Annotated in this window: 46 protein-coding genes (2 of these 46 cut by a window edge); 23 read left to right on the top strand and 23 right to left on the bottom strand. The window is 59.8% G+C overall.

Features of this window, described 5'->3' with window-relative positions:
• On the bottom strand, positions 1–206 hold the 5' portion of the coding sequence (locus tag BFP90_RS28475; protein ID WP_141688989.1) for a hypothetical protein. Its footprint begins 76 nt before the window's first position; 206 of the gene's 282 nt are visible here — the first part of the coding sequence; its start codon is at positions 204–206; the stop codon falls past the left edge of the window.
• A 201-nt stretch (positions 207–407) separates the two neighbouring features.
• Between BFP90_RS28475 and BFP90_RS20170 the strand changes: the two genes are divergently transcribed.
• Entirely contained in the window at positions 408–1739 is a 1332-nt protein-coding gene (locus tag BFP90_RS20170) for a hypothetical protein (RefSeq protein ID WP_065897819.1), read from the top strand.
• 401 nt (positions 1740–2140) lie between these two features.
• Positions 2141–2488: a hypothetical protein gene (locus BFP90_RS20175; protein ID WP_065897820.1), complete on the top strand. Its 348-nt coding sequence runs from the start codon at positions 2141–2143 to the stop codon at positions 2486–2488.
• A 300-nt stretch (positions 2489–2788) separates the two neighbouring features.
• On the opposite strand, the gene BFP90_RS20180 is transcribed toward BFP90_RS20175, so the two are convergent.
• The 6 genes from BFP90_RS20180 to BFP90_RS20205 form a co-directional block, all read right to left on the bottom strand.
• On the bottom strand, positions 2789–3328 hold the full coding sequence (locus BFP90_RS20180) for a hypothetical protein (protein ID WP_065897821.1): 540 nt from the start codon (positions 3326–3328) through the stop codon (positions 2789–2791).
• 852 nt (positions 3329–4180) lie between these two features.
• Entirely contained in the window at positions 4181–4945 is a 765-nt protein-coding gene (locus tag BFP90_RS20185; protein ID WP_083203288.1) for a fimbrial biogenesis chaperone, read from the bottom strand.
• Positions 4942–6255 carry a fimbrial protein gene (locus tag BFP90_RS20190; RefSeq protein WP_065897822.1) on the bottom strand — a complete coding sequence of 438 codons (1314 nt, stop codon included), beginning with the start codon at positions 6253–6255 and terminating at the stop codon, positions 4942–4944. Before BFP90_RS20190 ends, BFP90_RS20185 begins: the two co-directional genes overlap by 4 nt.
• Positions 6256–6279: 24 nt before the next feature.
• A complete protein-coding gene (locus tag BFP90_RS20195) occupies positions 6280–8919 on the bottom strand; it encodes a fimbria/pilus outer membrane usher protein (RefSeq protein WP_256097491.1) in 2640 nt (879 codons plus the stop codon).
• A 19-nt stretch (positions 8920–8938) separates the two neighbouring features.
• The gene (locus BFP90_RS20200; RefSeq protein WP_065897823.1) at positions 8939–9664 is read right to left on the bottom strand and encodes a fimbrial biogenesis chaperone; all 726 of its coding nucleotides are present in this window, start codon (positions 9662–9664) and stop codon (positions 8939–8941) included.
• 88 nt (positions 9665–9752) lie between these two features.
• Positions 9753–10280, bottom strand: a complete 528-nt coding sequence (locus BFP90_RS20205) for a fimbrial protein (RefSeq protein ID WP_065886707.1) — start codon at positions 10278–10280, stop codon at positions 9753–9755.
• 225 nt (positions 10281–10505) lie between these two features.
• Between BFP90_RS20205 and BFP90_RS20210 the strand changes: the two genes are divergently transcribed.
• From BFP90_RS20210 to BFP90_RS20230, 5 genes are all read left to right on the top strand, one after another.
• The gene (locus BFP90_RS20210) at positions 10506–13313 is read left to right on the top strand and encodes an ATP-binding protein (RefSeq protein ID WP_065897824.1); all 2808 of its coding nucleotides are present in this window, start codon (positions 10506–10508) and stop codon (positions 13311–13313) included.
• Entirely contained in the window at positions 13310–14506 is a 1197-nt protein-coding gene (locus tag BFP90_RS20215) for an EAL domain-containing response regulator (protein WP_065895232.1), read from the top strand. Before BFP90_RS20210 ends, BFP90_RS20215 begins: the two co-directional genes overlap by 4 nt.
• Positions 14507–14597: 91 nt before the next feature.
• A complete protein-coding gene (locus tag BFP90_RS20220; protein ID WP_065897825.1) occupies positions 14598–17843 on the top strand; it encodes a hybrid sensor histidine kinase/response regulator in 3246 nt (1081 codons plus the stop codon).
• A gap of 2 nt (positions 17844–17845) precedes the next feature.
• Entirely contained in the window at positions 17846–18493 is a 648-nt protein-coding gene (locus tag BFP90_RS20225; RefSeq protein ID WP_065897826.1) for a response regulator transcription factor, read from the top strand.
• Positions 18494–18579: 86 nt separating this feature from the next.
• Positions 18580–18972: a hypothetical protein gene (locus tag BFP90_RS20230; RefSeq protein WP_065897827.1), complete on the top strand. Its 393-nt coding sequence runs from the start codon at positions 18580–18582 to the stop codon at positions 18970–18972.
• A gap of 91 nt (positions 18973–19063) precedes the next feature.
• Here BFP90_RS20230 and BFP90_RS20235 read toward each other — a convergent pair whose 3' ends face one another.
• Positions 19064–19720: an acetyltransferase gene (locus BFP90_RS20235; protein WP_065895234.1), complete on the bottom strand. Its 657-nt coding sequence runs from the start codon at positions 19718–19720 to the stop codon at positions 19064–19066.
• Between the two features lie 487 nt (positions 19721–20207).
• On the opposite strand from BFP90_RS20235, the gene BFP90_RS20240 reads away from it, so the two are divergent.
• The 3 genes from BFP90_RS20240 to BFP90_RS20250 all read left to right on the top strand — a co-directional run bounded on the left by BFP90_RS20240 (position 20208) and on the right by BFP90_RS20250 (position 26541).
• The gene (locus tag BFP90_RS20240; RefSeq protein ID WP_065895302.1) at positions 20208–21332 is read left to right on the top strand and encodes a DegT/DnrJ/EryC1/StrS family aminotransferase; all 1125 of its coding nucleotides are present in this window, start codon (positions 20208–20210) and stop codon (positions 21330–21332) included.
• A gap of 118 nt (positions 21333–21450) precedes the next feature.
• Positions 21451–25782, top strand: coding sequence for a glycosyltransferase (locus BFP90_RS20245; protein ID WP_176718061.1), 4332 nt, complete (start codon positions 21451–21453; stop codon positions 25780–25782).
• Positions 25783–25872: 90 nt separating this feature from the next.
• Positions 25873–26541, top strand: a complete 669-nt coding sequence (locus tag BFP90_RS20250; protein ID WP_065897828.1) for a class I SAM-dependent methyltransferase — start codon at positions 25873–25875, stop codon at positions 26539–26541.
• 26 nt (positions 26542–26567) lie between these two features.
• Here BFP90_RS20250 and BFP90_RS20255 read toward each other — a convergent pair whose 3' ends face one another.
• On the bottom strand, positions 26568–27290 hold the full coding sequence (locus BFP90_RS20255; protein ID WP_065897829.1) for a response regulator transcription factor: 723 nt from the start codon (positions 27288–27290) through the stop codon (positions 26568–26570).
• A 431-nt stretch (positions 27291–27721) separates the two neighbouring features.
• Between BFP90_RS20255 and BFP90_RS20260 the strand changes: the two genes are divergently transcribed.
• Positions 27722–29698: a CHASE2 domain-containing protein gene (locus BFP90_RS20260; protein WP_065897830.1), complete on the top strand. Its 1977-nt coding sequence runs from the start codon at positions 27722–27724 to the stop codon at positions 29696–29698.
• Between the two features lie 181 nt (positions 29699–29879).
• On the opposite strand, the gene BFP90_RS20265 is transcribed toward BFP90_RS20260, so the two are convergent.
• The 4 genes from BFP90_RS20265 to glyQ all read right to left on the bottom strand — a co-directional run bounded on the left by BFP90_RS20265 (position 29880) and on the right by glyQ (position 34276).
• Positions 29880–30650, bottom strand: a complete 771-nt coding sequence (locus BFP90_RS20265; RefSeq protein ID WP_065886717.1) for a lysophospholipid acyltransferase family protein — start codon at positions 30648–30650, stop codon at positions 29880–29882.
• An 82-nt stretch (positions 30651–30732) separates the two neighbouring features.
• Positions 30733–31272 (bottom strand): D-glycero-beta-D-manno-heptose 1,7-bisphosphate 7-phosphatase, encoded by a 540-nt coding sequence (gene gmhB / locus BFP90_RS20270; protein WP_170827553.1) that lies wholly within the window; start codon positions 31270–31272, stop codon positions 30733–30735.
• The gene (gene glyS / locus BFP90_RS20275) at positions 31272–33326 is read right to left on the bottom strand and encodes a glycine--tRNA ligase subunit beta (protein ID WP_065895237.1); all 2055 of its coding nucleotides are present in this window, start codon (positions 33324–33326) and stop codon (positions 31272–31274) included. The genes gmhB and glyS overlap by 1 nt, the downstream gene beginning before the upstream one ends.
• Positions 33323–34276: a glycine--tRNA ligase subunit alpha gene (glyQ, locus tag BFP90_RS20280; protein WP_003187265.1), complete on the bottom strand. Its 954-nt coding sequence runs from the start codon at positions 34274–34276 to the stop codon at positions 33323–33325. Before glyQ ends, glyS begins: the two co-directional genes overlap by 4 nt.
• Positions 34277–34357: 81 nt before the next feature.
• Here glyQ and BFP90_RS20285 point away from each other — a divergent pair, with 81 nt between their 5' ends.
• Positions 34358–34915 carry a DNA-3-methyladenine glycosylase I gene (locus tag BFP90_RS20285; RefSeq protein WP_065895238.1) on the top strand — a complete coding sequence of 186 codons (558 nt, stop codon included), beginning with the start codon at positions 34358–34360 and terminating at the stop codon, positions 34913–34915.
• 40 nt (positions 34916–34955) lie between these two features.
• Positions 34956–35843 carry a lysophospholipid acyltransferase gene (locus BFP90_RS20290; protein ID WP_065897831.1) on the top strand — a complete coding sequence of 296 codons (888 nt, stop codon included), beginning with the start codon at positions 34956–34958 and terminating at the stop codon, positions 35841–35843.
• Positions 35844–35967: 124 nt separating this feature from the next.
• Here the strand turns inward: BFP90_RS20290 and BFP90_RS20295 are convergent, their stop codons facing one another.
• The 5 genes from BFP90_RS20295 to def all read right to left on the bottom strand — a co-directional run bounded on the left by BFP90_RS20295 (position 35968) and on the right by def (position 40529).
• The gene (locus BFP90_RS20295; RefSeq protein ID WP_065897832.1) at positions 35968–36279 is read right to left on the bottom strand and encodes a tetratricopeptide repeat protein; all 312 of its coding nucleotides are present in this window, start codon (positions 36277–36279) and stop codon (positions 35968–35970) included.
• A gap of 18 nt (positions 36280–36297) precedes the next feature.
• Positions 36298–37671 carry a Trk system potassium transporter TrkA gene (gene trkA / locus BFP90_RS20300; RefSeq protein WP_065886722.1) on the bottom strand — a complete coding sequence of 458 codons (1374 nt, stop codon included), beginning with the start codon at positions 37669–37671 and terminating at the stop codon, positions 36298–36300.
• Positions 37672–37693: 22 nt separating this feature from the next.
• Positions 37694–39004: a 16S rRNA (cytosine(967)-C(5))-methyltransferase RsmB gene (rsmB, locus tag BFP90_RS20305; RefSeq protein WP_065897833.1), complete on the bottom strand. Its 1311-nt coding sequence runs from the start codon at positions 39002–39004 to the stop codon at positions 37694–37696.
• Positions 39001–39954 carry a methionyl-tRNA formyltransferase gene (fmt, locus tag BFP90_RS20310; RefSeq protein WP_065897834.1) on the bottom strand — a complete coding sequence of 318 codons (954 nt, stop codon included), beginning with the start codon at positions 39952–39954 and terminating at the stop codon, positions 39001–39003. The genes rsmB and fmt overlap by 4 nt, the downstream gene beginning before the upstream one ends.
• A 68-nt stretch (positions 39955–40022) precedes the next feature.
• Positions 40023–40529, bottom strand: coding sequence for a peptide deformylase (gene def, locus BFP90_RS20315; RefSeq protein ID WP_005783383.1), 507 nt, complete (start codon positions 40527–40529; stop codon positions 40023–40025).
• A gap of 135 nt (positions 40530–40664) precedes the next feature.
• On the opposite strand from def, the gene BFP90_RS20320 reads away from it, so the two are divergent.
• From BFP90_RS20320 to BFP90_RS20330, 3 genes are all read left to right on the top strand, one after another.
• Positions 40665–41441 carry a peptidoglycan-binding protein gene (locus BFP90_RS20320; protein WP_065897835.1) on the top strand — a complete coding sequence of 259 codons (777 nt, stop codon included), beginning with the start codon at positions 40665–40667 and terminating at the stop codon, positions 41439–41441.
• Positions 41442–41504: 63 nt separating this feature from the next.
• On the top strand, positions 41505–42608 hold the full coding sequence (gene dprA, locus BFP90_RS20325) for a DNA-processing protein DprA (RefSeq protein ID WP_065895244.1): 1104 nt from the start codon (positions 41505–41507) through the stop codon (positions 42606–42608).
• A 58-nt stretch (positions 42609–42666) separates the two neighbouring features.
• Entirely contained in the window at positions 42667–43224 is a 558-nt protein-coding gene (locus tag BFP90_RS20330; protein WP_065897836.1) for an L-threonylcarbamoyladenylate synthase, read from the top strand.
• 104 nt (positions 43225–43328) lie between these two features.
• Here BFP90_RS20330 and BFP90_RS20335 read toward each other — a convergent pair whose 3' ends face one another.
• Entirely contained in the window at positions 43329–44306 is a 978-nt protein-coding gene (locus BFP90_RS20335; protein ID WP_065895245.1) for a quinone oxidoreductase family protein, read from the bottom strand.
• A gap of 159 nt (positions 44307–44465) precedes the next feature.
• Between BFP90_RS20335 and hemF the strand changes: the two genes are divergently transcribed.
• Complete coding sequence (hemF, locus tag BFP90_RS20340) at positions 44466–45398, top strand: oxygen-dependent coproporphyrinogen oxidase (protein ID WP_065895246.1); 933 nt, start codon at positions 44466–44468, stop codon at positions 45396–45398.
• Positions 45398–46216, top strand: coding sequence for a shikimate dehydrogenase (gene aroE, locus BFP90_RS20345; protein WP_065897837.1), 819 nt, complete (start codon positions 45398–45400; stop codon positions 46214–46216). The genes hemF and aroE overlap by 1 nt, the downstream gene beginning before the upstream one ends.
• Positions 46217–46330: 114 nt before the next feature.
• Here aroE and BFP90_RS20350 read toward each other — a convergent pair whose 3' ends face one another.
• The 3 genes from BFP90_RS20350 to betC all read right to left on the bottom strand — a co-directional run bounded on the left by BFP90_RS20350 (position 46331) and on the right by betC (position 50518).
• Entirely contained in the window at positions 46331–47899 is a 1569-nt protein-coding gene (locus tag BFP90_RS20350; protein ID WP_065895248.1) for a SulP family inorganic anion transporter, read from the bottom strand.
• Positions 47900–48072: 173 nt separating this feature from the next.
• Positions 48073–48987 (bottom strand): choline ABC transporter substrate-binding protein, encoded by a 915-nt coding sequence (gene choX / locus BFP90_RS20355; RefSeq protein ID WP_065897838.1) that lies wholly within the window; start codon positions 48985–48987, stop codon positions 48073–48075.
• 19 nt (positions 48988–49006) lie between these two features.
• Positions 49007–50518 (bottom strand): choline-sulfatase, encoded by a 1512-nt coding sequence (betC, locus tag BFP90_RS20360; RefSeq protein WP_065897839.1) that lies wholly within the window; start codon positions 50516–50518, stop codon positions 49007–49009.
• Between the two features lie 103 nt (positions 50519–50621).
• Here betC and BFP90_RS20365 point away from each other — a divergent pair, with 103 nt between their 5' ends.
• The 5 genes from BFP90_RS20365 to BFP90_RS20385 all read left to right on the top strand — a co-directional run bounded on the left by BFP90_RS20365 (position 50622) and on the right by BFP90_RS20385 (position 56009).
• Positions 50622–51572 (top strand): choline sulfate utilization transcriptional regulator, encoded by a 951-nt coding sequence (locus BFP90_RS20365; protein WP_065886734.1) that lies wholly within the window; start codon positions 50622–50624, stop codon positions 51570–51572.
• A gap of 171 nt (positions 51573–51743) precedes the next feature.
• Positions 51744–52703 carry a 2-dehydro-3-deoxygalactonokinase gene (locus tag BFP90_RS20370; protein ID WP_065886735.1) on the top strand — a complete coding sequence of 320 codons (960 nt, stop codon included), beginning with the start codon at positions 51744–51746 and terminating at the stop codon, positions 52701–52703.
• Position 52704: 1 nt separating this feature from the next.
• Complete coding sequence (locus tag BFP90_RS20375; RefSeq protein ID WP_065897840.1) at positions 52705–53325, top strand: 2-dehydro-3-deoxy-6-phosphogalactonate aldolase; 621 nt, start codon at positions 52705–52707, stop codon at positions 53323–53325.
• 48 nt (positions 53326–53373) lie between these two features.
• A complete protein-coding gene (gene dgoD, locus BFP90_RS20380) occupies positions 53374–54522 on the top strand; it encodes a galactonate dehydratase (protein WP_003187297.1) in 1149 nt (382 codons plus the stop codon).
• Between the two features lie 182 nt (positions 54523–54704).
• Positions 54705–56009 carry an MFS transporter gene (locus BFP90_RS20385; RefSeq protein ID WP_065897841.1) on the top strand — a complete coding sequence of 435 codons (1305 nt, stop codon included), beginning with the start codon at positions 54705–54707 and terminating at the stop codon, positions 56007–56009.
• A 35-nt stretch (positions 56010–56044) separates the two neighbouring features.
• Here the strand turns inward: BFP90_RS20385 and BFP90_RS20390 are convergent, their stop codons facing one another.
• Positions 56045–57671, bottom strand: partial view of an FAD-dependent oxidoreductase gene (locus BFP90_RS20390; protein ID WP_065897842.1) — the 3' portion only. It continues 35 nt past the right edge of the window; 1627 of the gene's 1662 nt are visible here — the last part of the coding sequence; its start codon lies beyond the right edge, outside the window; the stop codon is at positions 56045–56047.

Below are 57671 nucleotides of genomic sequence, written 5' to 3' on the forward strand. Positions count from 1 at the left end.
GAAATAGAAAGAAATTTAATATTATCTATGTAAATATGACGCGCTAATCTATGTAGATTTTTTAATGAATCTAATATTTTCATAGAGATGTCGTTTTGTTTGATCGCCACAATTTCTTCCGAAATGTCCATTTTTGAGGAGAACAAAATGCGCAGACGATTAAACGAAGGAACACCAATCCCCTTGTACGCGTTGACCATCGGCATGCTGGTGCATTTGAAAGGCACTGATTTCGGCTGCGTGTGGCGAATCATTGGTATCGAACGCGATGATCGGGGCGAAATCTGGCTGCGTGTTCAGACTCCTGTAACCGGGAAGGTCTCTAGGGCTCGTGCAAGCCGGGCGCGGTATATCCGGGCGCAGCAGCCTAACCGTAACCCTTATTATTAATCGCAGGAGCTCTACACATGGTCTCGGAAGGCGATTCATCGCAGGAAAACAGCGCATACCTTGCACTCATCATTGAGAAGAAAATCAACGAGAACAAGGGAGTGATGCCCGTTTATGAGCGTAAGACCCTAGCTCGTAATTTGGGAATCATGCTTACGGCAGCCAAGGCTCGGAAGGTAACGAAAAGTGCAATCGTGGTCGAGTCAGGCATCCCCCATAACGTGGATGCGCCGGTGAACGCCTTAAACGCCTTTTGCATCCTGGCTAATAACAAAAGTAAACGTACGGCCGAGCCGCGGCTGTGCGCTCATCCCCAAAACTATCTAAAACTAGCGCTGGCAACTGCAAAGCTGGTCGGAATGGCGCGAGCTCGCGCTATCAGTCAACTTACGGAGGGATCAAACCTCTTCAGCGCTACCGCGAAAATTGATGAAGAGCAATTTCCCCCCGTCCAGGCTGTGTGGGAGCTGCTCAGGGCTGAGCTGGCAGTCATCGTTGAGCGTCACCAGCTCAAGCAGTTTTTCCGCGATGCCTACAGCGTGTGGGCTTCTTACGACGAAAACATTCTGAGTCCTGGCGTTTGGGAACAGGATAGGATTTTGGCGCCCTCAACATCTTACTGGCCTTGGGCTTATTTATGTGCAGTCAGCCGCGCTAGTGAGCCTGCCGTTCTCACTCTTAAAGAAAGCGATACGGTAGTCAGCGGGACTGTCCATGCGATTGAACAAGTTTATCTGACCCTTGGTTGGGATCCTGGCGGGTGGGTGGTAGGTTACCTGGAATATTTGCCCGGGCTTGCCATTCAATCGTACCAGCGTGGCGACTCTAAACCTTTGTATGATTTTCACTGTTCTGGAGAGACATTTACTAGAGGAAGAATCGGAGACGTGAGCTTTGAGATTGCAGACGGAGCATCCATTCAGATACCCGGAAGTGGTTCAGGAGACTGGCCATTTCGTTTGCGATCACGAATTCGATTTGAAAGATTGACGTTGCAGCAGCTCGCCGGTGCTTTGCTTGAAAGTAGCTTTTTTCCGACGCCAGACCCGAGCTTGGTCCCAGGTATTGACACGTCAGCGGTCATGTCGCCACCTGACTCTTTGCTTGCAGTGATGGAAGCACAGCTGCTGGGACGAAAAATGTCATGGCCGAAAAAGGATGGCCTTTGCTTTCTGGAAGAATTGGAACAAAACATCCTACGGCTGACTGGTAGCTTCCGTGAATGGCGCCAAGTGCAACAAAAATCAGCTGAACAGGATTATTTTGCACGGTTGGCAGCGGCAAATACAGAGCTTGAGAGGCTCAAAGCCGAATCATCCGCCATAGCAACGCCGGATAGGAGCGCCTAGATCTGTTCTATCAACCGCTTGCAATTTGATCTAAAGCGGGCAGCCAGCTTCAATTCGCCGAGCTCCAAGCTCATTGGGCGCTACGGCACGAAACACGATGGTGAGCGCTAAGTAGTTGCCAACTATTCCCGGACCCGACGTTAAATTTTTTCTCCGCCTGAGCTGGGGCCAACCCATCGTTAAACTGGTGCAGTCGAATCCAGTTGTACTGATGCATCAGGTACGGCACCAAGCAGATGAGCGCCTTGGCAAGAAATCCTCAGAGGCAGATGTTCGCCTATTTGCTAGAGGTCCGAAAATGCTTTCTGTAGGTAGGTTACAAATAGTCATTGCACGAAACCAACTGATCGGCTATAAATTACCTTCCTTAAGTTACCTACCTACATAAAGAGCAAAAAAAAATGAACACGAACCACTACGACCCAAAAGCTGTTGGTGAAGCCATCGACAACATCACCGCAGGACTTGAACGTGTGATGACCGGATTTGCCAACTTGAAATCTCTGTTGGCCCCCGTACCGGACACATCTGATGGTCCGGAGATTGATCCCCGTGACCCAAGGAATAAGCTTGAGAACGGAAAACTATCCGACCGTGGCGTGGAAGTGTGCTACCGGCTTTTCGATGCGGGGAAAAGTCGGTACGCCATTGGTGCTGAAATGGAGATCAGTTTCGGTGCGGCAACTCATCGATTCGAAGCCTGGAAGAAAGCAGGGGGCCTTAATCGCGAGAAGTTGTCCCTAGCGTGAGTATTTACGAAATGACCAGCGCTGCTGCCCAGGGTTAACTGGTCATTGTTCTCGAGGGGCTAAATTGGGCGAAACGAATCACTACCATCGACCTGAACATTCTGAATTAGGTGACAGTGTTGACGCAGCGCCGAATTGGTATACGTGCCGAGGCAAGAGTAATTCATCTCTAAAGCTGCACAAATCCAGCACAGACAATGATTCGCTAAATGATTCGCTAGAAGTCAGACAGAGTCAGTGAAATCTCGCCCTTAGCTCCAGTAACTCTCTAGAGGCAACCTAATATCGAGGAAAAAAGCTCTATTCTGATGAGGAACATCGGATAGGCGTTTCTGCTGACTCCACTCCTTCAAAGTTTTCGAGCATCGTTTGGTTGGTTGCCTTGCTCGATGCTACAACATATCCATTCAACACATCTTCGCGCAGCGAGGCCAACGCCTGTAGCGATTCAACGGCAGTCTTAGGCCCTGGCGTGGACTCTGTGCCGACCGAGGCAAGCATCCCCTTATCAAGAGTGACGCTGAACTTCGCGGCCTCGAACCAGGCCTGATCGTACTGGACAGCGTATGGTTTCGAGTAGTCAGCAACTGCGACCCTGTCAACTCTTGCGTCGGGCTCGCAATATTCGGACGTACCTTTTTTCTTGTAGGCAGAATGGGTTATCTCGCCAGTCTTTGGATTACGAATCCGATCTAGCGAGGTCTTCTTGTCTACGACCTGGTACCCATACACAAGCACACCTTTGATTCGACCGTCAGCGTCTATCTTGGGATTTGGCACGGTGTACACGGCTCCCGAACAACCCGTCAGTAACGGGATCAACACAAGCATAGATTTCATAGAGGCACTCCTTAGCGATGGGACTCTTCTCGAAAACTGCGCAGACGGCGATGGTGAATATTGATATCAATTGTCTCTGTCATTAATCGAATCAGCGGGTGATTGAATACGATTAGAAACCATATCAACCAAGGCTGGACGTTAGTCCAGTCTAGACGACGGTAGAGTCCTCTAGCTCGTTTTGGCTTTGAAGGCCTTTGGGAGTGGTTGAGGAGCTTGAAGCGGTTCAGAACCCTAAGTCCCGAGCTGATCGTTGATGCTGTCCTGGGCCAGAGGTACCCATCATAGAAGAAGGATTTGTCTCCTTGGGCTCAATAAAAGCCTAAGTCTGAAAGATAGGCTGGGTCTCAAAGGTCTCTGCTGCCCTATCCCGCCACCGTAGGTTTGGGGGACCAAGCTCGAAAGCTTGAGTAGCATGGCATTCACTTTTACGGCAACACCGGCATGCTCGCTCCACCCTCGAATTTACTTTTCCTTTCTTTATATACATAAACCCCATGGATGGACGGTTGAGCGGCTGAAGTGAGAACGTTTCCATTGGAACGCATTTATTCTGTGAGGCGAGTAGGCCTTTCTCATTTTTTTTGTGAATCCGAGCCGGCGGACTCACAAAAAAGATGATTTTCTGCCAACGTTTGCTTGGGCTCCCAAATCACCTATTTTGTGAACCTACATCAGGTGCAGGTTCACAGAATAGTTGCGACGTTTCACAAAGAAATGGTTCGACCAGCCCCTGGGGTTAGGTAGTCATTTCAGAAAAAAGCCCGCTGATAGCGGGCTTTTTTTTGCTCATAAAACGGTGGGATGCGCGGTGGTGACGCCACCACAGGGGAGCGAATCTCGCCATGTCCATTACTGCGCTCGGTGCACGTAGGCGGTTGCGTGACCATCCAGATAATGGCCGTCATCATCGATTAGCGTGTAGTTGACGGGCACGCTGGCCCTTGCGTCATCGGTGAAATGGCCCAGTGGGTAGGTTTTCTCGCTCAAAGGTGGGGTCATCATGTCGAGTGCCTTTGCCACAGGATATTCATGTCCTGTGGCACTCACGCGTAAAGAAGAAAACGAAGCGTGATAGGGGCTTGGGTTATGGCATACCAGCACCCAGGCACCGGCCTGCTGTTCAATCCGAAACGTCAGGCTACTCGCCATGCTTTCCGGTTGGCTGGGCAGGTGAGCGGGACGGTAGAAAATTTTCATTTGGGTGTTCATCGCTACGGCAATGCGCGTAGGCAGCGCCGGCGCATCGGTCTTAGCCGGCGGGATTTCGTACAGGTTCAGCCAGCTCACCGACTCGCGGTCCTTGGGCAACGCGCTGCCGTCGTAAACAATGCGCAGGCCCTGCAACGCTTGAGGTTGCAGACGAAATACCGAGGGCAGCGCGATCATCGCCGAGGTTGAGTTTTCCGGCGCACGATTGCCTTCGCCGTCGTCGACCCAGGTTTGCACCACCACCGGATACGGGTTGGTATTGGCGAGCATCAACGAGCGTTGGGTCTGGCCCTCATGGAAAATCAACCGGGTCTGCTCGGGCATCACGCCGGCACGCGAAATGGAGGACGCGCTCATCGCAAAGCATGCCCACACCAGCACTGCGTAGAACATCAACTTGATCATTGCACCTTCACCAGGACGTAAGCGGTGGCGTTCACCCTGCCCGGCTTGGCCGTTGCGCCTGGCAAAGTACTGAGGGTCGCGGTGATCGTCTGCAGGTAGCTGGTGTAGCCGGACGTATTGCCGCCGGCATTGCTGGCGCCCGCCAGCACCGGGTACCAGCCACCGGTGGCGCCCGTGCCGGTGCCTGACCATCCGAGGAAATTCATCGCGTTGCCGTTGCTGGCGTTGCGCAAGCTGATCCCCACGCCGGTCGCGACCGAAGGGTCGGTACCGTAGCCGTTGGATACCAGGTAGGTAACCCCGCCGCCACCCGTCAACAGTCCCAGCGACTGGGCCTGGGTATACGCGCTGTAGGCCACTTGAATACCCAATGCAGTCTGGTTGTTGGCAGTGCCGGAGCTTGCGGTGTTGCTGCATTCCAGGCCGATAGTGAAGTCACTGCTGCGCGTCATGCCCTGGTTCAGTTCAGTTGCGGTGATCGGCAAGAAACTCACCACCGGCGTGACGTTGCGGGCCACGCAGGTGGCGGTGTAGCTGATCGAAGACGCGGAGCGCATGCCAAACGCGATGCCGTTGGCCGCGCCCCAGAAGTTGTAGTGGTTATTGGAGTCCGAGCCAATGGGGTCCGAGGCGATGCCGCCACCGCGAAACTGCACATAGCCATTGGGCTGGGTACACGTGTAGCTGTAGGTGCCGCTGCCACTGGAGGCCGCCTGGCCGCCGCAATAGTTACTTCCCGAGCCCGACGCAGGCGGCAGGCTGGACACGCGAGCCAGGTCGCCCTGGATCATGCTCAAGTGTTTGGCTTTGATCTGGATCTTGCTGCCGACCGTGTCGTACTGGGTAATTTTGGCGTCCTGCCAATAGCGTGTGAACACCTTGCCGGAGTTCAGGTGCGTCAGTTTGATCCCGACATAGGGGAACCAAGTGGCGTAGTAACCGGGCAACCCATCGTTGACCGAAGCCCCTGAACCATTGCCGATTTCCCAGTAGCCGCCCACCCGGTCGTCACCGTTGGTGGCGAACACCTCGTAAATACTGTCAGCGTCACTCACATCGCACTCCCACAGCACCGTCTCGCTCGTGAGCCCGGGTGCCGTTGCGGGTGAGATCACCACCGAACCCAGCTGCGTGCCGACCGGTTGCAGGTAGGTTGATGTGAGGTTGACCCGGCCAAAGGTCAGTTGCGCCGAGTTGCCGTCGTAGACCTGACTGCCGTTGTAGACGCGTCTGCAGGTTGCCTCGGCGTTTGCGCCCAGCGTGGCGCCGAGAACTAGAAGCACAGTGAACAGTGTGCGAGCAAGAGTCATGGGGAGCTCCGATTTCAAAGAGGTTCAGGGGCGACGGCAATCGCTGTTGAGTTTGATCAGGGCTTGACTGACATCCTGTCGCGCCAGGTCGAACTGCATCCGGCACTGTTCGTCTGCGCCCTCGCCCCAACGCACGGTCAGGCGGCCCTTGAGTTTTTCGGTGCGCAGGTACGCCTGGCTGCCTTGGCCAACCATGCCGATCACGCTGCCGTTTTCGTCCAGTACATCGGCGCCCATAGGCACGGCCTCACCGTCTGGGCGCACGGCCTTGACCAGAATGGCGTTGCCGACACGGGTCCTGAACTCAACCTTCACCGCGGCGCCGGCATACGGTGCGACGCGGCGCTGGCCGTCATCCAGTTCGGCTTTTTCGCTCATACCCTCGGGGTTGATGGCCACGGTGTTGTAGCGGTAAGGGGTTAGCGACGGCACCAGCGCGTAGCCGTCGCTGTCGATGGTTGCACCCATGCCGTTCATGACTTTTGCCCCGCTGGCGCCTTTGGCTTCGATCAAGGCAAAGGTATCGCCCAGGTACGGCCCGAAAGTCACCCCGCCGCCGTGCACGGCCAGGGCCCCGCGCGCGCTGCCGGAGGCTTGCCAATAATCCTGCCCCTTGGACGCGCTGGCGCTGATCGAGGTGTTGGGCAGGTATTTTTGAACGTTGGCGCTCCACACGTTCTGCTTTTGATCGGCATCGCGGGACACGTCCACGCTGTAGCTCAAGGTCTGGTCGGCGCCCTGGGTGCCTGATAGCGAGGTCTGGTAAAGGTCGCCTGACCTGGAACTGTGCGTCACCGAGCTGCTCAGCGACGGCACGTTCGCACGGGCCGGGCTGCCCAGCGGGAACGACACCGAGAGCAGAGTGACGGTCTCCTGGGTACCGGCGGTGCGCGTGGTGCCCACGCCATTGTTTGCCACAGCGTTGGCCAATTGATCGTTGTAGTTACCGCTGCGCCGGTTCAGGTAGCTGCCGGTGCTCTGGCGCGACACCGAGAGGTTGACGCTGACGTTGTTGCGCAAGGTGTTGGCCCAGCCAAATTGAAGCTGCGTGTCGCGTTCGCGGCCACTGCGATAGTCCTGGGTCGAACCGGATAAAAACACGCTGCCGTATTCTTTTAGGTTCTGATTGATCGACACCTCGAAGCGCGAGCGTTGCATGTAGCTCGTCGACTCCCAGGTCTGGTTGTTGCGCAGCGACTCGCGCACACCCAGCACGTCGCCGAGGTCGCGATAGCCTTCTGTGGAATAGCGGTACCCGGCAATCGACAAGGTGGTGTTGGTCGGCTGGAACGTGCGGCTGTAAGACAGCCGCGCCATCCAGCCATCGAGCTTGCCTTCGTTCGGCAGGTTGGCGCGCGAGTAGGTGGTGTCCAGCCCGAACGCGCCGAGGCTGCTGGCGTAGACGCCGCCCAGCACCATCGCCTGGTAGCCCTCGGCGAGGCGCAAGCCGCTGTTGGCGGTCACGCTGTTGGTCAGCCCGCGCTGGTAGGTCATCTCGCTGAACGGGTCGTGGTCGCCCAAGTCACGGCTGCGGCCCAGCGCCATGCTGTAGCGCGAAAGGCCGGGACGCAGCGATTCAGGCACCGCCGAAAACGGTACGGTAAAACGACTGACGCTGCCGTCAGCCTCGACCACCGAGACGTCAAGGTCGCCGTTGTAGCTGGTGGAATAGAGGTCGCTGATCTCGAAAGGACCGGGCGCGACGGTGGTCTGGTAAATGTCATTGCCGTTCTGGCGCACGATGACCTGCGCGTTGGTCTTGGCAATCCCGCGGACCGTCGGCGCATAACCGCGCACAGACTCCGGCAGCATACGGTCGTCGGAAGCGATCTCCACCCCGGTGTAGCTCATGCCGGAAAAGAACCGACCCGAGGTAAACCCCTGGCCTGCGGTCATTTCGCCTTGCAGCCCGGGCAGCGCACGTTGGACGTAAGTGCGCGTGGTGTTCCAGTGACTGCCGTTGTCGGTGTCGTAACGCAAGTTGCCTTGTTGGCGCAGGCGCCACAGCCCCACGTTCAAGCCGCTGTTGAGGGCCAGGTAACTGGAGTCGGAACTGCCGCTGAAGTTGCCGGTGCGCGTGACGTGGTACTGGCTGGCGCTGTAGTTGACGAAGCCGATGGTGTCGCCGCCGTCGAGGTTCTGCGGAGCAACGTAGCCCCTTGGTGTTTTCTGCATCAGGCTCTGCGGCACCTTCAAGTCCAAGCGCATGCGCCCAAAATCGAAGGCGGTCGATGCGCCCTCGACGGCATTGCCGAGCACCAGGCACTGCGCGGTCGCGGGCGACTGGATGGCGCTTTTCAGTACGCCGCCGCTTTCCAGCAGCACGACGGGCAGACAGGGCTGAACATCGCCTGCGCCTTGGTCGGCGAAGCGCAGGTCGACGCGGTCGATAAAGCGGCCGTTGATAAACAAGTCCACCCGGTATTGGCCTGGCTCGATGGCGTTGACCTTGTTGAAGCGTGCCAGCGAACCGCCGCCGAACAGCATGTTGTCGTCGAACACATAGGCGTCGCCGGGCGTGGCCGTAGCGCTTTGCGCAATAGCAATGCCCGGGCTGACCAGGCTGAGCGCGCCAAGCAGGCTTGAGTGAACGAAACCGCGCAACCAGGGGTGGTGTGCGCGTGCAAAATCCATTTTGAATGTTGATACGCGACGGGTAGGCATGACGATCACTCCGGGCCGATCAGAGAAGCGGCAGATCAGTGACGACATCCGCACCGAAGTCGTTGACCAGGGTCAGGCGCACGGTGTCTCCCGCTGCGGCCGAGGCGCCGGCGGACAGTGGCCAGTTGGCGTGGCTCAACGGCGCGATCATCGACGCCTGGGACAGCGTGTAGGACTTGCCGTGGCTGACCACATCGGCACGGCGCACGGTGGCGAAATAGCCGCTGTCATTGCTGGCGATCACCGCCCTGCCCTGCAGCTTGAAATGCAGCGACTGGCTCAGCGCGTCGGGGCTGCCGGCCAGCCCTTGCGGGCGGTAGAACAGCTTCATGCGGCTACTGACACTGAGCAGCAATTTGTTGGCTTGCAGTTCGCTGGTCTTGATGGCCGGCATCTGCATGAAATTGAGGTAGAACAGCGATTCGCGGTCTTTTGGCAGGTCGCTGCCGGTAAACACCAGGCGCACCACCTGGCCGGCATTGGGGTTCATGCGAAACACTTGCGGGCTGGCAATGAACGGGGCATCGGCAGTCTGGGCCGTGAGGTTCGGGTTACCCGTGTCGAGCCACATTTGGACCAGGTAGGGATGGGTATCCTGATTGGTCAGTTGCACCACTTTTTCCTGAGCTTGAGCCGGGTAGATAACGCGGGTTCCGGTCATTACGACGCTGGCGTGCGCGCAAGAGGTCATGGCTGTGCCGAGCGTCAGCGCCAGGGCCAGGGTGGTTTTCTTCAGGCGAGTCATGGTGTTCTCCGTGCAGCAGGCGCAGAGCGAATAAAGAATGGGGGTGTGGATAAACCTGCCGGGCACGCGGCCCGGCAGATGCCTGGTCTTACAGGTAATCCAGGGCGTATTGAGCGGTGGCCGATACGGTACCGGCGGTGGCAGCACCGGCTTCGCTGATGTAGCGAACGGCGAAATCGTGGCTGGCGCTGGTGGCGCCGGAGTTCAGGGTCAGGCCCGAAACCGAGGTAATCCCGTTGAGTACCACAGCAGAACCGCCAGCGGCGTTCAGGAGTTGTACTTGCACGTTGGAGGCTGTGCCGGCGTTGGCCAGGTTGCCTGCGCTGGTCACGTTGTTACCGAGGAACGCGGTTTTGATGGCCAGGTTCGAAGTCGGTGCGGTGCAGCCGCTCACGCTGATGGTGAACGGCGTTTCGCCCGCTGTGCTACCCACGGCGGTCAGGGCGGCTGCGCTGACGGTAGGCATCAGGATCACCGGGTTCGCAGCGTTGCCATTAACCGATACGGCGCAGGTTTGATCCGATACCTGGCCAGTGAACGTGATGGTGTTCTGGCCCGCGGCGAAGGTCAGGGCGGGCGCGGCGGTCATCGCCAGGATCAAGGCAATACGCTTCATGGTGGAACTCCTCATTAACGGTGATTAGGACAATGCATGGAGGCTGTCCGGTTCGCCGAAGGGCGTAACGGTGCTTGTCCAGGCGCCGCAATCTTAGGGAGAGCAAGTGCGGGGTTTAATCAGGCGATTCTTAAAAGTCACGCCGGGGGGAGCGCCGACAGCACCGTCTGCGACTTTGAGGATCGTCTTATTCCGAGGGCCAGGGCCTTGGCTTAACGTTCCCTGATGAAACTACGCCAAGCCTTACCTCCGCTCGACACGTCGCTCTCCACCCCCGCGGCGGCGAGAAAGCTACTGCGCCTGTTGTTCATCGCTCTGGTGCTGGGGTTCTACGCTGGCGTCTACAGCTACGTGAGCGCCACCTTGAGCCAGGAAATATCCCTGCGGCGCAGCTACATGAATGCGGCAATCGCCAACGCGCAAAGTTTTTTTGTCAGCCGCCAGACGCTGCTCGATACGCTACGACTGGCGGCCGTGCGCAGCACCACGGCGCCGGTCGCCAGTGCCAATGTGGTCGCCGGCGAAGAGGTGCACGTCGGCCTGGGTTCGGACAAACAGGCCTGGAGCCTCTGGCTGACGCGCCGCATGACCGACCACCTGCGGCTCAACAAAGTGAACCTGCTGTACGTCGCGACCGGCGACCGGGCTGAGGTCCTGCGCCTGAATCCTGCGCGCGAACCGGTCCAACTGATTGCTCCACATTTGCTGGAACGGCTCAACGCACAAGACGACAGCAGTGTTGACGAGCTGTGGCTCACAGACCCTGAGCGCGATGATTCGCCGCTGTACATCTTCACCCGGCTGGATGACCGCAGCCCGCAGTCGGGGTGGCTGGGCCTGGAAGTCGAGTCGCCCGACCTGCTGAGCGCCCTGCACAACGAAAACGCCGGCCAGTTCATCCTGCTCGATGCCCGCGGCGAGCTGATTTTTGACAGTGCGCAAGGCCAGTCACTGCGCCAGGAATTGGCCCAACTACCGGCGCCCCAGTCGTTCGGCCTGGTGGGTGGCCACTGGTTGCCGGATCATCTGGCGATTCGTAAACAGCTGGGCTTTTCCAACTGGCAAATCGTCTACGCCCTCGACATGCAAGCGCTGTTCTCCGCGCTGATATCCCCCGTGCTGACCAGCCTGGCGCTGTGCTTGCTCTTTACCTGGCTGATGATCTGGCTGATGCGGCGCATTGATCAGCGCCTGATCATTCCGGCCAGCAACCGTATTGAAGCGCTGGTGGAAAGCGAGGCGTTCAGCCGAGCGGTCATCCGCATCGCACCGGTTGCGCTGTGCGTGCTGCGTCGCCAGAACGGCGAGGTGGTGCTTGATAATCCGCTGTATACGCAGTGGATCGGCCACAGCCAGGAACGCGAGCAACGCAGTGCAGACTGGATTCGTCGCGGCTTTGATGATGCCGAACACAACACCTTCGACGAGCTGCAATTGGCCGACGGTCGACACCTGTATCTGAGCTTCGCGCGCACTCGCTACAAGCGCGAGGATGTGTTGATTTGCGCGTTCAGCGATATCAGCGCACGCAAGCAGGTGGAAGTGGCGCTCGACCACGCACGGCGTATGGCTGACGCGGCCAACGAGGCCAAGACCCTGTTCCTGGCGACCATGAGCCATGAAATCCGCACGCCGTTGTACGGCGTGCTGGGCACCCTGGAATTGTTGGCACGCACCGAGTTGAGCGATCAGCAAAGAAGTTATCTGCAGGCCATCGAGGGCTCTTCTGCCAACCTGTTGCAGTTGATCAGCGACGTGCTGGATGTGTCGCGTATCGAGGCGGGTCAGTTGCAACTGGAGTGCAACCGCTTCTCACCTCTGGAGCTGATCGAGGAAGTGATTCACGGCTATGCCGCCGCCGCTCACCGCAAGGGCCTGCAGTTGTTTGCCTGTGTCGATCCGCAACTGCCGGATTGGCTCAATGGCGACGTCAGCCGCCTGCGGCAGATCCTCAGTAACCTGCTCAACAATGCGCTGAAATTCACCGACAGTGGGCGAATCATCCTGCGCGTCAAACTCGACAGCCGCGACGGTGAGCGCGTGATGTTGCACTGGCAAGTCTCTGACACTGGCAAAGGCATCTCCCACGAAGACCAGCAACACCTGTTTGAGCCTTTTTATCAGGCCGACGGTAATACTCACGTGGTCGCCGGCACCGGCTTGGGCCTGTCCATCTGCAAGCGCTTGATGCACCTGATGAACGGCAGCATGCGAGTGGTGAGCGAGCCGGGCCTGGGCAGCAGCTTTACCTTGCACCTGCCCCTAGAGCAGTTGTCTGCACTGGAGCCCTCGGCGGGCGCTGACGAACTGTTGCCGGAGCTGGTCTGCGTGGTCTCGCCGATACGTGAGCTGGCCGAGAGCATCTGCGGCTGGTTGTGCCGCTGGGGCGCGCGCGCCCAAGTGGGGTTGCCCAAGGCTTATGACACCACCGAGGGCGCGGTGCTGGTTGAACTGCATCCCGGCCGACTGGGCGAGACCCTGGCTGCACACTGGCAAGGCCCACGGGTGCTGGCGATCGGTGACTTGCACGATGAGGCATTGAGCAATCCGGTCGGCGTGGTCAGTTTCAATAGCCTCAAAGCCCTGCGCAAGGCGGTCGGCGCTGCTCAAGGGCAACTCATGCGCGGCGCGGCGGCACCGGCGCAAAGCTATCCGGTATTCAACCTGGGCATTCACGTACTGGTGGCCGAAGACAACGTCATCAACCAGCTGATTCTGCGCGATCAACTCGAAGAGCTCGGCTGCACAGTCGAACTGGCCGGTGATGGGCTGACGGCGCTGGAGATGTGGCGCCAGTCGACGTTCGACCTGATCCTCACTGACATCAATATGCCGCGCATGAACGGTTACGAACTGACCGCCACATTGCGCAGTCTCGACTGCCACTTGCCGATCATCGGCGCCACCGCGAACGCGATGAGCGAAGAAGGCGAGCGGTGCCTGCAGGCCGGCATGAACCGCTGCCTGGTCAAGCCGTTTGCCTTGCGCACGCTGTACACCTGCCTGGAACCTTACCAAAGGAGTGGCAATTGAAACCCTATCGGGTGCTGATTGTTGAAGACCACCCGTTTCAGCATGAATTTTTGCGCAACCTGTTCGGTACCTTGGGTGGGTTCCAGGCGGAGGCCGTGTGGGATGGCGCTACGGCGCTGCAGCGCCTGAATGCGCAGCCGTACGACCTGGTAGTGACGGACTTGTTCATGCCCGTGATGGACGGTGTGCAGCTGATCCAGAGCATCGCCAGGCTCGACAACGCGCCGGCCCTGGCGCTGATGAGCGTGGCCTCGCGGCGCATGTTAGTGAGTGCCGGGCTGGTGGCGAAGAACCTGAGCCTGGAGGTGCTCGGGCTGATTTCAAAGCCGGTGGAGGCGTGCGATATCCTGCGCCTGCGCGCGTGCCTCGATAAGCGCCGCAGCGACCTGGATGTCGCCCGCAACCATCCGCTGCAGCCGGCTCGCCAGTGCCTGTTGGCCGCCATGCAGAGTGGAGAAATACAGGCGTGGTTCCAACCGAAAAAATCCCTGCGTGACGGCAGGGTGTGCAGCGCTGAAGCGCTGGTGCGTTGGCGACACCCGCAGCAGGGGACGTTGCTGCCCAGGGATTTTCTGCCGTCGCTGCAATGCTTCGGGCTGGAGGAAGCATTGCTGTGGCTGATGCTGGAGCAGACCATCGAAGCCCAGGCGTTCTGGCGGCGCCGGGGTTGCGAAGTGCCGGTATCCATCAACCTGCCGACCCACTTGCTCGACAGCCCTGACCTTGCCGATCGCCTGCATGACCGCGTGCTGGCATTGGGCGCCGAACCCGCCTCGATCGGCTTCGAACTGCTGGAGACATCCACCACCGAGTCGCTCAGCGATTATTACGCCGGCGCCTGCCGCTTGCGCATGAAAGGCTTCGGGCTGGCGCAGGATGACTTCGGCAAAGGCCTGAGCTCCTATTTCAACTTGGTGTCTACGCCCTTCAGCGAACTGAAGATCGACCGCTCGCTGGTTCACGGTTGTGTCGACAACGACAGCCTCGCCACCGCGCTACAGAGCATTGTCGAGCTGAGCCGCAAGCTGGGGCTAATCGTCACCGCAGAAGGTGTGGAAACCAAAGACGAGCTAGAGTTCTTGCGCAAGATCCAGTGTGATCAGGCGCAGGGCTTTTTGATTTGTGCGGCGGTCTCGCCTGAAAGATTTCTGGAATTGCTGCGTGAAGATGGCTTTAAGCCAGCACTAAATTGAAGCCAAATTGTCTACCTGTAGCGCGCCATGGAATGGCAACAGTGGCGGAGAAACTCCCCGCCGCCTCATTCCTGCACCCGGGGCGTCGGTGATGAAAAATGCAAGCCTGAAGTTCGGCGTCTTCGCCTTGAGCTCTCAACGAATCAACAAGCTATTGCTGGTACTCGCCGGTCTCACCGTGCTGCTGGTCAGCATGTGCTATTGGGCGGTCGAACGGGTATTGGACGAAGAGCGGATCAAGGTCGACTTTCATTTTTCGGGCCTGATCGAAAGCATCCACGAGTACGACACGTTTTTGCGCAGCGTCGCCAGTGCGTATGACCGCAGCAACCAGAACACCCTGACCGACATCCGCCCCGTGTCCCGTGTCGAGATCCTGCAGAAAGGCCAGGAGCGCGTGTTCCAGAACCACGGCCTGGCCCTGTCCCAGCCGTTTACCCTGAGCGAGCGCAAGCATTACGACCTGCAGCAGTTGCAGGGCGGTTATTCGCTGGGCGTGCAACTGACCGATTACTACAGCGCATTCTGGGCCAGCTCGTTCTATTCGGCGCCGCAGATATTCCTGTTTTCGCCGACCGACCAGTTCAACATCGCGATTCCGGGCGTCGATGGCACGCGCAAGGCATCGGTGTTGCTCAAGAGCAACTTCTTTGACGTGACGTCGCGCCTCCACCAAGGGCTCCTCCCCCGTCACGAACAACTCAACAACCGGCGTGTGAGCTGGATGCGCGCGCCCCCAGGGCTGTTGCAGGGTTCCGAAACGATTGTGGCGTTTATCGGCCTGGATATTAATCCGTTGGTCATGCCCGAACACAGGGATGACGGCCTGCTGACGGTCGCGGCGTTGTTGGACGCCGGGCAGATCAACGACCTGGACCGCTTGCTGATACGCCCGATCGACCACCGCGTCACGCTGATCTCGCCGGCAGGCGAAATATTGCTGGGTGATGCCAAGGATTCAGCGTCACTGCCGGTGGGCATGAGTCTGGGCGCCGAAGGTTTGCGCTTCAAGGTGGTGTCCACCGGCAAGGATCAATGGGTGGGTTTGTACACCATCAGCTATGAAAACTTCTTTCGCTTCGCCAAGTGGTCATTGCTGGGCACGGCGGCGGCGTTTCTGCTCGCAGTGTTCCTGGGCTGGCGGATCAACCGCTGGTACCGCGCTGGCATCGTCGAGCCGGCGTTACGCGCCACACGCTTGCTGACCGAAAGCGAGGAATTCAACCGCGCCATGCTGCAGAGCGCGCCGGTGGGGTTTTGCGTGGTGCAGCGCAACAACAGCAAGGTGTTGCTGGAAAACCAGCGCGCCCAGGAATGGCAAGGAACCGCAGAGCTGATCGGCCTGCTCAACCGCGACTATCGCAACGAAGACCCGCGTGAGATGCAAATCGAGGTGGCCGGGCGGCATTTGCTGGTGTCGTTCAGGTTCAGTCGCTATCAGGACGAAGACGTGGTGCTCTGCGGGTTCAACGATATCACCCGGCATGTCGACGATGCGCAGTTGCTGGAGCAGGCCAAGCGTTCCGCCGACGAGGCGAGTGCGGCCAAGACGCTGTTCCTGGCGACCATGAGCCATGAAATCCGCACGCCGTTGTACGGCGTGCTGGGCAACCTGGAGTTGTTGGGGCTGACCCCGCTCGATGCCCGCCAGCAAGACTACCTGCAGACCATCGAGCGCTCCTCGGCGGTGTTGTTTCAGTTGATCAGCGATGTGCTGGACGTGTCGAAAATCGAGTCCGGGCAGATGGCGCTGGAAACCGTGGCGTTCTGCCCGCTGGACATCTTCGAAGATGCGGTCAACAGCTACGCGGCCGCCGCGCTCAACAAAGGCTTGCAGGTCTTCGCCTGTGTGGACGCGAACGTGCCGGCGCTGATGAGCGGCGACCCTGGGCGCATTCGGCAGATCCTCAATAATTTGCTCAGTAATGCGATCAAGTTCACCGATTCCGGGCGGGTAATCGTGCGCCTCAAGGTGACGGACCTGGAGCCGGATCACGCAACGTTGCAATGGCAGGTGTCCGACACCGGCGCCGGCATCAGCGAAAAGCAACTGGGGCAATTGTTCAAGCCGTTCTCGCAACTGGCTGGCAGCCAGCAGGCGGGCGGAGCGGGTCTTGGTTTGTCGATCTGCTCACGCTTGAGCGAGCTGATGGGCGCGCAACTGCGGGTGGTCAGCGAGCCGGGGCTGGGCAGCAGTTTCTCTCTGCATCAACGCGTGCCCATCGTCCCCGGCCCATTGCCGGAGTGTGCGGCCATCGAGCTGCAAGGGTTGGCGGTTTACGTACGGGCACCGTTCAAGGAGCTTGAGCAATCGCTGATCGACTGGCTTAACCGTTGGGGCGCTCGCGCGCTCGCACTGCCGTCGGGTTACGAGGGTGATGAAAATGAATTGCTGCTGGACAGCGTGACCGGTCCCGGCCAGCAAGCGGTTTGGAAGGGCCGGCACATTACCGCCACCGAACTCGGCGCACCGTATGCCCACGCGTTGGCGCAGAGCTGGACGGTCAACGCCTACGACATACGCGGCATTGCCCGTACGCTGTCGCAAGCGCGCCCGGGCAGCGTCAAGCCGTACGGAGCAACCGAAACCGCCATCGCCCAGCCTGTGGGGCTAAGAGTGTTGGTGGCTGAAGACAACCCGATCAACCGCGCCATTTTGCAGGAACAACTGGAAGCACTGGGCGCCGCCGTCGTTGTCGCTGAAGACGGTGAAGACGCGCTGCAACGCTGGTCGCCTGGCGCCTTTGACCTGATCATCACCGACATCAACATGCCACGGCTCGACGGCTATGGCCTGACCCGAGCCCTGCGCGAACGCGACGGGCAAATGCCGATTATTGGCGTCACCGCTAATGCCCTGAGGGAAGAAGGCGAGCAGTGCCTGGCTGCGGGCATGGACACGTGGGTGGTCAAACCCTTGAGCCTGGATGCGTTGCGCAAAACCCTGCTGCGCTATTGCGGCGAGCGCGGGGTCGAGCCGCTCGAAGATACCCGCCTGCAGCAGGGCGATATGGATGGGTGGAGTTCGTTTTCCGCGAGCATGCACCAGTTGTTCATCACCACCATGCAGGACGACATGCGCTTGACGCGCCAGGGCCTCGACGCCGCTGACAAGGAACAGGTCGTGCGGCACTTGCACCGCATGAATGGCTCCCTCGCATCGGTGCGTGCTTCGCGCTTGAGTGCTGCCTGCAATGCGCTGGAGGAGGCGCTGTACAAAGGCTCGCTAACCACGAGCCTGGCCACGCGGGTGCGCAACCTGCTACAGCGCCTGGAAGCGGTACTGGACGCCCTCGCGCTCAACCCTGGCTCACAGGGCCAACCATCGGACAGGTAGACATGAAGAAAATCAACGTAGTGATTGCTGACGACCACCCCATCGTGCTGCTCGGCGTGCGTGAAGTCATCCAGCGCGACGGACGTTTTGAAGTGGTCGGCGAAGCCACCAGCTCCAGCCAACTGATCGAAAAGCTGCAGAGCGAAAAACCGGAGGTGGTCATCACCGACTTCCACATGCCCGGCGACTCCACATTCGGCGACGGCCTCAAACTGATCGAGTACCTCACCCGGCGGTTCGTCGACACGCAGATCCTGGTGCTGACCATGATGTCCAACAGCCTGATCGTGACTCGCCTGCATGAACTGGGCGTGATGGGCGTGATTCAAAAAAACCACCTGCACGAAGAAATCGAGAACGCTCTCAACGCTATCGCATCGCGCCGTAATTATCAGAGTCCCGTGCAGGATGCCACCTCGGTGATGCACAACCCGCAGCAGGTCAACGAGCGCTTTGCCGACCTGTCCCTGCGAGAAATGGAGGTGCTGCGCCTCTTCGTCGCCGGCCACAGCGTGACTGCTATCGCGCGCATGGTTAATCGCAGCAGTAAAACGGTGAGCGCACAAAAGGTCTCGGCCATGCGCAAGCTGGAAGTCACCACCGACCAGGCCCTGGTGACCTATTGCGTGAACGCCGGGAAATTTCAGTAACCCTCATCCACTTTTAAGAACTGCCTGATGGCCGGCAGCTGACGCACCTTCGATCATGCGTTCATCGACCTACACGGATCATCGACATGAACGGCAAGTGCGTGAAGCAGAAAAACATCCTGGTGCTGTGCCGTCACGCCGGCGTCCTGCTGAAATACAGCGCGCTGTTGAACGACGTCGGCTACTTTCGGATCGGCCTGTGCTCATCGATCAAGGAAGTGAAGCGTACCCTGGCAACAACCCAACGGATCGACTGCTTTATCGTCGACGGTTTCAAGATTGGCACTGCCGACGAACAGCACATCCGCACGCTGAGTCACGGCTGCCTGATAAAGCGATTTTTATTACTCGGTGACTTCACCTTCGCCGATCAGCCGAAAATATTTGCCTGGGCCAGGACCCATCATATTCAGTTGCTGGGGATGCTGAGGCAGCCGGTGAATGCGGGTGAGTTGGAGCGGTACTTGCGGGTGCTGTAGCGTTGCGAGGCCGGAAAGGGCGCTGATTGGAAACTGACCGATCCTGCCGATAGCCCTTCCCTTTTGGGCCAGGTTATCTATTCGCGTTGATTTACGGTTGAGTGGTGCGCATGGGCTTTGCTGGATTACCAAAGACTGTTGTATAGGGTGCCACGCTTTTCGTTACAACGGACCCCATCCCAACAACGGCGCCCTCACCAATAACGATTGGTCTGTCGGGGGAGCCTTCACGAATGATCGCGCCAGTTCCAATGTAGGCATGATCTTCGATGACAACACGTCCATTGCAATGCACGTTAGGGGCGAACGTCACAAAGTTACCGATCACACAGTCGTGAGCAACATACGAATAAATGTTTGCATGAAAAAAATCACCGATTTTTGCATTCGCAGTGATAGTGGTAAATGGGCAGAGGACAGCGCCTTGACCAATAGTATTGTGGCTCAAATTTACCGCATTCAACGCTGAAATAGTAAATGGAGTGATGCCCGCCGAAATAAGGTATTCGGAGATTTCCTGTCTATGTTTACTGTCAGCGATGGCAATGTTGAAAAACTTATCCCCCTCCATGTTTAAAAAAGACTCCCTGCTCACCACATCATAGCCATTAATAGTCTGATCTTTCGGGTTATCGACAACAAAGATAATTCTGAAATCACCTTGATCTATTACGCTCGGCATTGTGTTGACCAGAGGTGCAACTTCACGGCCAAAACCGCCCGCGCCTACAATTGCGTAAATTTTCATATCAGCTCCTAAAGTGTTAGCTGAATTATCCGTGGTCTGAGCAATGCTACGGCCGAACGTTGTCAGTATCAGGAGTGTATTGAGTATTCCAGTGCGCTGTTCTCGGAATAACTGACTTCTTATTTATGTATTCAAGCGTCTCGCGCATTCATTGAGTTTTGTTCAAACCTTCTTCTCTCTCTGCGTTCCAAATATATCGGGTCGGCTGAGTGTTACGTAATCCATAATGTTGCCATTTCGCTTTTCAGGTCAAGGCCGGGGGCGGAGTTGCCATCGCGCGGATACACCTTGATGCCTCCAAAGAAGCTCTCCACCCTGCTCATCCAGGCAGCCAGCGGGATAATGCGTCTGGCCGGCCTTCTCGCTGAAGGATGGCGGCAGTGTGGAACTTGCCGTCAGAGGTATGGCCGTTGGAAGTTGGCGCGAATTCTGCTTAAGCCTTCCTCTGATCATACAGGACGACATTTCATTGACGGCAGTGTGTACCATGAAAAGCATCATCAAGTTGTTAGTTCCTGAGATGCCTAAAGTCGAGCAGATTCTCACTTACTGGCAGCAAATCGATGAAAACCAGTGGTACACCAACTTCGGACCGCTTGTAACCGAGCTCGAACGTCGGCTGTCGCTCTCATTCAGTCGGGAGCCAACGCAGGTGCACGTTGTATCCATGGCGAATGGCACCTGTGCGCTGCAAATTGCTTTGGAAGCGTTGAAGCTACGCCGTGGAGCGCGCGTACTGGTGCCCGGATTGACATTCGTCGCCACGGCAACTGCGATCATCCGGGCAGGACTCACTCCCTTGATCAGTGACGTAAACGCCGAAAGCTGGTTACTGACGCCCGCTATCGCACGCGTAGCCCTTGCTGAAACGCCATTCGACGCAGTGATGCCGGTGTCCACTTACGGTTGCCCCCAGGATGTCACAGGGTGGGACCTGTTCACTGCCGAAACCGGCATTCCTGTTGTTGTCGACGCCGCAGGTGCCTGGGGTAACCAGGAGATTGGCCTGACCACCAAAGTCGCCTTCAGCCTGCACGCCACTAAGGCCCTCGGTAGTGGAGAAGGCGGTTTCGTCGCTTCGCGGCACCTTGCGTATGCCCAGAGCATGCGAGCGTTGAGTAACTTCGGTATCGATGCACACAGCGGCGGGCTCGTCTTCGAGGCGGGTGAGAACGGTAAGATGAGCGAATATCACGCCGCAGTTGCATTGGCTGCCCTGGATAACTGGCCAACCGTTGCTCAAGCACGGCGCAATCTACATCAGCGCTACACTGAACGGCTTCTGGAAAAAATTCCCGCGCTGAAACTCCAGGCCAAACCCATGGATGGCGTTTACAGCCTTATGCTGGTGCTACTGCCCCCGGGATTCCAGGCTGCTGATATTCAACTGCGGCTGCTGGGCAAAAACATCGAAACCCGCCGCTGGTACTGCCCTCCCCTCCAGGGACACCCGGCCTTTCAGGCGTGCGCGATGGGCCCGCTGCCAATTGTTGACCTCTTGGCCGAACGTCTGCTGGGTTTGCCATTCCACCTTTCATTGAACGATGCAAGCATCCAGAGAGTGATCGAGTGCCTGGCTGAGCTGCTTGCTGAAAAGCAGGTGAATCAATGACCCAAGAACAATTACTGGCACCGTATAGGCCGGCCGGCAAAGAGTCAGGCTGTCAGCCAGGCAGTGAAAGCGGCTTAAGCGAGTCCTACCTTCATCCCTTGTGCAAATTGGTGTGAGCATGACAAATCCCCTCTTGGCTGAACGCTTGCCGCTTGTCAGCATTGCGATACCGGCTCACAACCCGCGCTTCTTCGAAGTAGCGCTGAACAGTGCGATCAACCAGTGCTACGCCAATATCGAAATCGTGGTCACCGACGACTGTCGCGGCGATGGTATTCGTTTGATCACTGAACGTCTTGCCGCACAAACCACGGTGCCGGTTCGTTACCTGAAAAACGAACAGCAATTGGGCGGTCTGCTCAATCTCACCCGCGGCCTGGAAGAAGCCAGGGGTGAGTACATCAAGTTTCTCAACGACGATGACGTATTACTGACAGATTGTGTAACGCGCATGGCCGCTGTGCTGGATGCCCGCGCCGACATATCGCTGGTCACCTCGCGGCGCCGTTTGATAGATGCCCAGGGCGAGACGCTGCCGGATATCCTCGAGACGTCTAAAGTATTTGACGAGGATGTCTGCCTTCATGGCGCCGACCTGACTTCACTGCTCTGCGACTGGCCCGTTAACTTCATTGGCGAACCCACCACCGTCATGTTTCGCCGGGTTCAGGTGATAGACAAAGTCCCGAATATTTGCGCCCTTGGAGGCGTGCTCGTTGATGCGATCAACGACCTGGCGTTGTATGTGAACTTGCTGCAACACGGCCACTTGGCGTTTCTAAGTGAGCCTCTGTCGCTCTTTCGCCATCACGTCGAACAGCGCCAGAAACAGCCAGACATGCAAGACTTATTCAACGAGGGTCGTGCAAGGTTCGTCAAGCAGATACGTGCTCTGGGGCTGTATAACCCACAGCCGTTAAGGCAAGTGCGCCGAGCGCCCTTGTCAGCCGGTCAGGCCTTTCAATTGTTTCGGTTGCGAGAGGCTTACCTGGCGCCTGACAGCCTGGACCTCTATACCGCCGGCAGCATTATCCCCTTCGCCGAGCAGTGCGAAGCCCTGTTCTTGGGTCAACCCTGGCTTGAAGACGGTGAGCCGCCAATCGGAGTCGTCATCCATGCGTATTACCCGGCTGAGCTGCAGGAAATCCTGCGCCGGTTGATGCAATTGAATGAACACCTGCACCTCTACGTCACCTGCGTGGGAGGTGATGATAAAGAGGTGGGCGACCTGCTGGCAGCGAGCGGGCTGAGCTATTCGTTGTATCGGGTACCCAATCACGGAAGGGATATTTTGCCGTTCCTGCGAATGCTGCCGTTTTTACGTGCAGACAACATCCAGACGGTGGTCAAACTCCACACCAAGCGTTCGCTGCACATGGAAAGCGCTTGGGCCCAAGACCTTTTCAATGATCTGCTAAACCCTGTGCGCTTCAGGGAATCAGTAGAGTACCTTGCCGACCCAATGCATCATCCGCTACTCGGCACTGAGCCTTACCGACAGGCGGTGGCCAAAAACCTTAGTGAGGCCAACTACTCTCACCTCCTTACTCTCGCTAAGCGTGCTGGCATTGATCCACAGCGAATAGGCCAGGCAGATTTTTTTGCCGGTACCATGTTCTTTGTGCGTAGAGAGGTGTTGGCTCACTTAGAACAGATGCATTTGACCGACGAAGATTTTGAAACTGAATGCGGTCAGTTGGACGGCACCATGGCCCACGCTTTGGAACGTTTTTTTGGCGTGTTGGCGAATGTGGGTAAAGAGCAACGCGATATCAATCTGTATCGTCGCTGGCTGGATACCCGGCAACTATCCGCCGCTGAGTTCGAAGGTTTGCCCGCACGGCTTGCGAATTGGCAGCAGCACCCAAACATTCTGGTGGTGTTGACTGATACCACAGGTGACATTGCGCAGTTACGTTCCAGCCTGGAAAGCATTGATCGCCAGCTTTACGGCGCGGCAGCCATCGCGGTGCTTTCTAACGCCGAGCCTGTCGGGGTAGCGGCAGCCGACAATTTGGTCTGGCTGCCGCTCGCTGAGTGCTGGCCAAGCCAGCTGAATGAGCTGCTGCAAGGGATCGATGTCGACTGGTGCTATTTGCTTCGGGGTGGAGACCAAATCGACCCCCACGCACTGCTGCTACTCGCCGAGGGTATAGCCCTGAACCCGGGTATCAGCGTGTGCTACAGCGATGAAGACACGCTTACCCCAGAGGGTTGCCAAGACCCGATATTCAAGCCGGACCTGAACCTGGACCTGTTGCGCAGTTATCCGTATGTCGGCCGAGCGTTGGCCTTCAACCGAACGGCCGCGCTGGATGCTAATGGCTTCGATCTCGCTTTTGCCGAACTGGCACCCCACGATCTGCTGTATCGGTTGATTGAAATTAATGGACTGGGCACTGTCGGACACCTCAGTGAAGTGCTGGTACATCATGCAATCAACTTCGGCCAGTGGCTGGTCGAACCCCAGGTCGTTAAGTACAGCGCTGCTATCGTCGAGGCGCACCTGCAACGTCTGGGCGTGGCTCATGAGTTGCGCCCAGGACCTTTGCCGATGGTCAACCGGGTGATCTACCAGCACACCTCACAGCCGCTGGTGTCTATAGTGATTCCTACTAAAGACCAACTGCCGATGCTGATGCGCTGCGTCGAAAGCGTCATGGAAAAAACCCGCTACACGAACTTCGAACTCATCATCGTCGACAACAACAGCGAAACGGTTGAAGCACAGAATTGGTTCGCGGGTATGGAGCGCTTGAACAGCGAAAAGGTGCGCATCCTGCGTTACCCCCACGCGTTCAACTATTCGGCGATCAATAATTTTGCCGTCAGCCACGCCCGTGGTGATTATCTTGTGTTGCTCAACAATGACACCGCCGTCATTGATGGGGACTGGCTTGGTTCGCTGCTCCATCACGCCCAGCGGCCAGAAGTTGGGATAGTCGGCGCCAAATTGCTATTTCCCGACGGAACCATTCAGCATGCAGGTGTGGTGCTCGGCTTGCGTGGTTTGGCAGACCACGCATTCGTCGGCGCCCCGATGCAGTCCAATGGTTACCTGCACCGTCTGCAGGTTGACCAGAATTACAGCGCCGTGACGGCCGCCTGCCTGATGATCCGCACCGAGTTGTACCGCCAGGTCGGTGGCATGGACGAAACCAGCCTGGGGGTTTCTTATAATGACGTCGATCTGTGCCTGAAAGTCGGCCAGGCCGGGCAACTGATCGTCTGGACGCCTTATGCGCTTCTCATGCACGAAGCTAACGTCAGCCAGAATAAGGTCGACAAGGCGAAGTTGAACGTCAAGCAAGAGCGTTTCAAGCGCGAGCAGTCGGTGATGTACGAGAAGTGGCTGCCTCAGCTCGCTGGCGACCCCGCCTACAACCCAAACCTGACCTTGGAACGTGGCGGCTTTGGCTACGAATGCCGTAGCGAGGTCGCTTGGCAACCGCTGGCCGGTCGCTCTTTGCCTTACGCGCTGTGCTGTCCCTCCGACCCTTTCGGCATTGGACATTATCGTGTTCGCCAGCCCTTCGCGGCCCTTGAAGCCGCAGGCCTGATAGGTGGCACTGTAAGCAATTGGCTGCTTCGCCCCGTGGAGCTGCATCGCCTGGCGCCAGACACGATCATTTTCCAGCGGCAATGCAGTACGCCTCAGCTGGAAATCATGCAGAACACCCAGGCCTTCTCTAAGGCATTCAAGGTTTTTGAGCTGGATGACTACATTCTTAAATTGCCCAGCAGCAACCCAAGCCGAGAACTGTTTCCCAAAGATATCGCCAAGCGCCTGAAAAAAGCTGCGGGTATGTGCGACCGGCTGGTGGTGTCGACCCAGCCACTGGCCGATGCGTTAAAGGGTTTTAACGCTGACATTCGTGTGGTGGAGAACCGCCTGCCAATTCACTGGTGGAGCGGGCTGACGAGCCATCGCCAACAAGGCCGCAAACCTCGGGTCGGTTGGGCGGGCGGGTCGAGCCACGGTGGCGACTTGCTCGTGATCGCCGATGTCGTTCGTGAACTGGCTGGCGAAGTGGAATGGGTATTTATGGGCATGTGCCCACCTGAACTTCGTCCGTATGTCCATGAGTTCCATAACGGCGTAAATATCGAGAGATATCCTGCACAGCTGGCCAACTTGAATCTGGACCTGGCGCTGGCGCCTTTGGAAGACAATTTCTTCAACGCCTGTAAAAGCAACTTACGGCTGCTGGAATACGGCGCCTGCGGCTTCCCTGTGATCTGCTCGGACATCCTTTGTTATCGTGGTGATTTGCCAGTGACTCGGGTGCGGAACAAGTCAAAAGAATGGATTGCCGCTATCCGCGAGCATCTTGCTGAACCAAGCGCCAGCGCCGCTGCCGGAGAGGCTCTACGCAGTGCTGTCGTCGATAAATGGATGCTCCGGGATGAACACCTGGTTGCCTGGCGAAAAGCCTGGTTCAGGGATTGACTGATCCGCTTGTTATTTCAATGTCTTATCAATTCTGGAAGTCTTTTTCAGAGCTTCCCTCGTAATCATTAGAAGTAAGCGGAGAGAACCATGATAACTATTCAAGCGCTCAACGAATTTACCAGTGCCCCGGAGTTGACTGACAACATCACGCAGATCTGGGAGTTTATCGGCCAGCATTTCGAGCAGGCGCAGGCCAGCTTGCCGCCTGAGCTCGCAATGGAGCGTCGCGAGTTGTCGTTCCATGATCAAGTGCGTTTATTGGGCTACCTTACATTTCTGATTGCCGAGCTACCGGGTGATCTGGTGGAAATCGGCGTGTGGAAGGGCAAATCGTTGATGCTGATGAATGAGGTATGCAACCACGAGCGTCGCGTCATTGGTATTGACCCGTTCGAATTGCCAAACCAGTTCGAAGAGTTTAGTTATTACAAGGACCTGATGCTGCCTGATGCACAGGTGGTCCGTGGCTTTTCGGAACTGAGTGCCGAACGTTTCTACAACCTCGAGCCCTCCGTTGCGCTGTTGCATATCGATGGTGGCCACACGCGGCGCAACGTGGTGCTGGATTTCCTGCTGTACTCGCCAAGCGTAGTCTCGGGCGGCTTCATCGTATTAGACGACTACCGCGATTTTCAGCACTCGCCAGAGGTGGGTCCGACGGTCGACCTGCTCAGAGCCACAGGTTTCTTTGAAGGTTTCAATGTGCTGGGCAGTGTGCACGGCTTCGAGAACAGCTACGTTCTGCAACGGATATGAGCGTTCCACGTGGAACATCAACTTTTTCAGTCCGGAGTCACTGCCGATACGCTCTCCAACCGATATCCATACCCATAAATCGTCAATAACTGCCAACCCCTGTCCGCAGTCAGCCCCAGCTTATTGCGCAGCCGATAGATATGCGTATCCAGCGGTCGCGAGGAGACCATTTCTTCGTGAGTCCAAAACCGTTCATACAGGTATTCGCGCGACAGCGGCCGCGCCAAATTGGCGAACAAGCAACTGGCCAAACGGTACTCACGTTCAGTGAGATTGATAGGCTTGCCCGAGCGGGTCACAGTCAGTTCAGCGTCGTCAAAGGTCAGGTCGTTGAAGCTCTGCACTTCCTGGGTCGCCGACTTCTTTAGTCCATGGCGCCTCAGTACCGCCGTCACGCGAGCTTTCAGCTCATTAGCGCGAAAGGGCTTGCTGACGTAATCATCGGCCCCACTGTTCAGCGCCGTGACGATATCGCTCTCGGCATCCCGGCTGGTCAGCATGATAACGGCGGGCGGCGATTCCATGTGTTCACGTGTCCAGCGAAGAAGCGCGATCCCGGTGATGTCCGGCAGTTGCCAGTCAAGTATCAACAGGTCGAAGGTTTCCCGGCGCAGTTGGCGTAGCAGGTCTTCGCCGCGCTCAAAGCAATGCAGGGTCCAAGGCTGTTCGACGTTACTGGGGATCTGTCGCAGTGTCTGTTCTACCCGGCGCAGTTCTGCGGGTTCGTCATCCAGTATTGCGACACGCATGGGTGGGTCCTTTCTTCTTGAAGAGTACGGCAGTCGTCGGCACGTACTGCGCAGATGCCAGTCTTGAATCTGAAGAATTGTGCTCGGATTCGTCGACCCCTTGGATCTATCGGTACGATGGGGCTAATGAGCGGTTTTACACTTTAAAGTCCTCCGTACCGACAGGGGAACGATACCGGCTCCCGACGGTTAGGAAAAGGATCAGCCGACGCATGCGCTGACGTAAACGGCTGTGTGCTGATCTCAGTGGCTCTCTGGAATGAACATCAGACAGAAAAATTTTTCCTGCGTGCCGAAAAATGAGCTTCACTGGGCTCAAAGCTTCGTTCTCTGAAGTGCGCTGGTCGGCCCATGACGACAATAGCCAGCAGAGAGGAACCGCGACCCATGACAGTTCATATCACCCACCAACCACCCAGGCACATTGACCGATGACGCTCTGGAGCACGGCCGATAAACGTCAACCTACCCAGGCCCAGCGCTTGTTTCACCGTCTCGTGCGTGAGTGGTTGTGGATCGGTTTGCTGTTGTTGCCCATCACCGCTTACCTGTCGCTTAGCCCGGGCCTGGCCTTGAATAACCCGTTATACGACAGCCTGCGCCGCCTCACTCCACTGCCCGTGGACTCACGCATCCTGCTGGTGACCATCGATGAGGACAGCCTGAAACAGCTGGGGCCATGGCCCTGGCCGCCTAACGTGCACGCCGATCTGATCGGGCGCCTGAGTGCGGCGCAACCAGCAGGTATTCTGTTCGATGCAATCTTCAGTGACCCCGCCGCTCCCGCGAATGACAAGCGCCTGGCCGAAGTCGTGCGCGCGGCCCAGACCGATTTACCCCATGTGTCCTACGCCAGCGTGTTACGCGGTGAAGTGCCTGCCGAGCAACTGCGCAATCGCCTGATCCTGGTGGGGGCGACGGCGTCCGGGATGGGCGACCGGTTTGTCACGCCGCTGTCTTCCACGCCCGGTACTACAGAGGGGGTGGAGATTCAGACGAATGTGCTCGATAGTCTGTTGCAGGGGCACAGTACTGTCGATCTGCCCGGCTGGCTGGCGGCGCTGATGGCGACGTCACTGGTGGCGTTGTTGCTGGGTTTGCTGCTCTACCGTCCGCGTTATGCGTTGTGGATGACCCTGGGCTGCATGGCCGCAGCGGTGCTCGGCGCCTGGGCCCTGTTGCGTCTCGGCCATTGGTGGTCGCCTGCGGCCAGCCTGATCGGGTTGCTGCTCAGCTACTTGATCTGGAATTGGCGCCGCCTCAGCGTGATCATCGCTTACTTCGGCTGGGAACTGGCGCGCCTGGATAACGAACCCAAAGTGCTGCCTGAGCGCCGCCGTGCGCCCGCCAGCCAGGGTGATGTATTGCAGGCGCGTATCTTTGCCCTGGAGCAAGCCGTAAGCCGCACACGGGATACCCGGCGGTTCATGGCCGATGGTCTCGAATGCTTACCGGTGGCCACATTGATTACCGACCCCAAGGGCAATATCTTGCTGGCCAACCGCGTTGCCCGCGAGGTATTCGGCAATGACCTTGTCGCCGAGAACCTGCTGGAGCAGTTGGCCGACCTGGGTTATCCGCCGTTGCACAATGGCGTGCGCGTTGCCCTCTCTGAGCTGGTACTCGTGGAGTTCCGGGATATCCACCAACGCAGTCTGCGCATGGAGCTTGCGCCCTTGCTGCCGGCCGAAGGTGACACCGCCCTGGGTTGGCTGCTGAGCCTCACGGATTTAAGCAAGGAACGCGAAGCCCAACAGCATCGCGAAACCATGCTGCGCTTCCTCTCCCATGACCTGCGTGCGCCGCATTCGGCAATCCTCGCCCTGTTGGATCTGCATGAGAGCGAATCGCCCGTGTTCGGCCAGATCGAACAACAGGTCCGCCGTGCGTTGAGCCTCACCGAGTCCTTTGTGCAACTGGCGAAAGCGGAGGCTGATGGTTACCACTTCCAACCTACCCTGTTTGCCATGCTGGTGATGGACGCTTTCGATCAAGTCGCGGTTATCGCCCAGCTCAAGGGCATCCACCTGGTTCACGATCTGGATGAAGCGGATGAAGGCATGGTGAACGCCGATCAATCGCTGCTCACCCGAGCGTTATTCAATGTGCTGGAAAATGCGATCAAATATTCTCCCGCCAACACCCGTGTCAGGTTAAGCCATGGCAGCGCGCAGGGCTGGCTGGAATGCCGCATCAGCGACCAGGGGCCAGGCATTGCCCCGCAGGATCTGCCGGAACTGTTCAATCAATATCGGCGCTTCGACTCGGCCCAGGGCAGTGACGGCTTGGGGTTGGGCCTGACGATGGTAAAGGCCGTGGTGGAACGCCACGGTGGGCGTGTGACCTGCGAAAGCGAGTTGGGCACGGGCTCGACGTTCATCCTGCGACTGCCACTGTTGGACGACTGAAAAGCGACCTCTTGCGTGTGCATTAAAAAACCGGTCACCAGGACCGGTTTTTTAATGAGGAAAAAACTTATGCACGTTTTTGGTGATTTTATAAGTTTCAGAAATATGTAGCCAGATCAGCCAGTTATGATCAAAAAACTCCAATTTGCCAACAAACCGTACACAGGTTATCCACAGAAGTTCAAACAGCGGGTGTCTCCACCACCACCGGCTCCGGCGGCAATGAGCCCATGGCCCGTTGCTGCGCTTCATTCCATGCCGCGGCGCGGTCATTCAACGCAGCAATCGCGCGTGGGCCTTCGCCTTCTGCGTACATGGGTTCGCCGATCACCACGGTAATGGTGCCTGCGCGTTTGGCCCAGCCGGTCTTGGGCCAGAACTTGCCGGCGTTATGGGCAATCGGCAGCACCGGCAGGTTGGCGTTGACCGCCAATGCAGTGCCGCCGCGCGAGAATTTGCCAACGGTGCCATAAGGCACACGCGTGCCTTCGGGAAAGATCAGCACCCAAACGCCATCCTTGAGCAGCTCGTCGCCCTTCTTGGCGACGTGCTTGAGCGCCGCCTTGGGATTGTCACGGTCGATCGCAATCGGACGCAGCATCGCCATGGCCCAGCCAAAGAACGGCACGTACAGCAGCTCACGCTTGAGCACCTGGCTCAGCGGCGAGAAGTACGCCGAGAGGAAGAATGTTTCCCAGGTGCTCTGATGGTTCGACAGAATCACGCAGGGCTGCTCCGGGACGTTTTCCGCGCCCTTGATCTCGAAGCGGATGCCCAGGAACACCTTGGACAGCCACAGCGCACAGCGGCACCAATACACATTGATAAAGCGATAGCGCGCCTTGAACGGCAGGAAAGGTGCAATAAAAAAGCTCAGGGTGCACCAGAGAAACGAACTGGTGCCCAGCAGCAGGTAAAAGAAAAAGGTTCTGATGGCCTGCAAGATCGACATGGCGGCATTTACCGTTGCGGGACACGGCCCGCCTGTTAAAAGCGCACTCCCGAACAATCCCTGGTCAGGAAGTCGAGGGCGGCTAGTTGTTGATAAGTTCTGCGGCAACCGCCGCCAGATCGTCAAAAATCAAAGTGCCTACCGGCAGGTTTTTCGCCTGGGTCTTTTCGCCTTTCCCGGTCTTTACCAAAACTGGCTGAGAGTCGACGGCTTTGGCCGCCTCCAGGTCACCGAGACTGTCCCCGACGAACCATATCCCAGCCAAGGGCACCTTGTAATGTTCTGCAATAGTTTTCAGCATGCCAGGCTTGGGTTTGCGGCAAGCGCAGCCCTCATCCGGCCCGTGGGGGCAGTAAACCACCAGCCCCACCTCACCGCCCTGCTCGGCGACCAGCCTGCGCAAGCGCGCGTGCATGGCGTCCAGGGTGGCAATGTCGTAATAACCGCGGGCGATGCCGGACTGGTTAGTGGCAATGGCCACTGTCCAGCCGGCTTTGCTCAACTGCGCGATGGCCTCGATCGAACCGGGCAGTGGAATCCATTCCGCCACCGACTTGATGTAAGCGTCGGAGTCGTAATTGATCACCCCGTCCCGATCGAGAATCAGCAGTTTCAACATGATCAGCCCAGTACGGAAATGTCAGCGATATTGATGAACAGGCCACGCAGACGCGCGAGCATGGCGTAGCGGTTTTTCCGCACGCCGGCATCGTCGGCATTGATCATCACCGCTTCGAAGAACGCATCCACCGGCTCACGCAACGACGCCAGACGCGCCAGCGCTTCAGCGTAGTTACGCTCGGCGATCAGCGGCTTGACGGCGTTCTCGGCCTTGACGATGGCCGAGTTCAGCGAGAACTCCTTGGCATCGGCAAACAGGCTTGGGTCCACGTCGGCAGTGCCCAGGTTGTCGGCCTTGCTCAGCAGGTTCGATACGCGTTTGTTCACGGCGGCCAGGGCATCGGCTTCCGGCAACTTGCGGAACGCCTGTACGGCCTGTACGCGTTGATCGAAGTCCAGCGCCGAACCCGGCTGCAGGGCACGCACCGACAGGTAGACGGAAACGTCCACGCCTTCGTCTTCGTAACGCGCACGCAGGCGGTCGAACACGAACTCCAGCACTTGCTCGGCCAGGCCCGCTTGCTTGACCTTGGCACCGAACTGGCCGACGGCAAACACCACGGCCTGGGTCAGGTCGAGGTCCAGCTTCTTGTCGATCAGGATACGCAGCACGCCCAGGGCTGCACGGCGCAGCGCATACGGGTCCTTGCTGCCGGTGGGCAGCATGCCGATACCGAAGATGCCTACCAGCGTGTCCAGCTTGTCGGCGATGGCAACGGCCGCACCGGTCAGGGTGCTCGGCAGCTCGGCACCGGCACCACGGGGCATGTACTGCTCGTTCAGCGCCAGCGCCACATCGTTGGGTTCGCCGTCGTTGAGGGCGTAGTAGTAACCGGCCACGCCCTGCATCTCAGGGAACTCGCCGACCATCTCGGTGGCCAGGTCGCACTTGGACAGCAGGCCTGCGCGTGCGGCCCAGGCGGCGTCGCCACCAATGCGTGGCGCGATGTAGGCCGCCAGCTTGGAAACGCGTACGGCCTTGTCGTAGACGCTGCCGAGTTTTTCCTGGAACACCACGTTTTGCAGACGCAGGTTGAAGTCTTCAAGCTTCTGCTTCTTGTCCTGCTTGAAGAAGAACTCGGCGTCGGTCAGGCGCGGGCGCACGACTTTCTCGTTACCGGCGATGATCTGTTGCGGGTCCGTGCTTTCGATGTTGGCCACGGTGATGAAGCGCGGCAGCAACTTACCGTCTGCGTCCAGCAGGCAGAAGTATTTCTGGTTGTCCTGCATGGTGGTGATCAGCGCTTCCTGCGGTACGTCGAGGAAGCGTTCTTCGAACGAGCACACCAGCGGCACCGGCCATTCGACCAGGGCGGTCACTTCGTCGAGCAGGCTTGGCGGCACGATGGCGGTGCCTTCCTGCAGGCGGGCCAGCTCTTCGGTGCGCTTGCTGATCAGCTCGCGACGCTCATTGGCATCGGCCAGCACGTAGGCGGCGCGCAGGTCATTGACGTAGTTGGCCGGCGCGGTGATGCGCACGCTCTCGGGATGGTGGAAGCGGTGACCACGGGAATCACGGCCTGCCTTCTGGGCGAGAATGGTGCAATCGATGACCTGGTCACCGAGCAGCATCACCAGCCATTGGGTTGGGCGTACGAATTCTTCCTTGCGCGCACCCCAGCGCATGCGCTTGGGGATCGGCAGGTCGTTCAGGGAGTCTTCCACGATGGTCGGCAACAGGCTGGCCGTCGGCTTGCCGGTGATGACCTGGCTGAAGCGCAGTTTCGGGCCGCTCTGGTCAATCTCGCTCAGCTCGACGCCGCACTTCTTGGCGAAGCCCAGTGCCGCCTGAGTCGGATTGCCTTCGGCGTCGAATGCGGCCTGGCGCGGCGGGCCGTCGAGGTTGATGTTGCGGTCCGGCTGCTGGGTTTCCAGCGCGGTCAGCAACACCGCCAGGCGACGTGGCGCGGCGTAGACTTTTTTCGCCGCAAACTTCAGGCCGGCGCCGTGCAGGCCTTTTTCGATACCGGCCAGGAATGCATCGGCCAGGGTATTGAGTGCCTTGGGTGGCAGCTCTTCGGTGCCCAGTTCAACCAGGAAATCTTGAGCACTCATTGTGCAGCCTCCAGCTTAGCCAACACTTCATCACGCAAATCCGGGGTTGCCATCGGGAAGCCCAGCTTGGCGCGTGCCAGCAGATAGGCTTGGGCGACGGAACGCGCCAGGGTGCGTACACGCAGGATGTATTGCTGGCGCGCGGTCACCGAGATGGCACGGCGCGCGTCCAGCAGGTTGAAGGTATGGGAAGCCTTCAACACCATTTCATAGCTCGGCAACGGCAGCGGCTGGTCGAGTTCGATCAGGCGCTTGGCTTCGCTTTCATAGAAGTCGAACAGTTCGAACAGCTTGTCGACGTTGGCGTGTTCGAAGTTGTAGGTGGACTGCTCCACTTCGTTCTGGTGGAACACGTCGCCGTAGGTGACTTTGCCGAACGGGCCGTCAGCCCACACCAGGTCATAGACCGAGTCCACGCCCTGCAGGTACATGGCCAGGCGCTCGAGACCGTAGGTGATTTCGCCGGTCACCGGGTAGCACTCGATGCCGCCCGCCTGCTGGAAGTAGGTGAACTGGGTCACTTCCATGCCATTGAGCCAGACTTCCCAGCCCAGGCCCCAGGCGCCCAGGGTCGGCGATTCCCAGTTGTCTTCGACGAAACGGATGTCGTGGACCAGCGGGTCCAGGCCGACATGTTTCAGCGAGCCCAGGTACAGTTCCTGGAAGTTGTCCGGGTTGGGCTTCAACACCACCTGGAACTGGTAGTAGTGCTGCAGACGGTTCGGGTTTTCGCCGTAGCGGCCGTCAGTCGGGCGACGACTGGGCTGCACATAAGCGGCGTTCCAGGTTTCCGGGCCGATGGCCCGCAGGAAGGTAGCGGTGTGGAAAGTGCCGGCGCCTACTTCCATATCGTAGGGCTGAAGTACCACACAACCTTGCTCGGCCCAGTATTGCTGGAGGGCGAGGATCAAGTCTTGGAAGGTACGCACGGCTGGCGTAGGCTGGCTCACGAAATTCACCTGTTACTTGGGCTGCGATTTAAAGAGCGGGAGTATACCCGATTCGGCCCCGCCACCACTCCCTGGAGCCTTATGCCACGCTGCTTTTGGTGTTCTGAAGATCCGCTGTACATGGCTTATCACGATCAAGAGTGGGGAACGCCGCTGCGCGATGCGCAGGGACTGTTCGAGTTGCTTTTGCTCGAAGGGTTCCAGGCGGGCTTGTCCTGGATCACCGTTTTACGCAAACGCGAGCATTACCGGAAGGTGCTGTTCGGCTTTGATGCGCAGCGTCTGGCCAGGCTGACCGACGCTGAAATCGAAGCGCTGATGCAGGACCCGGGCATCGTGCGCAATCGCCTGAAGCTCAACGCCACACGCCGCAACGCCGCGGCCTGGCTGGCGCTGGAAGACCCTGTGGGGTTGCTCTGGTCGTTTGTCGGCGGCAAGCCCAAGGTCAATCATTTCAAAGACCGCAGCGACGTCCCGGCGATTACACCCGAAGCCCAAGCGATGAGCAAAGCCTTGAAGAAAGCCGGCTTCACCTTTGTCGGGCCGACCATCTGCTACGCGTTCATGCAGGCCTCGGGCATGGTCATGGACCACACCCAGGACTGCGACCGTTACGCGGACCTGGTCAACGCCGGTTAGAATGCGCGCTTTGCGTACTACACACGATCAGGAGTGACCTGTGGAAAAGTTTAAAGGCGCCTTGCTGGTAGGCGCTCTTCGGTTGTTTGCCCTGCTGCCCTGGCGCGCCGTACAGGCCGTCGGTACGGGGATCGGCTGGATCATGTGGAAAACCCCCAACCGCTCCCGCGAGACAGTGCGGATCAACCTGTCCAAGTGTTTCCCGGACATGGACCCGGCCGAACGCGAGCGCCTGGTAGGCCGCAGCCTGATGGACATCGGCAAGTCCCTGACCGAAAGCGCCTGCGCGTGGATCTGGCCGGCCCAGCGTTCCATCGACCTGGTGCGCGAAGTCGAAGGCCTGCAAGTGCTGCACGATGCCCTGGCCTCGGGTAAAGGCGTGGTGGGCATCACCAGCCACCTGGGCAACTGGGAAGTGCTGAATCATTTTTATTGCAGCCAGTGCAAACCGATCATTTTCTATCGCCCGCCCAAGCTCAAGGCTGTTGACGACTTGTTGCGCAAGCAACGCGTGCAACTGGGCAACCGCGTGGCCGCCTCCACCAAGGAAGGCATCCTGAGCGTGATCAAGGAAGTGCGCAAAGGCGGCCAGGTGGGTATCCCTGCCGACCCCGAGCCGGCTGAATCCGCCGGCATCTTCGTACCGTTCTTCGCAACCCAGGCGCTGACCAGCAAGTTCGTGCCGAACATGCTCGCCGGCCACAAGGCGGTGGGCGTGTTCCTGCACGCCCTGCGCCTGCCGGACGGCTCGGGCTACAAGGTGATCCTGGAAGCGGCCCCGGAAGACATGTACAGCACTGACACCGCCACGTCCTGCGCGGCGATGAGCAAGGTGGTGGAGCGGTATGTCGGCGCCTACCCGAGCCAGTACATGTGGAGCATGAAACGCTTCAAGAAACGCCCACCGGGTGAGGCGCGCTGGTACTGACTCAAGATCACCACAGAAACCAATGTGGGAGGGGGCTTGCCCCCGATAGCGGTGGTTCAGTCAACCATGTATTGGCTGACACACTGCTATCGGGGGCAAGCCCCCTCCCACATTTGGGTTTTGCTCAGGCCAGGCGGTCGAGTTTCTTCAGGAATACCGTCATTTCTTTTTCGGCCTGCTTGTCGCCATGGGCCTGGGCCGCTTCGATGCCCTTCTCCCACGCCTGGCGAGCAGCCACGCTATCCCCCAGCCCTTGCTGCGCCTTGCCCAACAACTTCCACGCCGCCGAATATTTCGGATCGAACTCGACGCAGCGCTGCAAATGCTCCGCCGCCTTGGCGTTGTCCTTCAGATCCAGATAACCCTTGCCCAAGCCAAACCGCAGCAGCGAATTATCCACACCCTTGGCGAGCATTTTCTCCAGGGATTCGAGCATGTCGTCCACTCCGTCAGATCAGAAAAAGCTCAGGCCCACGTGGAACAGCTTCTCCACATCGCGGATATGTTTCTTGTCCACCAGGAAAAGGATCACATGGTCACCGGTGGCGATCACCGTATCGTCGTGGGCAATGATCACTTCTTCATCGCGAATGATTGCGCCAATGGTGGTGCCCGGCGGCAAGCCGATATCGCGGATGGCCCTGCCGATGACCTTGCTTGATTTGGAGTCGCCATGGGCAATCGCCTCGATAGCCTCCGCCGCGCCACGGCGCAGGGAGTGCACGCTGACGATGTCGCCACGGCGTACGTGAGCGAGCAACGTGCCAATGGTGGCCAATTGCGGACTGATGGCGATGTCGATATCGCCGCCCTGGATCAGGTCGACATAGGCCGGGTTGTTGATGATGGTCATCACTTTCTTCGCCCCCAGCCGCTTGGCCAGCAGCGAGGACATGATATTGGCCTCGTCGTCGTTGGTCAGCGCCAGGAAGATATCGGCGTCGGCGATGTTTTCTTCCATCAGCAGGTCGCGGTCCGAGGCACTGCCCTGCAACACCACGGTGCTGTCGAGCGTGTCGGACAAATGCCGGCAGCGCGTGGGGCTCATCTCGATGATCTTCACCTGGTAGCGGCTTTCGATGGCCTCCGCCAAGCGCTCACCGATCTGCCCGCCGCCGGCGATGACGATGCGTTTATAGGTCTCGTCGAGCCGGCGCATTTCGCTCATCACCGCACGAATATTCGCCTTGGCCGCGATGAAAAACACTTCGTCATCAGCTTCGATCACGGTGTCGCCCTGGGGCAGGATCGGCCGGTCACGCCGAAAAATCGCGGCGACGCGGGTTTCCACATTCGGCATGTGTTCGCGCAATTGACGCAATTGCTGACCCACCAGCGGCCCGCCGTAGTAGGCCTTCACCGCAACCAACTGCGCCTTGCCCCCGGCGAAGTCGATCACCTGCAAGGCACCCGGAATTTCGATCAGGCGCTTGATGTAGTGCGTGACCACCTGTTCCGGACTGATCAGCACATCCACCGGAATGGCATCGTTGTCGAACAGGCCGGCGCGGGTCAGGTAGGCGGCTTCGCGCACACGGGCGATCTTGGTCGGGGTGTGGAACAGCGTGTGGGCGACCTGGCAGGCGACCATGTTGGTCTCGTCGCTGTTGGTGACCGCGACGAGCATGTCGGCATCGTCGGCGCCGGCTTGACGCAGCACGGTGGGGAACGACGCACGGCCCTGCACCGTGCGGATGTCCAGGCGGTCGCCCAGATTACGCAGGCGCTCGGCGTCGGTGTCGACCACGGTGATGTCATTGGCTTCGCTGGCCAAATGTTCAGCCAGCGTGCCGCCCACCTGCCCTGCCCCGAGGATGATGATTTTCATCCGGTCACTCCCTTAAAACCATTCAGCCGCGCGCGGCGGCGATCTTGATCAGTTTGGCGTAGTAGAAGCCATCATGCCCGCCTTCCTGCGCGAGCAATTGGCGACCGTGCGGTTGCTTGATGCCGGCCGTGGTCGCGAGGTCCAGTTCCCGTGCGCCGCTGGTGCGGGCGAGGAAGGCTTGAATGACCTCGGTATTCTCGGTGGGCAAGGTGGAACAGGTGGCGTAAAGCAGAACGCCGCCGACTTCCAGGGTGGGCCACAGTGCGTCGAGCAGTTCGCCCTGCAGCACGGCCAGGGCGGCGATGTCGTCGGGTTGGCGGGTCAGCTTGATATCCGGGTGGCGGCGGATCACGCCGGTGGCCGAACAGGGCGCATCCAGCAGGATGCGCTGGAACGGTTTGCCGTCCCACCAGGTGGCGGTGTCGCGGCCGTCGGCGGCGATCAGCTCGGCGTTCAAACCCAGGCGTGCGAGGTTTTCCCGTACGCGCACCAGGCGTTTGGCTTCCAGGTCGACCGCTACCACACCGCCCAGGTCCTTTTCGACTTCCAGGATGTGACAGGTCTTACCGCCCGGCGCGCAGCAGGCGTCCAATACGCGTTGCCCGGGTGCCAGGTCGAGCAGGTCGGCGGCCAGTTGTGCGGCTTCGTCCTGCACGCTGATCCAGCCCTCGGCAAAGCCCGGCAGGCTGCGCACGTCTGTGGCAGCCTGGAGCACGATACCGTCGATGCTGTACACGCACGGCGCGGCGTCGATGCCCGCCTCGCTGAGCAACTGCAGGTAGGCGTCGCGGCGGTGATGGCGACGGTTGACCCGCAGGATCATCGGCGGATGGGCATTGTTCGCCGCGCAAATGGCTTCCCATTGCTGCGGCCAGAACGCCTTCAGGGATTTTTGCAGCCAGCGCGGATGCGCGGTGCGCACCACCGGGTCATGTTCCAGCTCGGCCAGCAGCCCTTCGCTTTCGCGCTGGGCGCGGCGCAGCACGGCATTGAGCAAGGCCTTGGCCCAGGGTTTTTTCAGTTTGTCGGCGCAGCCCACCGTTTCACCGATGGCGGCGTGGGCCGGTACGCGGGTATAGAGCAGTTGATAGAGACCGACCAGCAGCAGCGCTTCAACATCGGCGTCGGCTGCCTTGAACGGTTTTTGCAGCAACTTGGCCGCCAACGCCGACAGCCTTGGCTGCCAACGCGCCGTGCCAAAGGCCAGGTCCTGGGTGAAACCGCGATCACGGTCTTCAACCTTATCCATCTGCACGGGCAGCGAACTGTTCAGCGATGCTTTGCCGTTGAGCACGGCGGCGAGGGCCTTGGCGGCGGCCAGACGCGGGTTCATTGGGCGACCACGCCGAGAACGGTGCCCAGGGCAAACTTCTCACGACGGCTGTTGAACAAATCGCTGAAATTAAGCGCCTTGCCACCGGGCAATTGCAGACGGGTCAGGCACAGCGCTTGTTCGCCGCACGCCACCAACAGGCCGTCTTTGCTGGCGCCGATGATTTCACCCGGAGCGCCTGTGCCCTCGGCCAGGGTCGCGGCCAATACTTTCAAGGCTTCGCCGTTGAGCGTGCTGTGGCAGACAGGCCATGGGTTGAACGCACGTACCAGGCGCTCAAGCTCCACGGCCGGGCGGCTCCAGTCGATGCGGGCTTCGTCCTTGTTCAATTTGTGGGCGTAGGTGGCGAGGCTGTCGTCCTGCACTTCGCCTTCCAGGGTGCCGGCAGCAAGACCGGCGATGGCCTGGATGACGGCCGGCGGGCCCATTTCAGCCAGGCGATCGTGCAGGCTGCCGCCGGTGTCTTGGGCAGTGATCGGCGTGGTGACTTTGAGCAGCATCGGCCCGGTGTCCAGCCCTGCTTCCATGCGCATGACCGTTACGCCGCTTTCGCTGTCGCCAGCTTGCACCGCGCGCTGGATCGGCGCCGCTCCGCGCCAGCGTGGCAGCAACGAAGCGTGGCTGTTGATGCAGCCCAGGCGTGGGATATCGAGTACGGCCTGGGGCAGGATCAAGCCGTAGGCAACCACGACCAGCAGGTCCGGCTTGAGCGCGGCCAGTTCGGCCTGGGCGTCGGCATTGCGCAGGGTCGGTGGTTGCAGCACGGCGATGTTGTGCTCGAGCGCCAGCTGCTTGACCGGGCTGGGCATCAGTTTTTGCCCGCGCCCGGCCGGGCGATCCGGCTGGGTGTACACCGCGACGATTTCATAGGGGCTGGCAAGCAGCGCCTTGAGGTGTTCGGCGGCAAATTCGGGTGTACCGGCAAAAACAATGCGCAGTGGCTCGGTCATCGGAGTTCTCGTTAAAAGCAGTCACAAAAGAAAAAGGCTTGCCGCAGCAAGCCTTTGGAAGGAGGGCATCAAGCTTGCTGGCGATGCTTTTTTTCCAGCTTCTTCTTGATCCGGTCACGTTTGAGCGTGGACAGGTAATCGACAAACAGCTTGCCGTTGAGGTGGTCGCACTCGTGCTGGATGCACACCGCCAACAGGCCTTCGGCAATCAGCTCGAACGGCTTGCCGTCGCGGTCCAGGGCCTTGATCTTCACGCGCAATGGGCGTTCGACGTTCTCGTAGAACTCCGGCACCGACAGGCAACCTTCCTGGTATTCGCCCATCTCGTCGGTCAGCGGTTCGAACTCGGGGTTGATGTACACCCGGGGTTCGCTGCGATCTTCGGACAGGTCCATGACCACGACGCGCAGATGCACGTTGACCTGGGTCGCGGCGAGGCCGATGCCCGGGGCTTCATACATTGTTTCAAACATGTCATCGACCAACTGACGAACCTTGTCGTCCACTACGGCCACCGGCTTGGCGATCGTGCGCAGGCGCGAGTCGGGAAATTCGAGGATGTTCAAAATAGCCATAAGCGTAATTGCTGCACATGTGAGGTAGAGGCAAATCGGCGGTGGGATGGACCCAGGCAGCCGGTGTGAAACGTTCGAAAGCCGCGAAGGCTATGGCGTTTCACGCGAACGCACATAATAAAGGAGATTGACCCCATGAGGAAATCGCTACTCGTCTTGCTGCTGTGGGCCCCGCTGGCCATGGCGCTGATTCCACAGCCCGGCCAGCGCCTGGACCCTGTCACGCAAAAGGCCATACAGGGCTTCCTGCTGCACAACCGCCTGCTCGACTCCCCCGAGGACCTGGACAACGCACCCTATATCGTCGCCGCCGAGGGCGGGCGCGTGCTGGGCGCCAACGGCGAGCGCGTCTACGCCAGGGGCAGTCTGGACCCGACCCAGCCGAACTACGGGATCTTCCGCCGAGGCAAGGTCTATACCGACCCCGACACCCGCGAACTGCTGGGAATCAATGCCGACGACATCGGCACCGCGCGCTTTGTGCTGACCGATGATCTCACCACCCTGGCCGTGCAAAGGGTTACCCAGGAAGTGCGCCCAGGCGACCGCTTGCTGCGCGCCGAACCTGGCGTGGACCTGGCCAATCTGCAAACGCCTGCATCCGCCCCCTTTGTTGAAGGCCACATCATCGACATTCCCAAGGGCGTCACGCAAATCGGCGTGCTGGATGCGGTGACCTTGAACAAGGGGCGCCGGGACGGTGTGGTCGAAGGCCAATTGCTCACGGTGATCAGGGCCGGCGCCTCGGTGCGCGACGCGCTGACAGGGGCCCCGACGCGACTCCCGGATGTGCGTGCCGGCACCCTGCTGGTGTTTCGCACCTATGAAAAACTCAGCTACGCCCTGGTTCTCAGCGCGTCCCGCCCGCTGGCCGTGATGGATCGTTTCGAGACTGACGATCAATCGCAATAAATAGCCTGCTAAATAAGTTACCAACAGAGTTATCCACAGCTTGTTGCGATCAAGGATGATCAGATGTTTCCGATAAACAGCAATCAAATTTCCCCGGCAGAGCTGGAAGCCCGGCTGCGCTTGCACCGGTTGCCGGAACTGGGTCCCAGGCGTTTTCATCGGTTGATCGAGGCGTTCGGCTCTGCTTCCAAAGCCATCAGTGCCCCTGCCAGCGCCTGGCGTGCGCTCGGGTTGCCGGCCGTCAGTGCCGATGCCCGGCGCAGTGTGGATATTCGTGATGGGGCCAGTGCGGCATTGGCCTGGCTGGCCCGCCCTGGCCAGCATTTACTGATGTGGGACCAGCCCGATTACCCTGCGCTGCTCGGCCAGACAGAGGGCGCTCCGCCGCTGTTATTCGTTGCCGGCGACCCATCGCTGCTGGAAAAACCGCAGTTGGCCGTGGTCGGCAGTCGTCGTGCTTCGCGCCCCGGCATGGACACCGCCGCCGCCTTTTCGCGCAGCCTGGCAAGCGCCGGTTTTGTCATCACCAGCGGCCTTGCGTTGGGTATCGATGGCGCGGCCCATCAGGCGGCATTGGACGTGGGCGGTCATACCATCGGTGTGCTCGGCACCGGTCTGGAAAAACTTTATCCACAGCGCCACAGGAAGCTGGCCGCGACCATGATTGACCAGGGCAGCGCCGTGGTTTCCGAGTTTCCACTGGACGCGCCACCCCAGGCCGGTAACTTTCCACGGCGCAATCGGATTATCAGCGGTTTGTCCCTGGGGGTCCTGGTGGTGGAAGCCAGCATCGCCAGCGGTTCGCTGATTACCGCACGGCTGGCGGCGGAACAAGGACGCGAGGTGTACGCCATTCCGGGTTCCATCCATCATCCGGCGGCCAAGGGCTGTCATCAGTTGATCCGCGATGGCGCGGTGCTGGTGGAGACCATCGAGCATATTCTTGAAGGCTTGCGCGGTTGGCAGGCGTTGTCACGCCCGGCCCCCGTACCGGTTGTGCATCCGCTGGTGGCGCTGTTGCACGCGGCCCCGCACACCAGCGAAGCCCTGGCGCTTGCCAGTGGACGGCCGCTGGCCCAGGTGCTGGCGAGCCTTACCGAGCTGGAACTCGAAGGCCGGGTGATCTGTGAAAGTGGGCGCTGGCTTGCGCGTGGCGAACGGTTGTAGCTGGGTTTTGCAACGAAGATCGGTAAACTGCCCAGAGCTTTAGTTCGGAGAGTAAACAATGGTCAACAGGTGGCGTGTGCTGGAAGCTGCACGAGAAATTCGCGCAGGTGCGGTGATTGCCTATCCGACCGAAGCGGTCTGGGGCCTGGGCTGCGACCCGTGGAATGAAGCAGCGGTGGACCGTTTGCTGGCGATCAAGAATCGCTCAGTGGATAAGGGCCTGATCCTGGTGGCCGATAATATCCGCCAGTTCGACTTCCTGTTCGAAGACTTTCCCGACACCTGGATCGAGCGCATGGCCAACACCTGGCCTGGGCCGAATACCTGGCTGGTGCCCCACCAGGACTTGCTGCCGGAATGGGTCACGGGGGTGCATGACACCGTGGCGCTGCGGGTCAGTGACCATCCGCTGGTACGGGATTTGTGCGCCCAGGTCGGGCCGTTGATTTCCACGTCGGCCAACCCCCAGGGCCGCCCGGCCGCGCGTACGCGGATTCGGGTGGAGCAGTATTTCCGCGGGCAGGTGGACCTTGTGCTGGGCGGCGCCCTGGGTGGACGCAAGAACCCGAGCCTGATCCGTGACCTGGCGACGGGGGATGTGGTGCGACCGTCCTGAGACCGAGTCGCGCCTATCGGGGGCAAGCCCCCTCCCACATTTGATCGGTGTTCGTCGAGACACCTCGGTCAAGGGTGGGAGGGGGCTTGCCCCCGATGGCTTTCTTAAGGCAGCAGGATGGTTGAACCGGTCGTGCGCCGCCCGGACAACTCGGTCTGCGCCTTCGCCGCATCCGCCAGTGCATAGCGCTGGTTGATATCAATGCGCACCTTGCCGCTCTTGATCATCGAGAACAGGTCATCGGCCATCGCCTGCAAGTCCTTCGGGTTGCTCGCGTAGGTCGCCAGCGTCGGCCGCGTGACATACAGCGAGCCCTTCGCCGACAGAATCCCCAGGTTCACCCCGTCCACCGCGCCCGACGCATTCCCGAAACTCACCACCAAGCCTCGCGGTGCGACGCTGTCCAGCGACGTCAGCCAAGTGTCCTTGCCAACGCCGTCATACACCACGGGCACCTTTTTACCGTCAGTCAATTCCAGCACGCGCTGTGCGACATTTTCCTTGCTGTAATCGATGGTTTCCCAGGCACCGAGGGATTTGGCCACGGCGGCCTTCTCCGGTGAGCTCACCGTGCCGATCAACTTCACGCCCAGCGCCTTGGCCCATTGGCAAGCCAGGGAGCCCACACCGCCTGCGGCGGCGTGGAACAGAATGGTTTCGCCGCCCTTCAGCTCATAGGTCTGGCGCAGCAGGTACTGTACGGTCAGGCCCTTGAGCATGGCACCGGCGGCCTGTTCGAAGCTGATTTCGTCCGGCAGATGCACCAGGTTGGCCGCAGGCAATACATGCAACTGGCTGTAGGCGCCGAGCGGACCGCTGCCATAGGCCACGCGGTCGCCGACCTGGAATTGGCTGACTTCACTGCCTACGGCATCGACCACACCGGCGCCTTCGGCGCCCAGGCCCGAGGGCAAGGACGGTGGCGCGTAGAGGCCGCTGCGAAAATACGTGTCGATGAAGTTCAGGCCAATGGCTTCGTTGCGCACCCGAACCTGTTGTGGGCCAGGCTCCGCCGGCGTGTAGTCCACATACTCAAGCACATCGGGGCCACCATGGGCGCTGAACTGGATACGTTTGGCCATCTACCTTCTCCTTGGGTCGAATAAACGAAGGCCCCTATCGGACTCCTAAGCTTGATCTTCGTCAACTGCGACGACACGGGGTGCGGTGGTATCCTGTGCGCCCATTTGCCGCCGACGCCCAATGGCCTCGCGTAGCTTTGCCCGATTCAAGGTGATGCCATGACTACTCGCACCGAGGCTGTAAAAGCCTACCTGCTCGACCTGCAAGACCGCATTTGCAGTGCCCTGGAAACCTTCGAAACGGACACGCGCTTTATCGAAGACGCCTGGACCCGGCCTGCCGGTGGCGGCGGTCGCACCCGTGTGATTGAAAACGGGTCGGTCATCGAAAAAGGCGGCGTCAATTTTTCCCACGTGTTTGGCAGCGGCTTGCCCCCGTCCGCCAGTGCCCATCGCCCTGAACTGGCCGGTCGCGGCTTCGAGGCGCTGGGCGTATCGCTGGTGATCCATCCCCATAACCCGCACATACCGACTTCCCACGCCAATGTGCGCTTTTTCATTGCTGAAAAGGAAGGCGAAGAGCCGGTGTGGTGGTTTGGCGGCGGCTTTGACCTGACGCCTTATTACGGCAACGACGAAGACTGCATCCACTGGCATCGCGTGGCCGAGCAGGCCTGTGCGCCGTTCGGTGCGGACGTTTACCCGCGTTATAAAGCCTGGTGCGATAGCTATTTCCATATCAAGCACCGCAACGAGCCGCGTGGCATTGGCGGCCTGTTTTTCGATGATTTGAACGAATGGGGCTTCGATACCTGCTTTGCCTTCATCCGCGCCATCGGTGATGCCTACATCGACGCTTACCTGCCGATCATGCAGCGCCGCCAGGCGATGGCTTATACCGAACAGCAGCGTCAGTTCCAGGAGTTCCGCCGGGGCCGCTACGTTGAGTTCAACCTCGTCTATGACCGTGGCACCCTGTTCGGCCTGCAGTCGGGCGGGCGTACCGAGTCGATCCTGATGTCGCTGCCGCCGCAGGTGCGCTGGAGCTACGACTGGAAGGCCGAGGCCGGCAGCGAAGAAGCGCGCCTTACCGACTATTTCCTGCAGGACCGCGACTGGCTCGGCCTGACTGCGCCCAAGGCGGCAGTGTGATGGATCGCTATGTCGTCTTCGGCAACCCTATCGGCCACAGCAAGTCACCGTTGATTCACCGCCTGTTCGCCGAGCAGACCGGCGAGCAGATGGACTACAGCACACTGCTCGCGCCGCTGGAGGACTTCATCGGCTGTGCCCGTGAGTTCTTTCAACACGGCCGTGGGGCGAATGTCACCGTGCCGTTCAAGGAAGACGCTTTCCGGCTGGCCGACACCCTCAGCGAGCGCGCCCAACGCGCCGGCGCGGTGAATACCCTGAGCAAGCTGGCCGATGGCACGTTGCTCGGTGATAACACTGACGGCGCAGGCCTGGTGCGCGACCTCAAGGTCAACGCCGGGCTGGACCTGCAATGCAAGCGCATCCTGCTGCTGGGCGCCGGTGGCGCGGTACGGGGCGCATTGGAACCGTTGCTGGCCGAAAAACCCGCCTCACTGATCATTGCCAACCGCACCGTGGAAAAAGCCGAAGGCCTGGCCGAGCTGTTCAATGACCTGGGGCCGGTGTCCGCCAGTGGTTTCGACTGGCTGCGTGAGCCGGTGGACGTGATTATCAACGCCACGTCCGCCAGCTTGTCAGGCGACGTACCGCCGATTGCGGGCAGTTTGATCGAACCGGGCAAGACGTTCTGCTACGACATGATGTACGCCAAGGCGCCGACCGCCTTCTGTCGCTGGGCCGATGAGCGGGGTGCGGCGGTAGCGATGGATGGATTGGGCATGCTGGTTGAGCAGGCGGCCGAAGCGTTCTTTCTGTGGCGCGGCGTACGCCCGGAGTCGGCGCCGGTACTGGCCGAGCTGCGCCGCCAGTTGGCCTGACATATATCCAAATGTGGGAGGGGGCTTGCCCCCGATGGCGGTCTGTCAGCTACCCATGTGTTGGCTGAAGCACCGCTATCGGGGGCAAGCCCCCTCCCACAGTTTTGACCGTGTTCAGTCTTCGAAATGGATGGGGCAGTTTTCGGCGCCTTCCAGCTTCTTCAACTCTTCAACCACCTGCGGCCGGGCCCCGCGCAAGGTCAGGCTACGCCCCAACCCCGCCAACCGCCGCGCTTCCTGGTGCAGCATCTCTACCCCGGAGTAGTCGATAAAGTTGATCTGCTGCGCCTCGATCACCACCCGCTCGCCCTGCAAGCGTTGCAGGCGCACCTGCAGGTAGTGGCTGGCGCCAAAAAAGATCGAGCCACCCACGCGCAGGACATCCTCGTCACCGTCGCGCCATTGCTGCACCCGGGGTTGGGAGGTGCGCTTGAGGTAGAAAAACAGCGACGCCAGTACCCCGGCATAAATGGCCGTTTGCAGCTCCAGCAGCAAGGTCGCCACACACGTCAGCGCCATCACCGCGAATTCGGCGCGGCTCACGCGGTACAACGCACGGATGCCGCGGTGGTCCACCAGCCCCCAGCAGATCAACAGGATACTTGCCGCCATGCTCGGAATTGGAATGTGCGCGATCAACCCTGCGCCAAACAGCGCAAACAGCGCCACCCAGAGCGCGGAAAACACGCCGGCCAATGGCGAGCGGGCACCCGCCTCATAACTGAGCCCGGAACGGGTGAAAGAACCTGCCGACAGATACCCGGAGAAAAATCCGCCGACGATATTGGATAAACCCTGGGCGCGAACTTCCTGATTGGCGTCGAGCAGTTGCTGCGAACGGGCCGACAGTGAACGGGCAATCGACAGGCTGGTCACCAGCCCCAGCATGCCCACCGCCACAGCGCTCGGCAGCAGGCGCAGGATCGTGTCCAGGTCCATGGGCAACGGGCGCAAGGGTGGCAGCTTGCCGATGAACGAACTGACCAACGCCACCTGCCCGAACAGCGCCGGCCACAGCCATGTGGCGAGGCTGCCCAGGGCCAGGGCGATCAACAGGCTCGGCCAACGTGGCACCAGGTATTTGAGCAGTGCGCCGACCAGCAAGGTGCCCAGGCCCAGGATGAGCGATGCGCGGTCCCACTCGCCGGCATGCTCGAGCAGCGCCAGCAGGCTGTTGATCGCGGTGGCCTGGCTCGGCAGGTCCAGCCCCAGCAGGTTGGGCAACTGCCCCAGAGCGATAACCACCGCGGCACCGAGGGTGAAACCGAGCACCACGGAATGGGAGACGAAATTCACCAGCGCGCCGAAGCGCAGCAGGCCCAGCAACCATTGGAACACACCGGCGAGGACGGTCAGCAGCAGGATTAAGGTGATGTAATCCTGGGAACCCGGCACCGCCAGCGGGCTGATACTGGCGTAGAGCACAATGGAAATTGCCGCCGTAGGACCGCAGATCAGGTGCCAGGACGAGCCCCACAGGCACGCGATCAACACCGGAATGATGGCCGCGTACAGCCCGTATTCCGGTGGGAGCCCGGCAATCAGTGCGTAGGCAATCGACTGTGGCAGCGCGAGTACGGCGCCGCTGAGGCCGACGATGGCGTCCCGGCCAACGCTGGCGCGGGTTTGGCACGGCAGCCAACTGAGGAAAGGGAACAGTGTGTAGCGGTTGGGCCGGGACATCGCAGGCTCGGGTAGAAAGGTTTGAGCCAGAGTATCAGGCTGCCAGTGATCGTTCCCACGCTCTGCGTGGGAATGCCTCTTGTGACGCTCCGCGTCACGGGTTTGAAAGCGGACGCAGAGCGTCCAGGGATGCATTCCCACGCGGAGCGTGGGAACGATCACGAGTGTGATCTTTAGAGGTTGGCTTTTACCGCTGCCAACGCATCCTTGCCATCCAGGGTTTTCACGCCTTCCAGCCACTTGTCCAATACCCCCGGATTGGCCTTGATCCACGCCTTGGCAGCTTCGGCATTGCTGACCTTGTTGTTGGCCACGTCAGCCATGATGCTGTTCTCCATGTCCTGGGTGAAACTCAGGTTGGTCAGCAGTTTCCCCACATTCGGGCAGGCTTGCGCGTAGCCCTTGCGGGTCAAGGTGTAGACGCTGCCGGTGCTGCCGAAATACTGCTCGCCGCCTGTGAGGTAGTGCATTTTCAGTTGCACGTTCATGGGGTGCGGCGTCCAGCCGAGGAAGGTGACGAAGCGCTGTTTCTTCACCGCTCGCGAAACTTCGGCGAGCATCGCCTGTTCACTCGACTCCACCAGCTTCCACTGGCCGAGGTCAAAGTCATTCTTCTTGATGATCTCTTGCAGCGAGATATTCGCCGGCGCGCCGGAGCCGATGCCGTAGATCTTCTTGCCGAATCGGTCGGCGAATTTATTCAGGTCGGCAAAATCATGCACGCCCGCGTCCCACACGTAGTCCGGCACGGCGAGGGTGAACTCGGTGCCGTCGAGGTTCTTCGCCAACTGTACGACATCGCCATTGGCCACGAACTTGTCATAGAAGCCTTGCTGCGCCGGCATCCAGTTGCCCATGAACACGTCAACCTGGCCATCCTTGAGCCCGCCAAAGGTAATCGGCACGGCCAGGGTGTCGACCTTGGGCGTGTAGCCCATGCCGGTCAGCAGAAAACCGGTGATGGCGTTGGTCGCCGCAATGTCGCTCCAGCCGGGATCGGCCATTTTCACCGTTTCGCAACTTGAGTCCGCAAATGCATTGGCGCTGCTCAACGCCAGGATGCCCAGCACTACCGTTAACTTTTGCATGGCCTTCCCTCTGTATTTTTTAGTGTTGGCAGGGTTGTGGATAACGTGCCTTGCGCTCCAGGTCGTCGAGGTCGATATGGTTGCGCATGTACTGCTGACTGGCGTCTACCAGTGGCTGGTGATCCCAGCTCTTGAGTTTGCCCTGGGTCAGTGCTTGGAACACCAGGCGACGGCGGCGTTGGCTGGCGAGCACCTGTTGGTGGATCGCCGGGATGTCCCACTTGGCCCGCGCCTCGTTTAAAAACGCCTCGAACAGTGGCCGGTGCTCCGGTGACTGGCTGAGGTTCTCCCGCTCGTGCGGGTCGTTGTGTACATCGAACAGTAGACAAGGGTCGTCTTCGCTGTAGATGAATTTGTAGGCGCCCCGGCGAATCATCATCAGCGGGCTGATGGTGCCTTCGGCCATGTATTCGCCAAACACTTCGTCGTGCCCGCCCTCGCCTTGCAAGTGTGGCAGCAGCGAACGGCCATCCAGGGGCAGGCGCGGGTCCAGCTCGCCGCCGGCCAACTCCACCAGGGTGGGCAACAGGTCGGCGGTCGAGACGGCCTGGGTCACACGGCGCGCCGCAAACTGCCCCGGCGCACTGATCAACAACGGCACGCGGGCGGCCATTTCGAACCAGTGCATTTTGTACCAGAGGCCGCGCTCGCCCAGCATGTCGCCGTGGTCGCCGGAGAAGATGATGATGGTGTCATCGGCCAGGCCGGTGTCTTCCAGGGTTTGCAGCAGCTTGCCGACATTGCTGTCGATGTAGCTGCACGCGCCGAAATAGGCACGCCGTGCATCGCGGATCTTATCCACAGGCAGCGGCTTGTCCCACAGGTCGTAGACCTTGAGCAAACGCCGGGAGTGCGGGTCGAGATCGCCCTGGGGCGGTGTTGCAGGCAAGGGAATGTCGCTGTCGTCGTACAGGTCCCAGAACGGTTTGGGAATGGTGTACGGGTCATGGGGATGGGTCATCGACACGGTCAGGCAGAACGGTTGCTCGCCGTCCTCGCGGATATGATCGAACAGATATTGCCGGGCCTTGAACACCACCTCTTCGTCGAAGTCCAGCTGGTTGGTGCGCACACAGGGTCCGGCTTGCAGCACCGAAGCCATGTTGTGATACCAGCTGGGGCGTACATCCGGCTCATCCCAGTTCACCGCCCAACCATAGTCCGCCGGGTAGATGTCGCTGGTCAGGCGCTCTTCATAGCCGTGCAACTGGTCGGGACCGCAGAAATGCATCTTGCCCGACAGCGCCGTGCGGTAGCCGAGGCGACGCAGGTAGTGGGCATAGGTCGGCACATCGGCGGGGAAATCCGCCGCGTTGTCGTAGGCGCCTATCTTGCTCGGCAACTGGCCGCTGACCAGCGTGAAGCGCGAAGGCGCACACAGCGGGCTGTTGCAGTAGGCGGCGTCGAAGACCACGCCCTGTTCGGCGAGGCGGCTCAGGTGGGGCAGCTTGATCGGGGAAGGTCCGTAGAACGGCAGCAGCGGCGCGGCCATTTGATCGGCCATGATGAAAAGAATGTTCTTGCGCTTCATGGTTTCTCGGCATTCCATAGGCGGTGTTTATGCCACTGAGCATGCGGCCCATGAAAAACGTGGTAAAGCCCATGAATAACAATACCTAGGATAAGCACAGCTTATGTATGAAGCGCTGGGTGACCTCTCCCTCGACCTGCTGCGCGCGTTCGAAGCGGCTGCGCGGCAGCGCAGTTTTACCGCCGCCGCGATGGAGTTGGGCACCACCCAACCGGCCATCAGCCAGCAGATCAAACGGCTTGAAGAGCAGTTGGCGATCCGCTTGTTCGATCGCATCTACCGTGGCATCGAATTGACCGACGCCGGCGCCCTGCTGTTCGAACACGTGCAGGCCGGCCTGCAAACCATCAACCTGGGCCTGAGCACCGTCACCCGGCAGGACCAGCACGAAGTGCTGCAAGTGGCCACCGACTTCGCCTTTGCCGCCTACTGGCTGATGCCGCGCCTGCATCGGTTCCACGAGGCCAACCCGCAGGTTGACGTGAGCCTGGTGACCAGCGAGCGCAACCACGCCAGCCTGCGCAGCGACATCGACGTGGCCGTGCTGTTTGGCGATGGACGCTTCAAGCAAGGCGACAGCCTTTGGTTGTTCAACGAGGAAGTGTTCCCGGTGTGCAGCCCCCAGTGGCTCAAGAACCAGGCCACTGCGCTGACGGTGCAGACCCTGCCGGACTACCCCCTGCTGCACTTGCGTCAGGAAAACAATCGCCATTGGTTCGATTGGGCCGGTGTGTTTCGCGAGCTGGGTATCAGCGCCGCGCCCACCCCTGGCCAGTTGCGTTTTGACAATTACACGCTGCTGATTCAGGCGGCTATTGCCGGCCAGGGCGTCGCGATCGGCTGGCGCCACCTGGTGGATAACCTGCTGGAGCAGAACTGGCTGTGCAGACCGATCAGCGAGACGGTGGTCTCGCGCTTCGGCTATTACGTGGTGCAGCCCCAGCGCAAGCGTCGTGGGCAGTTGGTCGAACGGTTTGTCGATTGGCTGCTGGCGGAGCAGGCCGGCAGTGCGCAGTCATTGACCGGGCTGGCCCTGCCATCGATTGCGGTCTAGGCCCGGCGCTTTCCAAGCTAATGCAATGCTCATTTTCCCAGGAAGATGTATGATTTTTCGCGTTATTCTCCCAATATATGGGACTGATATTTATATATTGAGATATTACAAAGCTTAGGTTTATATTCGCCCATCTGCTTTTTTCAGCACCCACTCATTTCAGGTGAAGCGATGCAGGCGCAATTGATCGCGCTCGATTGGGGAACCAGCTCCCTTCGTGCTTACAAACTAGGCCCCGCCGGCGTGGTGCTGGAACAACGCTCACTGGCGTCGGGCATCATGCATTTGCCCAGCGAACCGCGTGACATTGCAGGCGTGCGCTGCAGCAATGGTTTCGAGCTGGCCTTCGATAGCGCCTGTGGGGACTGGCTCGACGCCCAGCCCGACCTGCCGGTGATTGCCTGCGGCATGGTCGGCAGCGCACAGGGCTGGAGCGAAGCGGCTTACCGCAACACCCCGGTGGATGTGGCGAGCCTGGGGCAGGCGCTGCATAAGGTGCGCAGCGTGCGTGGGGTTGATGTGCATATCGTGCCGGGCGTGATCGAACAGGTCGGCCTGCCCAATGTGATGCGCGGCGAAGAAACCCAGGTGCTCGGTGTGCTGCACGGGCTTGCGAGCGACGTATTGATTGGCCTGCCGGGCAGCCATTCCAAATGGGTCGAGGTCGTCGAAGGCTGTATCACTCACTTCGACACCTTCATGACCGGTGAGCTGTTCGCCGTCTTGAGCCAGCACAGCATCCTGGGGCGTACCCAGCAATCATCGGAACATTTCCAGACCGAGGCGTTTGACCGCGGCGTGCATGTGGCTCTTTCGGCAGATGGCCGGCGCGGCGTGCTCTCGACGCTGTTCAGTGCCCGCACCCTTGGCCTGACTGCCCAACTGACGCCCGAGCAGCAGCCCGACTACCTGTCCGGCCTGCTGATCGGTCATGAACTGGCCGGTTTACCCGACAGCGCAAAACCCAAGCCGATCGTCCTGGTCGGTGCCGCCCCCCTCTGCGCTCGCTATCAACGTGCCCTCGCGCTGTGCGGCTTCACCGACGTCAGCCTGGCGCAGGCCGCCAGCGAGCGCGGTTTGTGGCAACTGGCCGTGGCGGCCGGGCTCACTCAACCTGTAACGGAGGCCTGACATGCTTAAAACAGCACTCGCACAAAACGGTCTGATCGCGATTCTGCGCGGCGTGCGCCCGGACGAAGCCGAAGCCGTCGGCCAGGCGCTGTACCAGGCCGGTTTTCGCGTCATCGAAGTACCGCTTAACTCGCCGGACCCCTACACCAGCATCCGCACCCTGCGCGACAGCCTGCCCGCCGATTGCCTGATTGGTGCCGGTACGGTGCTGACGCCCGAGCAGGTCGAGCAGGTCAAGGCCGCCGGCGGCCAGGTGATCGTGATGCCCCACAGCGATGCCAAGGTATTGCGGGCGGCGAAAGCGGCGGGCCTGTATCTGTCGCCGGGCGTCGCCACGCCGACCGAAGCCTTTGCCGCACTGGCCGAAGGCGCCGACGTATTGAAGCTGTTCCCGGCCGAGCAAATGGCCCCGGCGGTGATCAAGGCGTGGCTTGCGGTATTGCCGGCGGGCACGTTGCTGCTGCCGGTGGGCGGTATCACGCCGGACAACATGCAAGTGTTCACCGACGCCGGCGCCAAGGGCTTCGGGCTGGGCTCCGGATTGTTCAAACCGGGTATGAGCGTAGAGCAGGTTGCGAGCCGCGCCCAGGCTTATGTCGCGGCCTGGAAAGCCCTGAGCTGAGTTCAAGTTCCGCGCCTGCTGGCGCTGCATCTATAAGAGAGACAACAGATGAAAATCACCAAACTGACGACCTTCATCGTCCCGCCGCGCTGGTGCTTCCTCAAGGTCGAAACCGACCAGGGCGTCACCGGCTGGGGTGAGCCCGTGGTTGAGGGTCGCGCCCACACCGTGGCCGCTGCCGTTGAAGAATTGTCCGACTACCTGATCGGCAAAGACCCACGCAATATCGAAGACATCTGGACCGTGCTCTATCGCGGCGGTTTCTACCGCGGTGGCGCTGTGCACATGAGCGCCCTCGCCGGTATCGACCAGGCGTTGTGGGACATCAAGGGCAAGGCCCTGGGCGTGTCCGTCAGCGACCTGCTGGGCGGCCAGGTGCGTGACAAGATCCGTGTGTATTCGTGGATTGGTGGCGACCGCCCGGCCGACACGGCCCGCGCGGCCAAAGAGGCTGTGGCCCGTGGTTTCACTGCGGTGAAAATGAACGGCACCGAAGAGCTGCAGTTCGTCGACAGCTTCGAAAAAGTCGACCTGGCCCTGGCCAACGTCGCTGCCGTGCGCGATGCGGTCGGCCCTAATGTCGGCATTGGCGTCGATTTTCATGGCCGCGTGCACAAGCCCATGGCCAAGGTGCTGATGAAGGAACTGGACCCGTACAAGCTGATGTTCATCGAAGAACCGGTGCTCAGCGAAAACTACGAAGCCCTCAAGGAACTGGCCCCCCTGACCAGCACCCCGATTGCCCTGGGCGAGCGCCTGTTCTCGCGCTGGGATTTCAAGCGCGTGCTCAGTGAAGGCTATGTCGACATCATTCAGCCGGATGCGTCCCACGCCGGCGGCATCACCGAAACCCGCAAGATCGCCAACATGGCCGAAGCCTACGACGTGGCCCTGGCCCTGCACTGCCCGCTGGGCCCGATTGCCCTGGCGGCGTGTCTGCAATTGGACGCGGTGTGCTACAACGCGTTTATCCAGGAACAGAGCCTGGGCATCCATTACAACGAGAGCAACGACCTGCTCGATTATGTGCGCGACCCGGGCGTATTCGACTATGACCAGGGCTTTGTGAAGATCCCCAACGGGCCGGGCCTGGGCATCGAGATCAACGAGGAATACGTGGTCGAGCGCGCGGCCATCGGCCACCGCTGGCGCAACCCGATCTGGCGCCATGCCGACGGCAGTTTCGCCGAGTGGTGATGTCGCCCTGAAGAAACGCGGTAAAAATGTGGGAGGGGGCTTGCCCCCGATTGCGGTGTGTCATCCACCGATGTATTGGCTGTTCCACCGCCATCGGGGGCAAGCCCCCTCCCACATTTGATTCGGTTTCGTCAGCCAGTCTCATTTCTGTCCTCAATAAACACAAGAAGAGGCACCTCCCCATGCACCCTGAATCCCTCACCGGACAGGCTTCTGTAGTCACGCCCAGCCGAAAGCGCTTCTTCATCATGGTGCTGCTGTTCATCACCGTGGTGATCAACTACCTCGACCGCAGCAACCTGTCGATTGCCGCTCCCGCGCTGACCAGCGAGCTGGGCATTGACCCGGTCCATGTCGGGCTGATTTTCTCGGCGTTCGGCTGGACCTACGCCGCGATGCAGATCCCTGGCGGCTGGTTGGTCGACCGTGTGCCCCCGCGCATTCTCTACACCGCCGCCCTGCTGCTGTGGTCCATCGCCACCGTCATGCTCGGCTTTGCCGCCAGCTTCATTGCGTTGTTTGTGTTGCGCATGGCCGTCGGTGCCCTGGAGGCCCCGGCCTACCCGATCAACAGCCGGGTCGTGACCACCTGGTTTCCCGAGCGCGAGCGCGCCACGGCGATTGGCGTCTACACCTCCGGGCAGTTCGTCGGGCTGGCGTTTCTCACCCCCGTGCTGGCCTGGCTGCAACATGCATTCGGCTGGCACATGGTGTTCGTCGCCACCGGTGGCGTCGGCATTTTATGGGCGCTGATCTGGTACGCGGTGTACCGCGAGCCCAAGGATTTCAAGGGCGCCAACGCGGCGGAAATCCAGTTGATCCGTGACGGCGGTGGCCTGGTGGATATGCAGGAAAAAGCCAGCAAGGCACCGTTCAGCTGGGTTGACCTGGGCATTGTGCTGAGCAAGCGCAAGTTGTGGGGCATCTACCTTGGGCAGTTCTGCCTGAATTCCACCCTGTGGTTTTTCCTGACCTGGTTCCCGACCTATCTGGTGAAGTATCGCGGTATGGACTTCATCAAGTCCGGTCTGCTCGCCTCACTGCCGTTTCTGGCGGCGTTCGTCGGTGTTCTGTGCTCCGGGATTTTTTCCGACTGGCTGATTCGCCGGGGCGCGTCGGTAGGCTTTGCGCGCAAGTTGCCGATCATCGGCGGGCTGCTGATTTCCACCGCGATCATCGGCGCCAACTACGTGGACTCCACCGCCTGGGTGATCGCATTCCTGGCGCTGGCGTTCTTCGGCAATGGGCTGGCGTCGATCACCTGGTCGCTGGTATCCACGCTGGCACCTGCTCGTTTGTTGGGGCTGACCGGTGGCGTGTTCAACTTCATCGGCAACCTGTCGGCGATTGCTACGCCGATCGTGATTGGATTTCTTGCCAGCGGTGATTCGTTTGCGCCGGCCATTACCTATATCGCGGTGCTGGCGCTGCTTGGCGCGCTTTCCTACGTGCTGCTGGTGGGCAAGGTCGAGCGGATTGAGCTGTGAAACAAGGCGACCCTGAGGTCGCCTTCCTTACCTGTTCACGGCACGGACATCTCGTTACGGAACACGTTGTGCGGGTCCCAATGCCGCTTGGTGCGGCGCAGGCGGCTTTCGATCATGAGGTCGGGGACGAAAATCTTGTACCAGTAGGGGTTTTTCGGCCTGGCCGGGTTGCCGTCCTCATGAGTCATGTCCAGGTCCGGGTAGTTGATATAGCAACCCTCGAACTGGTCATTGAGGGGCACCCCCTGGTCATTGGCAAACGCCTGGAAAAACAGTCCCTGAATCCATCGGGCGTGGGCCTGGTCCGCCGCCTCGCCGGCCTCCTGCCAATAGCACTGCGGTTGCCACTTCAGATAGGACGAGCGCTGTGAGGCCGACGACTCCTTGCGAACCGCCGGTGTGGCCTCGTTGATGCGCCCGCCAAACGACTGGATTTGTATCAGGCTCTGGGTCAGGTATTGATCGGGGTCGTCCCAGTGCAGCGTGTCCCAGATCGCCTGGAGCACCTGAGGGGTGAATTCGCCCTTCTGATAGGCCGACTTGTAGCGCCCGCGCAGATTGTCCCCTGAACCATTCAAGGTTTGCTGGCACACCAGCCAATCCAGGCGTCGCGTCGCGGCCAATGCGTCGGGCAATGCTTTGATGGCGCGTCCACTGGCGCCGCCGCTTGGCATAGGCACAACGTAAAACGGTACAAGGCATTCCGTCGCGGGCAGGCCAATGGCATCGAGCATTTTTGCGACGAAATCTTCAAAGGGCGCCTGGTCTTTCAGCCCTCCGTCGCGATCGACGTAGTGAATGCCCAGGGTCACATTACCGGTGTGCGGATGGCGCATCTCCAGTTTGGTCGCCAACCCCCACGTATCGGGATTGCTTTGGTTGAGGGCGAACCAGTTCTGATAGGCGATAAGCAGGTTGTCGAGCCTGGACTTATCGGTCAGCAGGGACCAATCCCATTGCAGCACCAGCCAGAGCACTTCCTTCGGCGCCTCGGGTAATGCCTTGAAATAGTAGCTGGTGATGATGCCGAACTGACCGCCACCGGCGCCGCAGCAGGCCGCGAAGAGGTCGAGCTCGTCAGGGTCTGTGCTGTCTCGCGAGACATGCACGGGGGTCAGGCCGGTGCCCTGTGCATTGGGCACCAACATATCCACACCGTGCAGCCAATCGCACACCAGGCCATGCTTGCGTGACAGCAACCCATAGCCGCCCCCGCAGATATGCCCGCCCAGGCCGACCGAATAGCATGAGCCGCCCGGCAGTGTCTTATTGGCCAGCTTGTACAACCTGACGTAGGCGTCCCAATTCTGCGCACCGGCCTCCAGGCGAAAGCTGTAGCGCTCGGGCCGCGCGGGGACCAGGTCGGAAGCCAGTTGCCCATCGGCGGCGTAGACCATCTGATTCAGCGGGCTGATATCCAGGATCGATAACACCTCGTCGCTGTTGCCGGGCATTTTGTTGGAGACGAAACCTTCGTAACAGTGACCACCGCTTCGAACCGTTATACGTCCGTGGGTGATCGCCAGCGCTTCGGCGGCGGCGTCGACGATGTCCTGGGTACTGTGGCAGAGGTAGATGCGGCTGGCGCCATTGGGCGACGATTCGCCCTGCACATTGCCCAACGGCCAGCGCAGGTTGAAGCCTTTCTGCAGGGTGGAATGA

The sequence above is a fragment of the Pseudomonas sp. 24 E 13 genome (assembly GCF_900004715.1).
GTDB classification, from domain to species: domain Bacteria; phylum Pseudomonadota; class Gammaproteobacteria; order Pseudomonadales; family Pseudomonadaceae; genus Aquipseudomonas; species Aquipseudomonas orientalis_A.

Coding starts and splice junctions, on each gene's coding strand:
- BFP90_RS20260 (WP_065897830.1), top strand. CDS start 27,722: ATGACGCTCTGGAGCACGGCCGATAAACGTCAACCTACCCAGGCCCAG.
- BFP90_RS20230 (WP_065897827.1), top strand. CDS start 18,580: ATGAACGGCAAGTGCGTGAAGCAGAAAAACATCCTGGTGCTGTGCCGT.
- BFP90_RS20185 (WP_083203288.1), bottom strand. CDS start 4,945: ATGATCAAGTTGATGTTCTACGCAGTGCTGGTGTGGGCATGCTTTGCG.
- glyS (WP_065895237.1), bottom strand. CDS start 33,326: ATGAGTGCTCAAGATTTCCTGGTTGAACTGGGCACCGAAGAGCTGCCA.
- BFP90_RS20370 (WP_065886735.1), top strand. CDS start 51,744: ATGCAGGCGCAATTGATCGCGCTCGATTGGGGAACCAGCTCCCTTCGT.
- BFP90_RS20365 (WP_065886734.1), top strand. CDS start 50,622: ATGTATGAAGCGCTGGGTGACCTCTCCCTCGACCTGCTGCGCGCGTTC.
- BFP90_RS20210 (WP_065897824.1), top strand. CDS start 10,506: ATGAAACTACGCCAAGCCTTACCTCCGCTCGACACGTCGCTCTCCACC.
- BFP90_RS20195 (WP_256097491.1), bottom strand. CDS start 8,919: ATGCCTACCCGTCGCGTATCAACATTCAAAATGGATTTTGCACGCGCA.
- BFP90_RS20220 (WP_065897825.1), top strand. CDS start 14,598: ATGAAAAATGCAAGCCTGAAGTTCGGCGTCTTCGCCTTGAGCTCTCAA.
- BFP90_RS20245 (WP_176718061.1), top strand. CDS start 21,451: ATGACAAATCCCCTCTTGGCTGAACGCTTGCCGCTTGTCAGCATTGCG.
- BFP90_RS20350 (WP_065895248.1), bottom strand. CDS start 47,899: ATGTCCCGGCCCAACCGCTACACACTGTTCCCTTTCCTCAGTTGGCTG.
- BFP90_RS20175 (WP_065897820.1), top strand. CDS start 2,141: ATGAACACGAACCACTACGACCCAAAAGCTGTTGGTGAAGCCATCGAC.
- BFP90_RS20190 (WP_065897822.1), bottom strand. CDS start 6,255: ATGACTCTTGCTCGCACACTGTTCACTGTGCTTCTAGTTCTCGGCGCC.
- BFP90_RS20255 (WP_065897829.1), bottom strand. CDS start 27,290: ATGCGTGTCGCAATACTGGATGACGAACCCGCAGAACTGCGCCGGGTA.
- aroE (WP_065897837.1), top strand. CDS start 45,398: ATGGATCGCTATGTCGTCTTCGGCAACCCTATCGGCCACAGCAAGTCA.
- trkA (WP_065886722.1), bottom strand. CDS start 37,671: ATGAAAATCATCATCCTCGGGGCAGGGCAGGTGGGCGGCACGCTGGCT.
- BFP90_RS20375 (WP_065897840.1), top strand. CDS start 52,705: ATGCTTAAAACAGCACTCGCACAAAACGGTCTGATCGCGATTCTGCGC.
- dgoD (WP_003187297.1), top strand. CDS start 53,374: ATGAAAATCACCAAACTGACGACCTTCATCGTCCCGCCGCGCTGGTGC.
- choX (WP_065897838.1), bottom strand. CDS start 48,987: ATGCAAAAGTTAACGGTAGTGCTGGGCATCCTGGCGTTGAGCAGCGCC.
- dprA (WP_065895244.1), top strand. CDS start 41,505: ATGTTTCCGATAAACAGCAATCAAATTTCCCCGGCAGAGCTGGAAGCC.
- BFP90_RS20295 (WP_065897832.1), bottom strand. CDS start 36,279: ATGCTCGAATCCCTGGAGAAAATGCTCGCCAAGGGTGTGGATAATTCG.
- BFP90_RS20170 (WP_065897819.1), top strand. CDS start 408: ATGGTCTCGGAAGGCGATTCATCGCAGGAAAACAGCGCATACCTTGCA.
- BFP90_RS20250 (WP_065897828.1), top strand. CDS start 25,873: ATGATAACTATTCAAGCGCTCAACGAATTTACCAGTGCCCCGGAGTTG.
- BFP90_RS20320 (WP_065897835.1), top strand. CDS start 40,665: ATGAGGAAATCGCTACTCGTCTTGCTGCTGTGGGCCCCGCTGGCCATG.
- BFP90_RS20235 (WP_065895234.1), bottom strand. CDS start 19,720: ATGAAAATTTACGCAATTGTAGGCGCGGGCGGTTTTGGCCGTGAAGTT.
- BFP90_RS20200 (WP_065897823.1), bottom strand. CDS start 9,664: ATGACTCGCCTGAAGAAAACCACCCTGGCCCTGGCGCTGACGCTCGGC.
- BFP90_RS20205 (WP_065886707.1), bottom strand. CDS start 10,280: ATGAAGCGTATTGCCTTGATCCTGGCGATGACCGCCGCGCCCGCCCTG.
- hemF (WP_065895246.1), top strand. CDS start 44,466: ATGACTACTCGCACCGAGGCTGTAAAAGCCTACCTGCTCGACCTGCAA.
- BFP90_RS20265 (WP_065886717.1), bottom strand. CDS start 30,650: ATGTCGATCTTGCAGGCCATCAGAACCTTTTTCTTTTACCTGCTGCTG.
- BFP90_RS20330 (WP_065897836.1), top strand. CDS start 42,667: ATGGTCAACAGGTGGCGTGTGCTGGAAGCTGCACGAGAAATTCGCGCA.
- rsmB (WP_065897833.1), bottom strand. CDS start 39,004: ATGAACCCGCGTCTGGCCGCCGCCAAGGCCCTCGCCGCCGTGCTCAAC.
- BFP90_RS20285 (WP_065895238.1), top strand. CDS start 34,358: ATGCCACGCTGCTTTTGGTGTTCTGAAGATCCGCTGTACATGGCTTAT.
- BFP90_RS20385 (WP_065897841.1), top strand. CDS start 54,705: ATGCACCCTGAATCCCTCACCGGACAGGCTTCTGTAGTCACGCCCAGC.
- BFP90_RS20240 (WP_065895302.1), top strand. CDS start 20,208: ATGAAAAGCATCATCAAGTTGTTAGTTCCTGAGATGCCTAAAGTCGAG.
- BFP90_RS20225 (WP_065897826.1), top strand. CDS start 17,846: ATGAAGAAAATCAACGTAGTGATTGCTGACGACCACCCCATCGTGCTG.
- fmt (WP_065897834.1), bottom strand. CDS start 39,954: ATGACCGAGCCACTGCGCATTGTTTTTGCCGGTACACCCGAATTTGCC.
- BFP90_RS20180 (WP_065897821.1), bottom strand. CDS start 3,328: ATGAAATCTATGCTTGTGTTGATCCCGTTACTGACGGGTTGTTCGGGA.
- def (WP_005783383.1), bottom strand. CDS start 40,529: ATGGCTATTTTGAACATCCTCGAATTTCCCGACTCGCGCCTGCGCACG.
- BFP90_RS20335 (WP_065895245.1), bottom strand. CDS start 44,306: ATGGCCAAACGTATCCAGTTCAGCGCCCATGGTGGCCCCGATGTGCTT.
- betC (WP_065897839.1), bottom strand. CDS start 50,518: ATGAAGCGCAAGAACATTCTTTTCATCATGGCCGATCAAATGGCCGCG.